Source organism: Paenibacillus mesophilus (genome assembly GCF_005938385.1).
In the GTDB taxonomy this organism is placed as follows: Bacteria; Bacillota; Bacilli; order Paenibacillales; family NBRC-103111; genus Paenibacillus_AB; species Paenibacillus_AB mesophilus.
The window spans coordinates 230687-288357 of sequence record NZ_VCRA01000008.1 but is presented as its reverse complement, the minus strand read 5'-3'; the positions used below and the strand labels follow the sequence as shown (position 1 = coordinate 288357).

The following is a 57671-nucleotide window of genomic DNA, read 5'->3' as shown; positions in this document are numbered from 1 at the left end:
GATCTAGGACTAACATGGTTGGCAGCGTCTCCCTCGCCGTTCAAGAGCTCCAGTTCTCCCGCTTGCGCAATCAAGCTTCGCGACAATCGAATACTTCTGCTGTGGTCCAACCAGCCGCAGCTGCCGCTGATGACGACCGGCCAAGGGACAATCGGTCTGTATAGCGGGCGGGATTCGCTTCATGGCGCCATATCGGATGACGGAGGGGATAGCTGGAAAGGCTTTCGGGAGGTGTATGTCAATCCGAAACGAAATGAATCGCCCGGTCCCGGAGATATAGGCGCCTCTTACCCGTGCGCTGTTCAGCTGAATGATGGAAGCGTTTTCCTGGCTGCAGGACAAGGGGATACGACCGGAATGCTGCGTTTTGATCCGGACTGGCTGTGCGAGACTACCCGATCGGACGACTTTTCTGGCGGGCTTGCCTCATGGTCCACTTACACGGCCTATGATTTCGAACATGTAAGTCCGGGACTGGGCCGGAAAGCACCGAGAACGGAAGGAGCCAGCCTTGTCGACCATCCGGAGCGGATAGGGGCGAAAGCGCTCCATGTCCGCAAAGCTTACCCGGATCGGGCCGCCGACGGGGCGAACTGGAACTTCCCTTCCGGAAACGGTAAGCGCGGAACGGTTACGATCGTCCTTAAGCTTAACGAAGGTTTTCAGGGAGCCGGCATTTCGCTTGCCGACGCCTTTTACGATCCCTGGTACTCGGACGGGGAAAAACAGGCCGTGTTCTTGCTCCGAATTTCGCATGACGGCTCCGTTGAAGGCGGAGGCAGGCTGGTCGTCGGACAATGGAACCGGATTACGCTAGCATGGAGCCTGGAAAGTGAAGAATGCCGGGTAACGGCGGAAAACGGCGATGTTCTCACCGTTCTGAAGCCAAACGTTCCGCAGGTTGGGGGAACACCGATTTGTTATTTGCACTTAAAGTCGATGGCGGATGAAGGGACGATCGACACGAGCGGTTTCTTGGTTCAAAGCGTGACGGCCGATACGAATTAAGTTAGCAAGAAGGAGCTGTAAACATGGCAAAAATGGAAATCGAGTCTTCCAATTACAATGACGTTTGGGCGCCGGAATATCTCGGAGAAGCCTTCGGGCCGGAAAGCAGTGCGGTTTGCCTGCCGGACGGCGCCATCCGTTTCTTCTATACGGATAAATCATCCAAGCCTTCGATCGTCTATTCGCGAACTTCCTCCGACGGCGGGAAAACATGGGGGGAGCCGAAGGCGGAGTTTCAGACTCCTCCGGCCGCCTATCCGGAGACGGACAGTCCCCTGATCGATAGTCAGACTTGGTATGCGACCGCGTCTCTGATCGACCCGAATGGGGAGATCCATGTGATGTTTCAGGTTTATTACGGAAGCGGAACGATCGGCGTTACCCGATTTATGGACGTTTATCATATCAGAACGACCGAACGGCGAACGGCGTGGACAGCACCCGTTCCGATCCGCTCCTGGATATGGTGCGGCGCGGCGAAAGGATTAGCCATCATCCGAAGGGACACAGGCTGGCGTCTGATCGCGACTTTTGGCGAATGGATCGTCCCGCGGATTCCGGGTGAAGGGGAATTGAACAGCCGCGTCTATTATTCGGATAACAACGGGGCGGCGTGGTCGGAGGCGGCGTACGAGGACGGACTGCCGCTGCGATCTCCGATATCCGACGATTTTAACGGTGCGAACTATGGAGCGATCGAAGGCTGCATCGTCGAAATGTCCGCGCAGGTGCTGACCATTTATATGAGAACCCAGACGGGGTATTTGTATGAATCGGGATCCGCCGATTCGGGCAGTTCGTGGTCAAAAGCTAAGCCTTCCCGGTTTCGCAGTTCCAGCTCGCCCGCATATGCCGTCAGGCTGAAGGATGGCCGGATCGTACTGTTCTGGTGCAATCAGCCGCAGCTTCCGAGAATGGAAGCATCGGGGGGAGGGGTTCTTGGCATATACAGCGGCCGGGATGCGCTGCATGCGGCCATTTCAGACGATGGCGGAGCGACTTGGAAAGGCTATAGGGAGGTGTATCTGGATCCGAAACGTAATGAGAAAGCGGTGAAGGGCGATGTCGGCGTTTCTTACCCGGACGCCGTCGAGACGGCGGATGGGAATGTTTTTCTGACGTGCGGGCAGGGCAATACGACGGCGATGTTTCGTTTCCGTCCGGAATGGCTCTATGAAACGCGGCATGAGGACGATTTCTCGAAAGGATTGGACGCGTGGTCGACATTCACCGCCCACAGCCTGGAGCAAGAGACCCCCGGGCTCGGCAAGAAGCCGATGAGATCCGAGGGGGCGACGCTCGTCGATCATCCGGAACGGATTGGCACTAATGTTCTGCACGTCCGAAAGGCCGATCCGCAGAAGGCCGCGGACGGTGCCGTCTGGAACTTCCCCGGGGGAAACGGATGCGGCGGAACGGTGCGATTGCGCGTGAAATTTAACAGAGGCTTCGAGGGCGCCTGGATCTCATTTAATGATGCGTTCTATGATCCGTGGTATTCGGATGGTGAAGCCAACGCGATATTCAGGATGGAAGTAAAACCGGACGGAACGATCGAGAATGGAGGCCGATTGGAGCTTGACCAATGGCACACGTTGTCGTTTTCCTGGAATTTGAAAGAGCGGAGTTGCGATGTATTAGCCGAGGGCTTGGGAACGGTCGTCTCGTTAACGCAATTAAATGAACAGGCCGAAGGAGCCCCGATCAGTTACTTGCGCCTGAAATCCGCCGCCGCACAGTTATCGCTAGACAAGTTTGGTTTTCTCGTCGAGTCGGTATCGTCCGATACAAGTGAGGAGTTCTGAACTAACTCGATTTATTCAATTGAATAAGCATTGTCATACTCAAGGAGGTCGGGAAGATGATCGAACAAAATGAGAAGGATTCCAATGCGCGTCCGGCAGCGAAAAAAATCAGCAGAAGAAAGCTATCCGAAGACTAAGCCTATACATGCGAATAAAGAGCCGTCCCTGTCGCTCGGCCAAGGAGCAAGGGGCGGCTTCTTTCTTGTTGCACAGATTTCGCTAATGACTTGCGGGAAATATGATATTATAGAAAAATACTTCCTAGCTACGTGTATTTCATATTTCCCGGAAAAGAATGTGATGACGGTGTCTCAACCTCAAGTACGGTTAAGAACGCAACGCTTGCTGGATAAGTATTTATCCGGCGCCTCCATGGATTACAGGAAAGTAATCGCCCTTTATGTTCCGATCTTGATCGATCAGGCCTTTATCATCGGACTCAATGTGGTGAACACCGCTATGATCAGTTCGGCAGGGGTAGCGGCGGTCAGCGCGGTCAGCACGATCGATTCGCTGAATATTTTTTTGATTAATGTTTTTGTCGCCATCGCTACGGGTGGAACGGTTGTCGTCGCGCAGTATAAGGGCAGCGGCAATGATTCTATGGTTGCCAAAGCGGCTGGCGCCAGCATCGCTTCGGTTTCCATTCTTTCTTTATGTATCGGTTTATTAGTGATGTTGCTGCATAACCCCCTGTTGAAGCTTTTCCTGGGCTCTGCAACGGCGGAGGTGTCGGCGTATGCGAAAGTGTACCTGATCGGCAGCTGTACCTCCTTTCTGGGCATCGGAATCGTCCAGGCCGTTAGCGGAGTGATGCGAGGGATCGGGAAGTCCCGCGTATCTTTGGTTCTTTCGCTGATCATGAATGTTATGTACGTGCTGTTGAATTTCGTCTTCATTAATTTATTGGATATGGGCGTACTGGGGATGACCTTCGCGGTGAACGTCGCGCGGTTTGCGGGGGCCATATGCGCCCTGATCTATGTGATTAAAATGGATGAATCGCTTCATCTGCGTCTTCTTGAGCTTTTCCATGTACCGTGGGCGATGCTTAAGAAAATTATGGCTATCGGCCTTCCGTTTGCAGCGGAGCAGATGTTTTTTAACGGCGGCAAAATGCTGACTCAAGTTTTCATTGTCAGTCTTGGTACCTACGCCATAGCAACCAACGCCATCAGCGGCACCATTGCCATGGTGTACCAAATTCCGGCCGTGGCCATGTCCATAACCCTTGTGACGGTGGTCGGCCATTGCATTGGCGGACGAAATATCGACGATGCCCGTAAGTTCATCAAATCGTTTCTTTGGCTGGCGTCCTTTTCGTTTGTTCTGATGACGATCATCCTGATGCCGCTGTTCCATCCTTTGGTTCATTTGTTTCATCCGCCCGCCGAAATCGTCGACGACATCTTTTATGTGCTGCTAATTAACGCAGTGGCGCAAATCCCGCTCTGGGCGATCAGCTTCATATTGCCTTCGGGATTGCGGGCAGCGGGGGATTCGCGCTTCACCTCTGTTACGTCAATGCTGACCATGTGGCTTTTCCGTGTGGTATTAGGGTATGTGCTCGGAATTATGCTTGGTTTTGGCATCATCGGCGTATGGATTGCGATGAACTGCGAATGGGGCGTGCGGGGCGCTTTATTTCTATGGCGTTATCGGGGGAAAAAGTGGTACGAGCATAAATTGGTTTGAGATCCGGTTACGAAGCAATATGCGGAATAGGACATCCCGGACGCAGCATAATTATAAGTCCCGCTTCTTTGTGGAGATGCGTAAGGGAGGAACGAATCGTGAAATACACCGTAGAGTATTTGCCTCTCGCCAAAATCAAGGCGGCGCAGCCGCCGGCCATGACGGAACGTCTGAGAACTCTTCGACGCCTCATATGGGACAGCGTGCATCTGCTGGCGGTCCGCAAAAACAAAAAAGACGGCAGCTATACGGTTGTCGGCGGTTTGGAACGTTACGAGCATTTGCGCAACCATACAAGCAAAAAAAAGGTCCCTTGTCTGATCGAACAAAGCAAATCGTCGATGGAAGCGAAGGTTTGGTTTCATCGTCTGCTGGAGCGGTATCCGGTTATCGCCGACTTGCCCCGGGCGGAGCCTGCCGGCTGGTTCATCATCCGCAAGTTTCTGAAGAGGGAGCCTCGATTCGTGCGACTCAGCCGTATGCAACAGCTTCGGGTGCTGCTCATCGGGATTCGTTACAAGAAGACGGTAACGGCTGCGATGAAAGCGAAACTCGAGGAGCTGTTGCCTAAATCGTAAATGGTCGCGCTTTCCCTTTTGGCAATCCGGTCTTCGCCCTATGCGTCATGCATAGAAAGGCGTCGACCGATTTTGCTAGGTAGCGTTTGCGACAAACAGTATGCTTCACCATACAATCGAATAATCGAGGATATTAAGAAGCTTGAATAATTCAGGCTTCTTTTTCAGTAATTGAGGTTGTGCAAGATCCGCATATACGTTACAATCAGAACTTTATAAGCTTTCGAACTCGTGGATAAATCCCACCCATAAGACAAGGGGGAAACATAGTTATGATCCGCTATCCTTTATTGCAGGAAGGGACGACCCTAGGTGTCACAGCGCCTTCATCGGGCGTAACAGAGACTTTGCACAAATTAGTCAAGCAGGCAATCGGCCGTTTGGAGGAGAAGGGTTATAAGGTGGTTTGCGGCGAGACGGTATGGACTCAGATGAAGGCGAAGTCGGCCCCTGCCTCCATTAGAGCCGCGGAGCTTAACGCGTTTCTGCAAGATGAGGGGATTGGCCTGATCTTCCCGCCATGGGGCGGAGAGCTGTTGATTGAGATTATAGATAAGATCGAATATCCCCTAATTCAACCGAAGTGGATTCTGGGCTACTCTGATATAAGCGTACTGCTGCTGGCCGTTACGCTTGTAACCGGAATCGCGACCGCGCATGGCACTAATCTGATCGATGTGCGAGGAACAGTTACGGACGAAACGACGGCTATGTGGGAGACGGTTCTGGCGACGCGAGCAGGCTCATCCGTTCAACAATATTCATCAGAGTTGTATCAGAGGACATGGGATCACGAGCATCCTTCGCCTTCCGTATTCCATCTAACCGAGCCGACTGCATGGCTGACGACGTCTGGCGCCGAGGTACTCATCCGCGGACGTCTGCTAGGTGGATGCATCGATGTCATCCGACATTTAATCGGGACGCCATACGGTGACGTGCCAACCTTCCAACGTCAGTTCATTCATGGCGAGCCGATCGTCTGGTATCTGGAAAATTGCGAGTTGAGCGTAACCGACCTTCGTCGTTCTCTGGTCCATATGAAAATGGCGGGTTGGTTCAGCAATTGCAGCGGCATCCTATTCGGCCGAAGCGATGCGAACAAGCCCGTGGACGGCTATGTCGCGTTGGATGTGTATCAAGAGCTGGAGGAGGAACTGGGCGTACCGATCGTTTACGATATCGACTGCGGGCATGTGCCGCCGCAGATGACATTCGTCAATGGAGCTGTGGCTGAAGTAAAAGTAACGAACGGCAAAGCCACCGTTGTGCAGTTTTTTGAGCCGTAAAACAAGTGAACGATAGTTCTATCATTCTGCGGCAGTCTAGGACTTTTTTCCGTCCAAGGCTGCCGCTTCTTCTAGTTGCGCTCGGTTTGCACTCCGCAAAGTGGAAATGTTGCTCCCGTAACTGGAAAACATGCATTACATTTTATCGAATTTGCTTCTTGGACCCGATTAAGGCGAATTATGCTGGAGGTTTTCCCGTTAACGCTCGCTTTTTGCTCTATTCTTGTCTTTTTTACTGTAGTTTTTCCATTTAGTGGGTCGAGTCCACGGGATCGTGGCGCAAAACGAACCTAGGGGTCTGCGAACCAAAGGACGACATTAGCGTTTCTCCCGAGCGGCTTGAAATGAAGTGCATAAAACATGACGCGATTATCCATAGGCTTAAAAGCGGCATTTCTATACGATAAACGAGAGCGCTCGCATGAAGAAAGCTTTCCATATTCGAGGGGGATGTCATGGTGAAAATCAAGTATGCAACATTAGGCTCGTTGGTCGGACTTGTTCTGATCGCGGGTTGCGGAAGTAAGGAAGACAGCGCCGGTAATCCGAAGGAGGAGAGCAAGACGGATCCGGTTACCATTACAGCGGCTGTTGACGGCGCGTACAACGAAGTTTTCGATAAACTGCTTACGGAGCATGTGAGGAGCAAATATCCGCATATTACAATGAACATGATGCGCCCCGCAGACGGTAACACGCTGGATAATTTGCTGATCGCCGGAACGGTGCCGGACATCATTTTCACCTTTAACGGGAATCTCAGCTCCTATCGCACGAAGGGTCTTCTCTACGACATGAACGCCTTGATCAAGGAGAACAAGTTCAGTCTGGACCGGTTCGAACCGAATTATATCGCCGATGTCAAAATTGCTTCAACGAACGACGAATTGTTTGCCCTGCCTTATGAAACTACGTTTCACGCGCTTTATTACAACAAAAACATTTTCAATAAATTCGGGGTCGAATATCCGAAGGACGGGATGACGTGGACGGAGACGGTCGAGCTCGGCAAAAAAGTAACCCGCTACGAAAGCGGTACGCAATACCGCGGGCTGGACCCGGGGAGCGGGATAATTTGGATATCGCAACCGTTGTCGCTGGCCGCCGTCGACTTTAAAACGGAAAGAGCGGCGATGAACAACGATCAGTGGAAGAAAATATACGAGTTGGTGAATGCGATCTATTCCATCCCCGGCAACAAGCCGGCGGGAAATGTGTTAAACGAGTTTACAAAGGATAAGACGCTCGCCATGGTCGGTCATTTGAACATTTTCTCGGCGCTCGAAGCGGCAGAGAAGGATGGAATGGAATGGGATGTGGCGCAGTATCCAAGCTTTCCCGAGAAACCGAATACGTTCGGCAACGCCAGCGTCTATGTCGGAACGATCACCCAGTCGAGCAAGCATAAGAAAGAAGCGCTGCAAGTGCTCGACGTGCTGACGTCGGAGTCGTTCCAGATCGCAAGAGCGAAGTCGGGAAGTATAACAACATTGAAAAGCGCCGAGGTTACCAAAGCTTTTGGCTCCGATATGGCTTTTCTGAAGGGCAAGCATGTGGAAGGCATCTTCAAAAGCAAGCCCGTGAAGTATCCGATAGCCTCGCAATACCGGTCGAAGGCCGAGGCGATCGCCAAAGCGAGATTCGACGATTACGCGGCAGGGAAAATCGATGTGAACACTGCGCTCGCCCGAGCGGAGGAAGAAATCAATAAAATGATCGACGCGGAAAAAATGAAATAGGCGTTGCCTCCTTTACATGAGATGAGCTTTGCGATATTGGGACGGGCTGATGTTCAACTTCTTGGAAAAGATCCTGCTCAGGTACAGCCCGTCTTCATATCCGCATTTCTCCGCGATTTGCTCGAGCGTCATCTTCGTCTCCGCCAGCAGAGTGCGGGCCCGGCTTAGTCTTAAGGAAGTTACATAGTCGGAAGGCGTCATCCCGTACATCGCCTTGAAGCGGCGAGTAAGCTGAACGGCGCTCAACCCAAGCTTGGCCGATACATTTTTCATGCTGAAAGCCGTAAAGCTGACTTCCCGGAGAAGGCTCTCCGCTTGGCGCATCAAGGGGTCTGTCTGCTGCCTCCGTTTTTGTTGCGACACGGAGTCCGCTTCCCAAGCGTACAATTGCCACAAGTCTTGCAGCAAAAAATTTCTGCGGTAGACGCCGGCCGGGTCTTTCCGGTCGATTACCTTTTTCAAGTATTCGCAAGTGGAAGACAGCCTTTGCGTATCTTGGATGACGCATTTTCCCGTGGCACCCTGCAGCAGTTCATGCTCATGCTCGATCTTATGTCTGCCGTCGGCATACAAATCGAAATAAACGGCCAAAAAGGTGAGCGGACTTACGATTTCCCGTTCCATCAGTACATCGGGAGGGCAGAGCACGAGATCGCCGAATGTCGCCGTACCGCGATGGCTGCCTATTTCGAACAGGAAGCTTCCGGACTCGGGAATGAACAGCGTCCACGTCTCATTAGGCTCGCTGCTGTAAACGAACTGCTCTTTCCTATTCCATCTGACTATGATATGGACATGGGAAATCAATTCCCCGATCGAATATGGCGTCACCGCTCGTACCTCCTGGTGTAATTCCGATGCATTGATTACGTAACGATTATAAATCAAACCTAAATCATTTTCGATCCAAAATGAAAGGAAGTCACCATGTCGAATACGATTCCCACCCTGATACCGGCACCGAAGCGGATGCGCTATGACGGAATGCAACCGCTCGATAAGAGCCGGACAGTAACGGTCGAAGCAGATACGCATATGTCCATTGTGACACAAACGGCTAAGCGTCTGTTGATCACATGGCTTACAGAGCATTGGAGAGGAAAGGTGCTTGCGAGCCATCAAGCGGCGAACAGGAATGAGAGTCCGGAGATCGGGCTTGCTTATCGGATTCGGCTGGAAGAGACGAAGGCGGAATCGGAAAGGTACAGCCTCGTAGCCGAGCAAGACGAAATGCGGATTGCCGGAGGCCCGGCGGGAATATTGCACGGCGTACAGACGTTGATTCAACTGCTTCAGCCCGAGACGTCCTGCGACTTGTTATGTGTGCCTCTCGTGGAAATTGACGACGAGCCTGACGCCCCGGTACGAGGTTTTTTTGCAGAATGCTTCTGGGGCTCCGATTTAATGGAGCTGGGAGATTGGAAGGACATGATCGACGAGATGGTGTCCTTTAAGCTCAATACGCTCGGCCTCGGGATTTATGGCTGCTGGGGCAGCCGATATCCGACGGACGTCAACAGCCGCTCGGAATTTTTGTTTGCGCCGGTTCTCGATCATCCGGAATTGCTGTCGGAAAGACAAATCCACTATTTTGATCCCGTGGCCAAACAGACTGCGATTAAGACGTACCGTCCAGCTCTGTACGATAACGACGGACTGGGCCAGCTTATTGTTTATGCGGTGGAACGGGGCATCCGCGTAGTGCCGCAATTTAACGGGCCCGGGCATTCGCTCCTGCTGCCCCGGCTGTATCCGCACATTTCGGCGGTCAATGAGCGGGGTGAAGCGACGGGCAACGGCTATTCGCTGACTCACCCGGACACGTTCCCTATGCTGAAACGGATATTCAAGCGGATCATAGACCGATACATGCGGCCATATGGACAGACTTGGATTCATATCGGCATGGATGAAATAACCGGTTGGAGCGCCGCAGATTTGGCCGTCTATACTCCACGCCAACTGCTGGAGATCTACTTGGTGGAAATAGGCCGATATTTGATCGACAACGGCATGGAGAAGGTCATCCTCTGGCATGATATGGCGGAAAGCTTGACTGGCTTTGACGAGGCGTTTGAAACGCTGCTGGAACGGAATGGACTGGCCGGGAAAATCGTCATTCAATGGTGGAACTATACGATGCCCGTATTTCCGGTCAAAACGGTTCGAGGGGCGGAAGGCTGGATGGCCCCGAGCACGGGGTACATGTCCGGGATGTTTTATCAGGATTATGTGGAAAACGTGGAGTACCGGGTCAATGAGGGAGTCGAGCATTCATTCCAGGGCGTGATGGCCTATACGCTGTACTCGCCGACATTTCGCCGGAACACGGCCTATCTGGCAGAGAAAAGCTGGAATACGCCAAAAAGGGACGCTGCCGAATTCGATCGTCTATACGCCGGTTGGATCGTATCCGACGAGCCGGCACAATGGGCCAAAGGCATGGGCGATATGCGGAAACTATTCGAGTATTCCTCCACGTTTACGCTGCTGACGGCAATTGGCGTTTTCTTCGGCAGCTCCGATATTGCGCGCTCGTACCCCGCAGGAATCGTTCGCAGCGTGTCGGCTGTCGATGCGACTCATAAAGCGTACCGGGTGACTCGGGCGTTGGCCCGCAATGCGCTGTTGTCGTTCAAAGAGGGAAAGGCGGTACCGGGCAGAGAATACGAGTTGCAGGTCATCCGGTTCGAATGCAGGAGAGTGGCCGGGCTGATCGACGCGCTGCTCGGACTAGCCGACGCCGTTCGCGATATGGAACGATTGGGAAACGGTCCGGTTGCTAGACGAAGCGAGCTGGCTGTTATCGGCGAGAAGCTGGAGCGGGAATTGAATGCGCTTGATACGCTGCTTGTGGAGATGCAGGAGGTTTTGCCCGCCTACATGGTGTATGTCGGCTGGAGAGAATATATGTTTTTACGCGATGCGATGCGCAAGCAGGCGGAACAGCTGGCGCTCCTGAGCCGGGACAAGGCCATTTTGAGCGGCGAGGCGGATATGCCGGCTCCTTGTGTGTATCTCGCATGACCAAAGCCGTTTCGAGAACGTTCAGACCGTGCATGGCTCTGAACGTTCTTTTTATGTAACTCATAAAACAATGAGTTACTACCATTCTAACTCGTTAAATAACAATTGACAGCGCTTTAGTACCCCAGTACACTTGGTTTATAGAAAGATAATTACAGAAATACCATATTGTGACTCATAAATAAACTTATTTTATGAGTCGGAACAAGCCTTGTAATAAATCCGAACGGAACTGGGGTGATCACTGGCAGGAATGATGAGTATCGGTCGTTTGATTAAACAGAGCCGAGGTGCTTCACGTTGAGAAGAAGACCGTCCAAAGAGCAATTTGGGCACCAGCTGGAACGGGTTGCGAAGGAGCTGCGCGACGAGATGATTGCGGGGAAATGGGCTTGCGGTAGCTTCCTGCCGCCGGAGAAATCGCTGGAAACGCGATTTCGCTTAAGCAATTACTCGATCCGGCTCGGGCTGGAGCAACTGGTGAAGGAGGGGTGGATCGAGAAAATTCCCGGCGTAGGGAATCGGGTTGTCGCCGACCGTCCTCCCGTCAAGCTGACGGCAGCTTGCAATAATGTGACGCTGCGGAATTTGAAGCTGCCCGGACTGCTCGAACAATTTCGGCGTTTGCACCCGTGGATATCGGTGGAGCTCCGGATATCGTCAGGCTCGGTACCCGGAATCGACTTATCGGAGCGGATGCTTGAAGACGATCTGGTGTTGATGGATAACGTTCAGTTTCAACAACTGTCGGAGCTCCATATGACGCATGTTTTCGAGCCGCTTACAGGAAAATGGGATTTATACCCGCAATTCTCAAAACATTTCAGTACGGAAGACCGGCTGCTGCTGCTGCCGATCGTGCTGTCGCCGCTTGTGCTTTGTTACAACAAAGCTCATTTCCGGGATAGCGGATTGGCGGAGCCGAACGGCAGCTGGACGTGGAACGATCTGATCCGGCATGCGGAACAGCTGAACGACGGCAAAGGGCGGTACGGGTTTGCCTTCCACATTCAATCGATGTACCGGTGGCCGCTATTTCTGATGCAAAGCGGCGAACGGTTCGAATGGAACGGCGCCAAGCTCCGGGATATCCGCGGTTCTCGGCTGCTGGAAGGCTTGAAGCTGTGCAAGGAAATGTTGCATAACCGGAAGGCGGTACCGCTTTATTTATCGGAGAACAATGACGATATCGACCGGTTGTTCATGGAAGGGAAGCTGTCCATGACATTGAACACTTATATGGGCTTGAACGGCTGGAACGCGAAGGAGATCGAATATGACATCTCGCCGGTCCCTTATATGGATAGCCTAAAAACGCTTCTCATTACGCTGGGGGTGGGAGTCAGCAGCAGCTCGAGGCACAAGGAGGAAGCGAAGCTGTTCGCGGATTTTTTGGCCTCGTCCGAGGCGCAAGCTTACATTCATCAGCACACGCTGAGCATTCCCGGCCTGGCGACACTGCCGCTTACGTCGGGAGAGCGGACGATTTATTCCCCGGTCCGATATATGCTGTTCCGCGAAACGATGGGGTCATATCGAACGCATGCGGATATGAACATCTCGTCCGCCGCTTTCATTTCGCTGGCTAACCTGTTGAAGCCTTACTGGGCGAATATGATCGATGAAGACGAGTTGTGCGAACGGTTAAGCGAAGCTTTGAGCATTTAGGGGCTATTGCATTGCCTATTGGAGCAATGGAAGAAACGTTATTGCGTAGCAGCTTCCCAGCGAACAGGAAAAGGACGGGGGAAAGCAATAGGGGAGTCCGAAACAATTTGACATGGCTTGCGGTTATGGTCGCAGGAAGTTCGAGTTTTCATGTAAGCGCTTGCTCGAAAGATTCCAGGGTGGAACCGGCTTGCGCTCTTTTCTCGATAAGGATTTCCAACGCGTATCAGAAACTCGTTCTCGGTCAGGAAGATATGAACACAGCTTTGCGAAGCGAAGGAGAGAAGCTCGATCAAAAGCTGGCGGATCTGTTCAAGTAACGCGGTCTGTCTGCTCCGCCTATGGTTTATAACATAGTAGGAAAGAAGGATGAAGCATGGCAAAACGGTTTAAGGTCCACGCCCTGATTGGTCTCATAGCAGTTCTTCTTCAGTCGTCGATATGGTTTGTCCCCTCTTCCGCCAAAGCGGATCCGTCCGGCGACAGCGAGCTTGCCGCAGTCCCTCAGCCGATTCACTACGATTCCGACAAATGGGCCGTTATTCCGAAATGGAATACGGCTCCAACGATAGACGGCCAATTGAATGAGTGGCAATGGGGGCTCGCTGCGAAGCTCGGGGATTTCAAGACGGCATTTTACGAACACTCCTTGTCGCAGGATGCGGAATACCGGATCGCTTACGACGATAATCAGCTGTATATCGGCGGCAGTATTGCCCGCTTGGAAGCGGATACACTGGCGTTTATCGAAATCATCCTTCGTCCCGCCGCCGGGGGTGACGAATTCTATACGGTGAAAATTCCGCTCCCGACCGCACAAGCTCCCGCCTTGACGACGATCTGGAATCCGTCGCCTGACGTCGCTTTTTTATCGGCGGATGAAGGCAAGCGGGTGATCTCGACGTTTACGAACGCTACCTCGATGCAGCAAGACAGACGAATCGTGGAGGCGGCCGTCCCGCTATCCTCCATCGTACCGGATGGTGTGTTCGCAGAAGACGAGTGGCAGATGAACATTATGCATGTGCACAATCTGTACACGCAGCCGCTCAGCTCCTGGGTGCCGGTCCGGCAGTCCGATCATTGGCACGAGAGCGGTCCTACCGCGAGGATTCGCGCAAGCGTAGTCGATCAGGATCGGTTAGGAAGCATCTACTTCTCCCGCATTCCGAGAGTGATCGCTGAGAACGGGACCGTGATGCTGCCGTGGCATCCGAAAGATGCGGATATGGAGCTGCTGTATCGCGGGTTCACGGAGAAGCGGCTGACTCTAACGCTGCCGGCGCTTCAGAACGGAGGGCTGGGGCAGCTGGGCAATCAAGCGCTGAAACAGTCCACCGTCGAGCTTTTGTGGAAGGAGCCGGGACGTTCATGGCAAAGTCTGGGCAATCATGCCTGGAGCGAGGACGGGAACTCCTTCCGCTTGGACTTCCAGCATCCTGCTCCGCTCGCGAACGGATCGTATCAGCTGAGATTGGTGCTCTCTCCAAAGCCGGCGTTCTTGAAAGGAATCGCCACGCTGACGTTCGACAGGGAGGCACTCGTGTCGGCAGGCTCTGCGGCTTATGCCGCCGGACCGAAAGAACCGGACGTCATGCTCGAGTGGAGAGAGCCGTCAGCCGAAGTACAGCGCATCAAGGCGCTAATTCCGCCGCAGCCGGGTTTTCAATTCGTCGGTCTGCCGGAGCTGCCGGAATTGTATCCGGGCGGATTGTATCAGTTGTCCGCGGACGGCCTCCGACTGACCGCTTCGCGCACCGGGACCGTGTACCCGAACGAACGGTTTAAGGAAGACAAGTCGCTCGTGCTCACAAATGCGAAAGGCGAGACCGTCTCGATTCCGTACTACGAGGACGCCTCCGGCGAGCGATACTTCATTACGGCTCATTTGTGGTATTTGCAGAAAGCCCGGGCGATCAGTCAGACGGCGTCGCTCGCGAAGACGGATCCGCTGGGCGCGGCGCGTCTGCTGTACGAATTTGCCAAAGCGTACGAAGGCTATAATCCGACCGTCGACCGGGTGGCGGGCAATCTGCACGCGAACCTGTCGGCGGATAAACGATCGGGTCCCCCGTACGCCTACTGGGGCGGCGTGTGGGAACGATGGTGGTACAACGATTTGCCGCAGCTGACCCCATTGATCAAAACATATGCCGAACTGAAACAAACGAATGCGTTCGATCTGCTGCAAGCGGAAGCCGGAGAAGACGTGGAGCGGCGGATCATGCAGGGGATGATCGTTCCATCGGCGGAATACGTGCTGACGTATCCGGACTACTTGGGCAATATGTCGTTTCAGCCTTGGAAAGGATTGATCGAAGTTGGCAAGGCGCTCGAGGAGCCGGACTATATCCACCGTGTCGTCGAACTGATCGAAAGTCTTGTGACCGGCATGTTCCTGTCGGACGGTTACTGGCAGGAAGTGTCGCCAAGCTATCACTTGCAGACGGTTAACGGCTTGAAGCAGGTGGCAGATCAATTGCGGGGCTGGAGCGATCCGGCGGGTTACGTGTCGCCGCGAACCGGCATCCGGTTCGACAATCTGGATATGGAGCAGATGTTCCCGATCATCCGGCGGGCGGTGGAGAACGGTAGCAAGTTAGTCTATCCCGACGGGAAAGTGGTGCCGATTACCGATACGTGGGCGAACGGCAAGCCGTCCGATCCGCAAATCGACGCAGGCTCCTTTCTGCTGCCGGCGGCTAAAATCGGCCGCCTGACCGGGGGAGCAGGACCGGGCCAGACGCAGCTGAATATGGGCTTTCAGCCGAAATACGGCCACGCGCATCTCGACCCGCTGAACTTGACCTTGTATGCGCAAGGCCAGGAGTTGCTGCCCGACCTCGGCTATACGCACAATACGTTTTACCGTTGGTTCGCGCTCTCGACGATGGGCCATAACACGGTCGTTGTCGACAGTAAAAATATGGTGAACGGCGAAAAGGCGAAACAAGGAGGCAACGTTGAAGCGTTCGTAACGGACGGCGGCTTGTTCCAGGCGATGCGTGCCGATTACTCGTCGGCGTATGGCGTGACGGAGAAGTACAGCCGGGAGCCTTGGTTCGTTCCGTTCGCGGACGGCGGCGGAGAGCACGGCTACGTGCTGGATCTGTTCCGTGTAAAGGGTGGAAGCCGGCACGAGTATACGCTGCAGGGAGACGCGAATCGCGACGCGGAATTTACGACGGATATGACGCTTACCGACTACGGTCCGTATTTGCTGCCTCCGGGGACGAACGTGGTGCAGCCGGTAAGCAATAGCGACAGCGGCAGCGCGGAAGGCCATTACCCGGGTTATATTTACGTCCGCGATGTGAAGCAGGCACAGCTGGAGAACGACCGGTACGACTTGACCTTGGTAACGCAAACGGGCGGCAAGGAGCAGGCGAAGCTGAACATAACCGGATTGCTCGAGACGGGTAGCAACGAGCTGTATCTGGGACGATCTCCGTCGCTCCGCTCGATCCGTCTTCAAGGCACCGCCATGGACAACAACGACGAAGCGGTGAAGTACACGATGCCGAAGCTGGTGCTGAGACGGGATGGTACGAATCTGCAAAGCACGTTCATGACTGTCATGGAGCCGTTCCGCGGAAACGAAGCCCGGATCGAAGCGATTGACCGGCTTCAATTGGATCAGGCGCCGGAAGGGGCGGCGGCGGTTCGGATCACTTACGGGGATACGACGGATATTCTGTTAAGCAATCCGGATTATCCGGAGTTGCCTTTGACGACAGGCGATGTGACTATGGTTGGAGAGATGGGCTTAATCCGTCTTATCAACGGGGAAGTGCGGGAGATGTCGCTCGTGGGCGGCACGCTGCTTAAGAAAGGCGACCGGCAAATCGCCGGATCGGGTTTGCCGATGACGGGCAACGTCAGCGGTACGAAACGTGCGGCGAAGGGCGACGCATACGATGCGCTTGTAGTGGACGCGGCAATCCCTGAATCTTCAGCAGGCCAATATATCATCGTGAACCACCCGGATCAAAGCTCTACCGGCTTCAAAATCGGGCAGGTGCTGCGGGAAGGAGCGCAATCGATCGTTGTGCTCGCCGAGCAAGATCCGGGCTTCGAGGTCATGGCGGACGGATCTTCCAAACAAATGTATTATCCCGGCCGCAGCTGGACTGCGAATCATACGTTTGCTTTGTCCGGTACGGTAAGCGCTCAAGTGTACGGAGGTCCGCCCGCGTTGACCAGCTCCGTCACCGGATCCGTTTACGGGGATAACGGCAGACCGATACCGGGAGCGAAGGTCCATTTGACCGGATATACCAACCTTACGGCGGTCACGGATGCGGGCGGAGCATTTACGATCCCCCATATACCGGCCGGAACTCAGCGGGTGACGGCGTCCGGGGCCGGATATGCCAAGACGGTATCGGATGCGGTATACGCCATTCCCGGTCAAACGGCGCATGTTTCTCTCATAATGAAGAGTCTGCCTCCGGAGCTGAACGAGGTTACCCCCGCCTTGTTGATGAAAGGCGATCCGGTGCATGTGAAGGGCAATAGCAACGGTTACGTTCATATCGTACCTGCGGATACGCCTCCAACCAAAGACGCGATCGAGACGGTGAGCGCGAGCGTTTATGGAACGAAGGCGCAAGCGTCGGCGAACGTACCGGCGGTTTTGAGCACGGCCTCTATAAGCGGCGGCAAGTACAACGTGTACTTGATCAATGACAGGGGCTTGGTGTCTTCGGGTAAAGAGCTTGTCGTCCTGCCCCCCAATCTGGACAAGATGGAGGACACTAGCCCGTTCATCTCCTATGTCGGCAAATGGGAACGGTTCAGCTTGTCGAGCTATTCCGGCGGTACTTTGATGCTGGGCCGGGAGAAGGGAGCCTATATGGATATTCCTTTCTACGGATCATCCGCCAAAATCATTGCGGATCTTCATACCGCGCGGGGCAAAGGGAAAATTTATGTCGACGGCGTATACGCCGCCACGATCGATTTCTACAGCAGTCCGATTCGATATAAGCAGGAAGTGTTCGATACCGGACCGCTCGAGGAAGGGATACACACCATTCGCATAGAGGCGCTCTGGGAGAAGCATCCGAGCTCGACCGGCTACAATGTTTCATTTGATGCGCTGCAAGTGTTCCGATCGGACTTCTCTCTCTCGGGAGTGTCGGCAGGTCCGCTCGTGCAAGGCCAGCCGGTGACGGCGACGAGCTCGAGGAACGGCACGCTTTATCTCGTTCCGGCCGCCACAGCAGCCTCCCGCAGCGAGATCGAACAGGCAGGTGCGGGTAACGGCGGGATAACCTCCCCGGCAGCGGCAGGAATTCCGAGTTCTCTGAATACAAGCGGTCTGCCGGCGGGCTGGTATAAAGTGTACGCGATCGATACGAACGGCAGGGTATCCCTCGGGTCGAACGCTATCGCTATCGTCGCCCCGCAACAGCAACCTACTGTCATGGAAGACAGCAATCCGTTAGTGCGTTATACGGGAGACTGGAGAGCGTTTTCCAACACGTTATATTCGGGCGGTACGATGAAGCTTGCTTTCGAGAAAAACGCTTATGCGGAGATTCCGTTTTACGGCACATCGGCCACGTTGATCACCGATCTTCACACTGCGCGAGGCAAAGGCGCTGTATACGTTGACGGGGTATATGCGGGAACGATCGACTTCTACAACAATCCGATTCGCTACAAGCAGGAAGTGTTCCAGACGGGATTGCTGCCGCAGGGGGCGCATCTCATACGAATCGAAGCGCTGTGGCAGCGTAATGCCGGTTCGACGGGTTATACGATACCGTTCGACGCGCTTAAAGTATCGGGCAACTAAGAGACGAGACGGATTCAATGTGCTGCAAGGGGAACGCCGCTTGGTCGGCTTCCCCTTATTTTTGGTAAACGGAGAGGATCGGACTATGAAATCATACCGGGCAAGTTGTCCAGGGTTAGGGAACGGGCCGTTCAGTTTTCTAAAAAGAGCAAAAAACCGCCCGGAGGCGTGGCCCCCAGGCGGTTTTGCGTCTGCTCTTACTTGCTCTTCGCCTCTGCGATCGCCTGGTTGATTTGTTCCTCGGCGAGTCTCAGCATCGTGTTGATATCGGTTCCGTTGTTGATCATGTTCCCGAATTCTTTGTTCAGAATGCCATCGGCGTTGACCAGCGGTGCCAACTTCGTGTTGGGGGTCAGCGTCTCGGCGAATTTGTTGTGGAACACCGCTTTGAAGTTTTTGTTTTTGGAGCTGCTCTCCGCTCCCAGCGTGGCGCGTATCGTTTCGTTGGTCAGGATGGTCGGACGGCCTTCCTTGTTGGCGGCCAGCTGCACTTCGTCGGTCAACAGCTGCGTAACAGCCAGAAAAGCTTGCTCCGCTTTTTTGTTAACGTTGCTAATGAAATAATAAATGGTGTTCGCCTGATAGCCGACCCCGGCCTTGTCGGAGAAGGTCGGAGCGGCGACGATATCCCAATTGAGGTCCTTCGTTCCTTCAAACCGGCCGTACCCGGACATCGGCGCCACGACCATCGCGATATTTCTGTCCTTGTAGAACGCATTCAGCTCGTTGTCTCCGTTAAATGCTCCAGTCGGCTTGTTGCCCACTATATCGTAGAAGCTTTTGTAAGTTTGGAACATCTTCTGATATCCCGCGGTGTTGACGGACGCTTTATCGCTCTTGGCATCGATCGGCAGCAAGGAAAGCTGGTTATCCTTGATCATATTGCTCGTGAACAGCGACATGCCGCGATAATTGACGCCGTCGACCGTCCTCGTCATTTGCGCGGCCAGCTTCGCCGTTTCATCCCACGTCATCCCGTTTTTCGGATAGGAGACCCCGAATTTATCGAAAATGTCCTTGTTGTAGAACAGTACAACCGCGTTCGTATATTTGGGCAGACCGTACAAGGCCCCATTGCCGGAAGCGTTTCGTAACGATTCGATGGAGGAGGACTCGATCCTCGACAGATCATATTTATGTTTTTTGACCAGGTCCGTAATATCGTATTGAAGCTGGAAAGGAAGAACTGCGGTGTACAACCCGCCGATAGAAGTAATAACGATGTCGGGCGCGCTCCCGGTCATGACCATATTGTCCAGCTTGACCTCGGCTCCGCCGATCAAGTATTTGAGTTTGATGTTCGGATATTTGGCGCGTACGGGTGCCTCGATGGTCCGTTGAAATTCTTCTTGAGTAATGGAGGAAACCCCGGAATAGATGGTCAGCTCGACCGGCCCGATTTGATCGGCTGTACCGCTTTGTGCATTCGAAGCGGACGGATCGGCCGCCGAAGGCTTGTTGGCGTTGCCGCCGCCGCATGCCGTTAATAACGACAAGCATAATGCCGCACTCATCCACGGAACGATTGTTTTGGTTTTGCTTTCTACTCGATTCATTGATTCATCCCCCCGAATATGGCTGCCGAATCATCATGAAGGAAAGCCCTTACCCCTCGGCAACTTCAATTATATGTAAGCGGTATCATAAGTAAATGGAGAAAAAAAGGAATACATGGAGAAATAGTTGCCCTTGCGATGTTCAAACATAAGTCCATATAACAAATCAATATTCCATTTTAACCGGTTTGCCGAGAGACTATAATAGCTTTACGGAACAGGAGGGAACCGTTGGACGACGTTTTCTTCGCACACTTTCACTCATGGGTCACCGATGTGTATCGAAGGATGCCCATCGTGATCATACAGGAGGAATGTTCAGGTGGATCGCACAGAATACTCTTTATTGATTTGCGGCGCAACATTGGCCGGTCTCGGCGCGGCGGCGGCTGCGTCGGAGGCTAAGCGGGACGTCATTGTCGTGGAGCGTACATCACTTGTCGGGCGCGAGTTTATCGAAGCTTTTAATCCGGGGAGCGGATGGGGGAAGCCGGCTACGGATTTCGGCCGGAACGTCCGAAACGACTGGGTCGAGCGCAATCTGATGGAGGAGAACGGTCCCGTGCATTTGCCGGGCCTGCATCCGGTGTTATGTCTTCATATTAAACGATACGGGCTCAAGGTCCGGTTCCTGACCGAGATAGTCGGGATTGCCGAGCGCGACGGTCGTTACGAGGTGCTGCTGCAAGATGCTTCCGGCTGCCGGCCAATGCTCGTCGGAGAAATATTGGATACTTCTACGGAACGTCTTACAGTGCCGGGGCAATTGGTTGTACCGGGGAGCAAGCGGTTAAACGCTTATCTGCACCATCCGGACCTTCGGAACGCGGCAATTCCGGCTCCGTTTGACGAATCGATGACCGTATGCCGGGGCCGATTCCCATCCGAAGTCATCTTGAAAGTAAACGTCGCTCCCGGGGCCGATTGGCTGGAGGCGAGACAGCGGCTGCATCGCTTTTGGCAGGCCAGACCGGCGGAGTGGGCTTCGTGGACGATCGCGGCTGTAGCCGGGACGTTCGACTCGACGGTACCGGGGGGGCTTCAGCGGCTCGGGGAACGATGGAGCTGGCTGCCTTCGGAAGCGTTTGCAAATCCATTGTCCGCCATCGATCAAGGATACGGCAGTTATACCGGAACGGAGGGGAAGCGCGATGCAGCCAAAGCCGGCAAGTAACGAATTGCCAAGAAATGCACAGGAATCCGGGACGGCCCGGGAAGCTTATGACGTTATCGTCGTCGGACTCGGCACGGCGGGATCGATTGCTGTCATTGCGGCGGCACGAAAAGGATTGCGGGTGCTGGGGATCGACCGTCATACGAGCATGGGAGGGGCCGGTACGGCCGGCGGCGTGCTCGGCTACTATTTCGGCTCCCGGGGCGGATTGTTTGAGGAAATCGACGCGAAAGTGCCGGCGACGGAAAAGAGCGTATATACGCCCTCCTTCGGCATCAATGCGGAAGGAAAGCAGTATGTGCTCGAGCGCGAGGCAATCGAGGCGGGCGCGACGATCCGTTACAATACGACCGTCATCGGTGTGCTGACGGAAGGCAGGACCGTCACCGGAACGGAGTGCTTCTCCCCGGAGCTCGGACGCTATACGGCGAAGAGCCGTGTCGTCATCGACGCGACGGGCAATGCGGACGTGTGCCGGCTGGCAGGCTGCGAGCTGCGCGGCGGACGCGAGTTCGACGGACAGGCGCAGCCTTTCTCCAACGCCTTGTTCAAGCTGGACGGAGAGCGCGTACGCGGTTTTTATACCGATTCGGGCTATGTATTTCCGGAGGACCCGGACAGCATGTCGGAAGCGATCGTGGGCTCGGCGCTGTTGTCCACCCATCTGAAGGCGCGGTATGACGAGGAGCACAGGTTTATGCGGATCGCGCCGCAGCTTGGCGTTCGCGAGAGCCAATTTATCGTCGGGGAATACAATGTAACGCTGGCAAGCTTCCTGGAGGAGGACTATTCCCGCGAACCGCTGTTCATGGCCTATTCCAATCTGGACAACCACAGCAAGGATATCGCCTTCGAAAGCGAGCTGCAAAGGGATTGGACGGTAGCGGCCAGCCTGTGGGGGTTGAAATTCACCGTGCCGATTCCGCTCGGGGCGCTCATCCCCAAAGGGTTCGAAGGATTGCTCGCCGCGGGACGCTGCCTGGCGGTCGATCACGATATGGCTTCGTGCGTCCGGATGAAACGGGATATGCAAAAAAGCGGGGAAGCCGCAGCATACGCCGCTTTTCTCGCCGTCTCGAAACAGGTTCCGCTGAAGGAAGTGCCATATCCGGAGCTAGCCGGGCTGCTGCGGGAAGCGGGTTGCTTGTCGGAGCGCGACAAGGTGTATTTCGAGCAAAGGGTCGCCCATGAAGACAAAGCGAACGGTCCGATCCGCTGGCTGGAGGAAGTGACGGAGATCCGCTCGGGCTTATCCGATGTGAAGCCGGGTGTGGCGATCTGGTCGGCCAAACGGCTCGGCGAAACGATCCGGCCGCATTTATTGGAATGGATCGGTCCGGATAAGCCGGAGCATCTGCGTAAGCACAGCGCGATGGCGCTCGCGCTGCTTGGCTCTCCCCAGGCTGCTCCCTTGCTGCGCGACATGGTTCGCGAGCGGGACCCGTTCGTGCCTATGACAAGCTTGAAATACAATCAGGCTCGAGGTTATGCGGCCGTATACTTGCTCGGCAGACTGGCCGACAAGGAGGCGGTTCCCGACTTGCTGCGGGTACTGGAGTCGCGGGAAGGCTTTACGTATAACGACCGGAACAAAGAGTTTTTGTCCGACGAGCAGGATTTGCGCTTCCAGTACGTCTCCTATGCGCTGATGGCGCTTACTTCCATCGGAGACCGTCATGAGGAGACGCGGCGGACAATCGGGGAAGCGTTCGGACGCTATTTGTCCCAGTTGGACGGCTCGCTGGTCATTTCCTTTAAAGGAAGCTCGGAAATCCGCAACGTAATGGACGAAAAAATCCGTCAGTTGATCGACAGGACCTTCCGTCGATGGGGGAAACCGGTACCGAATCCGGTTTGACATTGCACGCCCTTACGGGCGGACGAACAGGCGCTTCCGTGAGGAGGCGTCCGTTCGCGCTTTCTATGGCATGAAGAAGTCGGCGACTGTGTCTTTCTTCAGGAATGGACAGAAGGTGAAACGGTCCCCGGCGGCGGCGACTTGAATATAACGTCAGCCAACGCTTGTTGAAGCGTCGCTTTCGTAACCGCTTTATTTTCGAACGTTAGTCCGGTGCGCACCATCATTTTGACGAATCCCGGCCGGAATCCCGTTATGATGCATTGACATCCCATCATGCGAACTCCGTCGATGACCCCAATCAGCCGTCTGATCACATCGGGCTCGACCTCAAGCACCCCGGACAAGTCGATAATCAATGTTTCGATGTGCGCCGTACCGATTTGCGTAATGACCTTGTCTTCGATCGTCAACGACCGTTCCGTATCGATCGTGCCGATTAGCGGAAGGATGGAGATGGATGGGGTGAACGGTATGATCGGTACGGAAAGATCGTCCATCATTTCGCGCTGGGCCCGGATCAGATCGTCCTTGAACTGGGAGTAGCTGATGAATAAATGGTTGACGAACAGATCCATCAGCTCGTTAATCCGCTTCTCCAGATTGAAAAAATGCTCTTTGTCGGAAATAGTGCCGCTCATCAGGTCATAATTGTACAAGAAGCTCCATAGCACCCGCCGCACCGCCTGCAGCCATTCCAGCTTGAAAGCGAGGGTGAGGGAATGTTTGGCCCAGGTGACGCCTTCGGTCTTGGCGAAGGAAATTACCTCGTGCTCCCGGCCCTCCACGATAAAGATGACGAGCTTATATGCGTTATCGAGCAGATTGATATTGCCGACTCTTAATATTTCATCGATTTTATCCCGTACGTTGACGGCTTCCGTCAGCAACTGCTCTTCGAACGCTTTTCGGTTCGTCCTGAAATATTGTTTCAGGTCCATTTGCTCGGTTGATTGCAGCTGCAGTCGAACCACCTCTTTATATTTTTTGCTGTGCGCCGCGACGGGGAACGTAATCGTGAATCGGGTACCCGTCTTTTCGTCGCTCTCCACCTGGATGAAGCCGTTATGCTGGTAAATGACGGAGAAGACCAGCGTCAGACCCATGCCCGTACCGTTTTGCTTTGTTGTAAAGAACGGGGTGCCGAGCATATTCATTTTTTGTTTCGGTATGCCGGTGCCGCTGTCTTGGATGTACACCGTGACGCGACCGTCCGAGGCCGAATGCCCGACGACGATTCGGCCTTTGCCCGGAATCGCTTCGAACGCGTTTTTGAGCAAATTGAAAAACGCCTTTTTCAATTGATTTTTCCTGCCCGATATGTAGGTTCCAGGGTCTTGGAACGATTTGACCAGCTCCACCCGGTAAAATTGATCTTGAAACAATTGCATCAGCAGTTCCAACTCGGCCGTCAAATCAATCGATTCGAAAGGCTCGTCCTCAAGATCGGGTTTGGACACATTCAGCAGATTTTGCAAAATTCCGATCGCATTTTCCAGTTCCGCTTGGGCTACCTCGATGTAATGCTCTTCTTTTCGTTCCTTTAGCAGCTGCAAAAAACCTTTTACGGCGGTTAGCGGGTTTCTTACCTCGTGCGCGATCCCGGCGGCGATCTGTCCGACGGACGCCAGCTGACTGATATGCGCTTCGTTTCTGGGTGAGCGGTGGGCTTCTGTTGACAAGATGTGCATACCTCCGTTGCAAAAAAATGGAACAACCAGATTATACAATCTATCAATTTATAACTAATATAAGTATAAATGATTCGATTGCGAAACGGTAACAATATTTCACGGACCGAGCGGCCTGCACGGAAACGTTCATTCTTGGCGCATTGGAAAGTTGCACCGGTTCACCGTTGTGATCCCAATCGCATACCGGATCAAATGGGATATAATGGAGCCAATTAGACGAGTATGCGACTAACGAGTCCTTATAATCCTGCGATAAACAGCAGACTAAAGTTGGAGGTAGCTTAAAGTGACAACTTTGTTTTTAGCCGGCGATTCCACAGTTTCCGATTACGCCGCGAATAAGGCGCCGATGGCCGGATGAGGGCAGTGGATCGGGGACTTTTTCACCGACGGAGTGGTGATCCGTAATGAAGCCCACGGGGGGCGAAGCTCCAAAAGCTTTATCGACGAAGGCCGCCTCGACCGCATTGCCGAGACGATTGCAGCCGGCGATTATTTGTTCATCCAGTTCGGCCACAACGACGAGAAGACGGATGAAGCCCGCCATACGACTCCGGACGGTACGTATCCGCATTATTTGCGCCGGTATGTCGAAGCCGCCCGCTCCCGCGGTGCCGTACCCGTACTTCTATCCCCGGTTGAATGTCGCTCGTTCGACGTAGACGGGAAGCTCGTTCATACGCACGGCGATTATCCGGACGCCGTACGCCGGCTTGCCCGGGAAGCGAACGTGCCGTTCATCGAGTTGTGCGGCAAAAGCCGCGCGTTGCTGGAGGCGCTCGGAAGCGAGGCGTCCAAACGGTTGTTTTGCTGGCTGGAACCCGGGGAGGAGCCGAACTATCCGGAAGGTTTGCGCGACAATACGCATTTTAACGAATACGGTGCGAGCGAGATGGCCCGACTGGTGGCCGAAGGCATTCGCGAAGCCGGATTGCCGCTTGCAGAACGATTGTTAGTATGAAACGGAATGATCCATTGGGGAATGGGGAACGAAGCCTGCTGCCGTGTCGATTGCGGTAACAGGCTTTTTTAAATAGGGTTTTGTATGAAGTAACAATCCAATTGACTATCTGCTTTTATTCAAATATACTTAGGTTATCTAATTAATAGGTAATCGAACAATTAGGTGTTCTATGTAATTTAAAAACGAAAGGAGCATTCCATTATGCGTATGCGCGGAGTGACCTATGACACGGGATTCCTAAGTGAAGGAACCAGTACGCACCCCAATTTCGATGCGGCTAACGTGTATCGAGAGATGGAAATTATTCGGCGCGACCTGCATTGCACTGCCGTACGAGTGACGGGCGGCGAACCCGTTCGCCTGGAGATCGCTGCGCAAGCGGCGGCGGCAGCGGGTCTCGAGGTATGGTTCTCGCCGTTCACAAACGATCTTGACCAAGATGAGCTGCTTGTCTTGCTCGCGGATTGCGCGGAACGTGCCGAACGTCTCCGAACTTCGGGAGCGGAGGTGGTTATGGTCACGGGTGCCGAACTCATGCTCTTTACCCGCGGCTTCTTTCCCGGAGAGACATTGCCGGACCGCCTCGCGGCTTTGTCCGAACCGACGAAAAGTCGTGCTGCACTAGCGAAACTGCCGACTCTGCTCAACGGCTTCCTTGAACGTGCCGTAGACGTCGTGCGAGCCCGATTCGGCGGTCGTGTTACGTACGCGTCCCTGCCCACTGAACCTGTGAACTGGGAACCTTTCGACTTCATCACCGTCGATGCCTACAACTCCGCCGAGATTGCTCATCTCTATGCCGATTCCATCAAGAAGCTGGCCGGCTCCCATAAGCCTCTGGTGATCTCCGAGTTCGGATGCACGACCTTCAAAGGTGCTTTCGATCTGGGCGCACGCGGAATGTTCATCGTCGAATGGGACGGCGCGCGTGCAGTACGGCTGACAGGCAGCTACGAGCGTGATGAGTCCGAACAGAGCCGATATTTCAACGAAAGCGTCGCCGTTTTCGAAGAGGCTGGAGTCGACACCGCATTTTGGTGTACTTTTGCTTCCCACAACCTGCCCTTCGACGAAGACCCCAATAATGATTTTGATCGAGCGTCTTACGGGATCGTGAAGGTGCTGAAGGATACACTCGGCACGACTTATCCCGGCCTGCCTTGGGAGCCCAAGGAAGTATTTTACACCATTGCAGCGCGAAATGCCGTCGCGGAAGCTTAGAAGCGTTGCGCACTACATCTGGACTGATCTACAATACGGAGTAGTTCCCAATGGCTATTATTCGAGGAGTGATTGGATTGTCGGAGGAGCAGAAGGAAGTAGCGAAGCAGTTAATGGAATCGTACTTCCAATCGCAGGTCGGAGGAAATATGTTGCAGAATCGCTCGGTCTATAACCAGAAGCCGGGCGAGATTATGGTGCTCTATTACATCAGCATGAATGTCGGGGATGACGGCCCGGGATTGATGGTTTCGGAAATAAGCGGAAAGCTGAATGTGACTTCGCCTACGGTAACGCAGCATATCAACAGTCTGGAAGCACAAGAGCTCGTCGTGCGCCATGCCGATCCTGCCGATCGGCGAATTGTCCGAATCCGGCTTACGGATAAAGGTAAAACGTATATACAACGCGTAAATGAGGCACGCCTTACTATGTTCGTTGGTCTCGTCAACCATCTAGGGGAGGAAGAAAGCCTGCTTTTTGCCGAGTTGATGAGAAAAGCTTCGGACTATATGCTCAAACAGCAGGAAATGTATCTCCGCAGTTTCTTGCCGGATGAAAATAGGAGAACTGAATAAGCGACCGTTTTGTCTTCAGAAGGGCAGTATAAGGTGAAGTCCGACACATATGCCGAGCTGATGGCTGCCGAGATGATTGGCAGCCTCGTAATGCTTAACTTCGAGTTTCTTCGCGTTCTTAACCAACGTGACCAACCTCCCGATCGACCACCCGCGCAGCATCTATATTCAATCCGAGATAATAATCCGTAAGGAGCGCAATCTCTGCGTCAAAAGCCCCCCAATACAACGAATATACGTTTCGCTTACCGTTATGTCTGAAGGTCCGGTTAATGCCGTTACGATTACGCTTTTCCGCGTATACTTCGATGCCGCGCCTTTTCAGACCCTCCGTTAACCGTTCGATATCTGCGTGAATCCGGCTTATCGTGAGATCGGCGAGCCGGACGTATGGAGTCATTGCGCTATTGGAAGCGAAAAAGGTTCGGTCGGACTCGAATGCGGATAAGACAACGGGCAATATGACGAGATTGCGTATTAATACCATATCATCGGCGGATTGAGTTGGCGTAATCATAGGAACACCTCCGTTTTGAGTTTGCGAACGTTTGTTCCTATTATAACCGAACGGATGCGAACGCGCAACCGGAGTCCGGGATTTTCGGAAGCAATCGCTATCCTGATTGTAAATACTTGGGAACGATGCTAGACTAAATGGGACAGCTGGATATATCGGCAAGAGGAGCGGGAGGAGCAGGAGGAATAGGCGGCAACTAACACATTCGAACCTTTTCAATGAAAGAGGGGAACTTATGGAACGGATGCGCAATCGGACGGCGGGACAAGGCAAGCGGGCTATGTCTCGCCCAATCCGTGGCACGGAAACGAAACGGGCTGTCCCGGATACGATGTGGACGCGTGTGCTGCAAATGCAGCGGACGGTGGGAAATCGCGCGGTCGGTCAGTGGCTGACCCGTTCCCATCCCCCTGCAACGACGATTCAAATGATGAGGGATAAAGATACATTCCTCTCTCAACGTACTTCTCGGGAAGGGCAAAACGAGCTGCTCGGGCAGATTGCCGATCAACTGGAGCAATATCGGTCGCTCAACAGCGATAACGACGCAAATGGACAAAATCGGCTGCGTGTCCTGAAGCAATTGGATACGCATATCCACAATTGGATGAATACGTTCGTCGAAAGGAAGATCAGCGATGTTCCGAACGGCGACTTGCTGGTGTCGTTGTTGAAGGAAAGCGAGGATGAGCACCGCGAGCTGGTTAAGGAAATCGCGCGTCAGGAAGCGCTTGTTCCGATCGATACGGCCGGCATGGGGGGCGATGACATCGAAATCGTCCATACGATTTGGAGGGAAATCGTAGCGGGAACGGGCAATCTTAAAATTTTGGAGAAAACGGAGGGCTTTCGCGACCGAATGTTAGCCGCGATCGCCAAGCTGCTGCAGGGGCCGAATGGACGTAAGCTGATTGCCGAGCTGAATGCCGCGCAGGACAGCGATAAAAAACAGGTCATCTTGTCTTCCAATTTTGCCGAGGAGCTGACCGGCACCGGCATCGCCGAAACGACTTCTAATGAGGCGATCCCGCGGAGCGGTCTCGAATCGAAAGATAAACGTTACAATTTCAAGCCCGCTAAAGATGAGGAACTGTTGGGAGTGGATAAGTCCACAGTTCCCGATTACGTTGGGGATGTGGGGGATGCCTCCGCAGTCAATCGGTTTTTGCATGAGAACCGCGGGCAGCCTTTTTTCAAATTCAACGGCAAAGTATATAAGACCGGCCAATCGACAGGCAGCCTTGTACGTATAAACGACGATGGGATGAAAAAATTGGTCGGCCAAGGAAATCAGGAAATCGTCACTCCGGAATTTGTCACGGTCGGCCATGAATTAGGTCACGCTTCCCGCTTCATGAAAGGGATGGTGCCGGATTCCTTCGTCGGCGTCGATCAGTTCGGGGTGGGAGGCAAGGCCGACCAGATGCTGTGGCATAACGCCGAAGAATACCTCAACATTAATTCGGTGGAAAATGAGGTGCGCGACGATCACGGCATCGGCAAAAGAAAGTATCATGCCGGGTCGGTCGACAACGTGAATAAGCAAGTCTTGCACGAGCGGTATGACTTGCGGCGTACGGGGTTGTTCAACCGGTTCGAATGGGCCGTAACGCAATTGTTCAAACATAGGGAAGCGAACCGGGTGCTCAGAGCCGAATTCGTGGAGCCGCAGGCCGATTTCGGCGACCCCGATGCCATTGAACTGCTGATGAGGCGGCTTGATGAGCTCGAACCGATTCTGGCCGCTTTGGAGCCATTGAAGGGCAAAACGCCGGAAGATTTGTACAACAAAGCGAACAAAGGCGTCAAAGCGCGGCTGGACGACGACGACCAGTTTCAGGAGTATAAATTTTTATTCGAGCAGGCGATCGAAAATGCGCCGCTTGACGGACTCGTCGCGGAGTTGGGCCGTTTGTACGAATTGGCGAAAGGACGGAGCATGAGCATGGAGTTCAAGACGGCCTCATTGCTGGAGGATGTCGATTTCGACTTCACCTTCTAGAAGGAAGGCGTTTAGAGAGTGGATTTATCAATACGTCAAATGAGATGTTTTTAGAGCCTTCGTAATGACACGTTAAAATAGTTTACTACGTTAAATGTCTTATCTAGGGACTATCCTTGTATCCTAGCATTTGCGAAGTAAATAAAGGCCCCGTGAACAGCGGGGTCTTTTTGTCATGACCTATGCAGTTCAAGTCAGTAACTGGTAATCAGTCTTCAGTCCGTCAACATCTCACGCCATGTTGCCGAAAGACGGTTTTCCCGCAAGCTCGTAGCGCAATAGAACCGTGCCTTTGGAGAACGTTCTGGATTCAAGCAATTGCAGGGCCGTCGGTATCGTTCCATCGCCGAAGAATCGTTTTCCCTTTCCGAGCAATACCGGAAACTGCCAGATGTTCATTCGGTCAATTAGCTCGTGACGCAGCAATGTCTGGACCAGATCGCTGCTGCCGACGACGTGCACCTCTGCGTACCGCTCCTTCAACAAAGGCACACTTGTGGTCACATCCGCGTCGAGCAGCTTTGTATTTTTCCAATCGACGCTGGTCAATGTCCGGGATGCGACATATTTCGGTTTCTCGTTCATCAGTTTGGTGAACGGGTTTGTGTCTGGTGCCTGCGGCCAGTACGGCGCGAAGATTTCGTACGTCTTACGACCGAACAACAGAGCGTCGAGGCTCGCATAATCAGCCGCGATCAGTTGTCTGGACTCCTTATCTCGAAACGGTTCCTGCCACCCGCCATAGCCGAAACCACCTTCACGATCTTCATCGGGCGCCCCGGGAGCTTGAACAACTCCATCCAAGGTCATGAACATATGCACAACAAGTTTTCCCATTTTGTTTATCATCCTTTCAACCATCAGTCCCACGACGATAATTCCCAAATTATTTTTCTTCATTTCCACGACTTGGTTACTGCTTCCGCTGTTGCATTTTTCGTTGTTCACGAACTAAATTTTAGCATGAGACATGTGAACAGATTTCTCATGGATTGCTATTCCCAAAAAAATTCAAATAGGATTGCAGATGCTTGGAAACAAATTAATGCAATTAATCATTAATGACATTAATCATTAATAATCTCCTATTATCGAATCCGTTACGTCGATTCCGCCGCAGCATCCCCGGTCTTCATCCCTCTTCGGGTTTAGCCGACAATTATGATATTTGTCATATGCAACTCCTTACGTTTGCTACTTAAATGCGTCTTCCCCGATTCATACAATAAGGATTAGACAAAGGAACTACAGGAGCAGACGCTGCAGCGCTATTCGCACCAAGGCGCAACGAAAGCCGCGAGGAGTGATGACAAAACGATCGATACCGTATGCCGATCCGGAAGCGCCCGAAAGCTCGACACGCATGCAGGTTTGCCAGCCATCGTAACGGAGGATTAGAGAGATGATGAATAAGTTAACGAGCTTTTCGATGAAAAACGTGGCGGCGGTTTTGATCATCTGCGCGATTTTGTTCGGCGCCGGCGGGATTTCCGCGGTTTCTCTGAAACAAGAGACGATGCCCGACATCTCGCTGCCGATGGTGTTTGTGACCACGGTTTATACGGCCCCTCCCCGGGACGTGATGGAGGATGTAAGCAAACCGATCGAGAAAGCGATCGCGGGAGCGGACGGGGTCAAAAAAATCCATTCGACCTCCTCGGACAATTTCTCGATGATCCAAATCGAATTGGAGAACGGACGCAAGCCGGAGGACGCGAAGCAGGATATCGAAAGCTTGCTCGCGAACGTCAAGCTTCCGCAAAAAGCGGACAAGCCGCAGGTGCTTACGTTCGGCTTCGGCTCCATTCCGGTATACAACTTGGCGATCAGCGGGAAAAACGGGATGAGTCAGGAAGAGCTGGACCGGATTTTCAACGATATTTTCGAGCCCGCGCTCGGTACGATAGGCGGTCTCGACCATGTCGATGCGATCGGCAACCAGGAAGCGCTCTTGAAGCTGAAGCTCGATCTGAACGCCATCTCGAACTACGGCTTGACACCGAACCAAGTCTCTCAAAGCATCCAGGCATCGATCCTATCGAGCCCCGCGGGAAGCGTCACATTCGCCGGGAACAACCAAATGGTCCGCATCAGAAGCGATCTGGACAGCCTTTACAGCCTGGAAAATATGAAAATAACGACGGCCGCGGGAAATACGGTGCTGCTGAATCAGATCGCCAAAGTCGAAGCGATTTCCGAATCGACGTTTTTCGCCAGGCTGAACGGCGAGCCGGCTATCGCGGTATCGCTGTTCAAAACGAAGGACGCCAATACCGTCCAGTTCGCCGCCCAAATCGACGATTGGGTCGAACAGTGGAAAACGGAATACCCCAATATTACGTTTACGACCATTATGAATCAAGCGGTCGAGGTCAAAAAATCGATCAACGGGATGCTGAAGGAAGGCGCCATCGGCGCATTTCTAGCCGCTGCGATGATCCTGCTGTTCCTGCGTAACATACGCATGACATTGATCGTATTGGTCTCCATTCCACTATCGGTACTGCTTACGCTGCTGGTCATGTCCGGTCTCGACATCACGCTTAACATTATGACGCTCGGAGGCTTGACAATAGCAATCGGTCGCGTGGTGGACGATAGTATAGTCGTCATCGAGAACATTTACAGCGAGCTGCAAAAAAGTCAGGAACGCAACGAATCCGTCATCAGGCTGGCGACGTCGAGAGTTGCATCGGCCATTACATCGTCGACGATTACGACGGTAGGCGTGTTCGCGCCGATCGCAATGGTAGGCGGCATTTTGGGAGACATCTTCCGACCGTTCGCCATTACGCTTGTCGTGTCACTGCTGGCCTCCTTGCTCGTAGCTTTAACCGTTATTCCGATGCTGGCCAAGCTGCTCGTTCTGAATAGCGGCAACATCCGGCATCACGAGTCGACCGACGGCAAATTCATGCAAACGTACAAGCGAATCATCGGCTGGGCGCTCGACAATCCGAAGAAAACCGTGCTGACGTCGGTGCTGCTGCTCGTCGTCACCGTGGGGGGAACCGTACCGTTTCTCGGCAGCGAATTTATTCCGGAAAGCATGAGCGGCAAAGAAATGCAGTTCAACATCAGCATGCAGCGTGAAACTTCCATGGAAACGATGGATGCCAAAGTGAAGGAGATCGAGGCGCTGCTTGCCGAACAGAAAGATCCGAAAGGAAATCCGGCCTTCACGTATATCGAATCGATGGTCGGTTATGACAATGGCGACGATCGCGTTCCGTATAAAAGCATCATTTTGACATCTTCGTCGGAAGATTCGGACCCCGTTGCGCTCGTGAAAGACGTAGAAGCGAAAATAGCCCGGCTTATGCCGAACGGCTCCGAGGTAACCGGAAATTTGGCGGCAACCGCCGGCATGGGAACCGGCGAAGATTTCGCCTATTTGCTCAAGGGCGACGACCTGCTACAGCTGGAAGCGGGGGCTGCCTTGATCAAGCAAAAAATGGAACAGTTCCCCGAGCTGACCGATATCAAAGACAGTCTCAGCGAGAAAAAGACCGAGGTGGACGTGAGAGTCGACCAGAACAAAGCCCGCTTGTACGGCTTGACGGCGGCTCAAGTATTGGAGAGCGTATCGAGCTGGTTGTCCGAAGTAAAGCTCGGAGAGTACAGGTTCGATAATACGGTTTTCAACGTAACGATTATGCTTGACGATCATTATAAAGATTCGCTGCTTAAGCTGGGACAATTTCAAATCCGCACCCCGACGAATATGATCGTGAATTTGACCGACGTCGCCCAAGTACGGCAAACCGCCGCCCCGACTTCGATCACGCGGGAAAATCAAGAGCAGTACGTCAAGATCACCGCCGCGATCGACAGCAGAAACAAAGGCGGAGTCAGCAATAAAGTGAGTCTTGCCCTGAAGGAGGTCGAGCTGCCAAGCGGCGTTCGCACTGAAACGCAAGGCGTCAATGACGATATTCAATCAAGTATCGAGCAAATGCTGCTCGCGATGGCGGCGGCCGTATGCATCGTCTATCTCGTCATGGTGCTCGCCTTTGGCAACGCAAGCGCGCCGTTCGTCATTTTGTTCTCACTGCCTCTCGCGGCGATCGGCGGATTCCTCGGTCTGTTCTTGACCGCTCAAACGATAAACGTTACGTCGTTGATCGGCTTCCTCATGCTGATTGGAGTCGTCGTCACCAATGCCATCGTCCTGATCGACCGCGTGCAGCAGAACGAAGAAGCCGGTATGGATACGCGGGAAGCGCTTATGGAAGCCGGAATGAGCCGGTTTCGCCCGATTATGATGACAGCCGGAGCTACGATCGTGGCCATGATGCCGATGGCTCTGGGCTTCTCCGAAGGCGCTCTGATCTCGAAAGGACTATCGGTCGTCGTAATCGGGGGACTGACAACCTCGACCATCCTGACGCTCGTCGTCGTACCGGTGATGTACGAATTGATCGCCAACATGAAGAGCCGTTTGTCGCGCAAACGGAAAACGAAGCCGAACGTTTCGGGCGGCCACTCGAGCCCTGTGAGTCATTGACGTAAAAAGGAGAACTGTCCGTATGAAACAACCATTCCGAATGGTATCCAAAAACGGTATGACCGCCGCCGGAGCGCTCCTGCTCGGAGCCGCTCTGCTCGCAGGCTGCAGCGCAACGCCCGAGCCGAAGCCGGCTGCGGCCGCGGAGCAATCGCAGATCAAAACGGTAAAAACCGCAAAAATCGACAGACGAACGATAGCGGATCCAGTGGAGCATGTCGCGGATGTCGCATCGTCTACCCGCATGACAGTCGCGACCAAGGTAGGCGGGGAAGTGCTGGAGGTGTTGAAAAAACGCGGAGACACGGTCGAGAAAGGCGAGCTGTTGTTCCGCATCGACCCGAAGGACGAACTGCTGCAAAAAGAGAAGGCGCTCGTGTCGATAAACGGTACGCAGCAGCAGCTGAACAAGGCGGTCCAGGATTTGGCCGACGGCAAGCGGGATCTTAGGAATGGCATCTCCAAGCTCGAACAGGCCGTTCAGGATGCCGAAAAAAACTACAACAAGATGAGGAACGATTACGACCAAGGGCTGGTGTCCAAAATTCAACTGGAGCAGCTGGAAACGCAGCTAAACGGTCTGCGCCTGGATCTGGAAAGCAACCGCGGCAAATTGAAGACGATGGAGTCGACCAACTCCCTCTCCCAGCTTGAGCAAGGGCTGCAGACGGCGCGGCTGTCGATTCAGGAGATCGACCGGACGCTTGAAAATCTGGAAGTGCGTGCTCCCGTCGGCGGGGTGTTGACCGACTTTAACGTTGAAGCGGGGATGACGGTTCCGGCAGGCTTCTCGGCGGGAGATATTCAAAGGATCGATCCGGTCAAGGTGAAAGCGGAGTTGACGGAAGATGCCGCCAAGCTGATTCGCGGCAAGCAGGAGCTCCATATCGTCATCCCGGGCTCGACCGAGAAGCTGAAAGGATCGGTTGCCTATTTGGCCGATGTGATGAGCGCCCAGACGAAGTCGTATTCGCTGGAGCTGGAAGTGCAAAATCCCGAGCGCAAGCTGAAGCCGGGGATGAAAGTGCAAATTATGCTGAACGAGGAAGCCGATCAAGTCGTCATCACGGTTCCGACAACGAGCGTAATCCGCGAGGGCGGCGAAACGTTCATATACGTCCTGAACGGAAACGTCGCGGAGAAACGAAAGGTGGAGCTGGGAAGGCTGAAAGAGACGTACCAAGAAGCGATCTCCGGCGTGAAAGAAGGCGAGCAGGTCATCGTTTCAGGCCAAAATTTGTTGAAGGACAAAGAAACCGTACAGCAAGCGAACCCATAAACAACGATGGAGGCGAGTTCCTTTGAAAAAAACGTTTCGGATAACGGTCGCAGCTTCCCTGCTATCCGCCATGCTCAGTTTGCCCGGAATGACGGTTATCGCCGCGGCGGAAGCCGGCCCCGCAGCCGCGCCCGCTCAACCTGCGGCGGTATACGCCTTGACCGAGCAGCTTCAGGTTGAACTGAAAAGCGCCCTAAACGAACGGCTGACGGGAGGAAACCGGATCGGGATCGTCCTGCGGGCGAACAATACCGGCGATACCGTAAAGCGTCTAGCAGATTACGAGCTGCTCGTTCGCACGCAGGACGGGGCCGAATACACCCTGCAGCCAAGCGCCGCGAACGCCAAAGCGGTCCAGCCGAAAACAAGCGCCGAGCTGAGTTATTTGGCCACCATCGACCGAACGGACGGCGCGGAAATAACCGAGGTGCTGTTGAAGGAAGTCGATTATTACGTTTATCCGAAAAAAGAAACGCTGCTCTTGTCCATTCCGATCGTCACCCGGCCATGGAACGGAAGCGAAGGCGTCGCGGCGGTCGATCCGTCGGCGTCGCAAGCATGGGAATCGTCGTTCTCGTTTCCTTCCTTGCAATCTCCGATCAACTACAAGCCGGTCAGCGTCCGGAAAGAAATGACGGATAAAGGCACGGTGTACGTTTTGCAGCTGCTCACATCCAATACAGGGGACCATCGCGAGCTCGTCCCGGATTTTTCGGTTGACGGCAGAAGCGAAAGCAAAGTATTTACCGGAAGCCGAGTAGAGCAAGAACCGATCGCGCTTGAGGCGAAAGAGGAAAAATATATTCATTACGCGATTCCGACGGATACGGACACGATTTTGTCCGGCTTGAACGTGCTGACCACGGAGACGTTCATAGGCGCGGCGGGAAGTGCTCCGGTCAGCTACAAGGTTGGCCGCCTGCATATCGAAATGTCCGCATCGCCCGGTTCCGGCTCGTATCCCGCCTATACGTTCGGTGACAAAATCGAGTTGGATGCGAAAAATAAATGGATCCATCCCGATCTCCAGCTGGCGCTGGTCGGACTTCCGATCAACGATAATACAGAGGAAGGCACCAAAACGGTTACGGCCACGTTCCTGCTGACCAACAACGGAGACAGCCCGATCCCGATTCCGGTATTCCAGACCGGACTGCTTAGCACCGACGGTTACAACTACGACGGCAATAGACAATCCGCGGGAGGAACGCCGCTCCTGCCCAAGGAGAGCGTTACAGTCCATTATTCGTTTAAGTTGCCGGGGACCGAGACAGGTCAAGGATTGGTTTTGACAATCGAGGACGCCGTTACGACAGCGCCTTACAAGTCTACGATCGCGGCTTATCGCTTAGATGCCGTACCTTACGAGACGCAGGACTCGTTCTCCGTCTATCCGTTCCGGATTAGCGTCAGAAGCACCGGCACCAACTTTATATTCAATCCGCAAACGTTGGAGTATTCCTACTTGGGCAACTATGATTTGACGATCGAACGCGAACCCGGCGTAAGAGTCGATCAAATGTTCCCCGTTCTGCTGTTCGAATTGCACGACAGCTCCGGGCGTCTTGTCGCAAGCAGCACAAACCCGCTGACCGGAACGGGGCGTCTCGTATCGGGGACGAATAAAATCCGCTTTGCCGGTACTACGCAAAGCTTCGATTATCCGTTGACGCTAAAAATATACGAAGCATTCAAGACGGATACCGGCGAGAGCAAACGACTGTTGACGCAAATGGAGCAATAAAGCGTCAAAGCGATATAGCCGATACCGTATTAAGGATGGTCCGATCCCCCGGGTATGGCCATCCTTTATTTTAACATTGATCGATCCGCATGATATGATTAGTCCTATCACGGATTATTCGGCACTTGATGGGGTATGTATGGAAAAGAGATGGCATTACATTTTTCAGCTTTCTTCGGGACTGATGCCGTACGTTTTGGTCGTGTCCTTCCTTGTCCCGTTTTATTTCGTCGTATCGGCGCCGACTTCGGAACAGATCACGATAGGCGTTATCTTGCTCCTGCTTTTTTTTGCGATCAACCTGGGTTCATATCGCGCGAAAGACCGTATGCGCGTCCTATTCACGATCGTGCAGATCGCAACGTCCGTCGTCATTACACTCGTGTACGGTTATGTCTATTTGGCCCTTCCGGTCGCCTTCTACATCGGGAATATAAAGGGCAAGTTACCGTTCGGGATCTTATATTCCATGCATGCGGCGCTAACGTTCCTTTCGATCAATTACGGCTTTCATACAAAAGCGGTTTTCTTTATGATCCAATTTCCGTTCGTGATCCTATGTCTGATCGGGGTCGTGCTGATTCCGTTCAATCAATATTCGCAGCAAAAACGAGGCCAGCTGCAAGACCAGCTGGCGGATGCCAATAAACGGATCGCGGATTTGATCAAGCAGGAGGAGCGGGAGCGAATCTCGCGCGATCTCCACGACACTTTAGGCCAGAAGCTGTCCTTGATCGGTTTGAAGAGCGAATTGGCTTCCAAATTGATCGAGAAACGGCCGGAGCAAGCAAAGGACGAAATGATCGACATTCACCACACCGCCCGAACCGCGCTGAAGGAAGTACGCGAGCTCGTATCGAACATGCGGGGAACGAAGGTGGAGGAGGAGCTCGTGCGCGTCAAGCAATTTTTAAACGCGGCTCATATCCGGTTTACTTGTTCGGGCGATTCCGCCTTGCCGAATGTAACTCCTTACGTGCAAAATGTGCTCAGCATGTGCATCAAGGAAGCGGTCAACAATGTCGTCAATCACAGCAGCGCCGATGAATGCGCCTTGAGCATCGAACAAACCGCCACGGATACGATCATTACGATACGGGATAACGGTGAAGGCATTCCGGACGGCCGCAAGGAAGGGAACGGCATTACGGGCATGCGCGAACGGATGGACTTTGTAAACGGAAGTCTGGAGATCGTCTCCGATAAAGGGACGCGGGTCGTGTTAACGGTTCCGAACGTCATTAAACAACTGGAAAGGGAGAAGGACGTATGATTCGAATCGTCATTGCGGAGGATCAGCGATTGCTTCTCGGCGCTCTGGGAGCGCTGCTTGATTTGGAGGACGATCTGGAAGTAGTCGGCAGAGCGAGTAACGGGGTCGAAGCGATCGAGCTGATCCATCGCCTGAAGCCGGACGTTTGCATACTCGATATCGAGATGCCGGGCAAGACCGGACTGGACGTGGCGGAAGAGCTGCAAGGAAAAGGCTGCAAGGTTATTATTTTGACGACCTTTGCCCGTGCCGGTTATTTCGAACGCGCCGTGAAAGCGGGCGTAAGCGCCTACATGCTGAAGGACAGTCCGATCGAGGAGCTGGCGAGCTCCGTCAGAAGCGTCATGACCGGGAAACGGATATACGCTTCCGAGCTGATCGTCGATCTGTACGGAGAGGAAAACCCTTTGACGGACCGGGAGAAAGAAATATTGCAGCGGCTGGCCGCCGGAAAGACGACGAAGGAGACGGCCGAAGAGCTGTTCCTCACTACGGGAACGGTGCGCAATTATATATCCGGCATATTGGACAAGCTCGAGGTGAGCAATCGGATTGAGGCCATTACTCTCTCGAAGGAGAAAGGATGGATGGACTGAACCTATCGCATCACCCGGCCGATTCATGGAAAATAGCAATCTATAAGAAATCAAAGCATTGATTATAAGCTATGATTGCAATAAAGGAGCTGATCCATGATGACAGTAAAACTTACCCCTTATTTGAATATGGAGGGGAACGCCAGGGAAGCCATTCAGTTTTATGAACAAGCGATAGGCGCCGAAGTCCTCTCCATCATTACTTACGGAGAAATGCCGGGAATGCCGAATACGTTCACGGATGATTTGAAAAATCTTGTGGCACACGCAAAGTTACGAGTTGGTGAAGCGGAGCTCATGTTTTCGGATGCTCCAGGCGGTTCGACTATTCCTAAGGGTAAGCAGGTAACCATTTGCATTACAACTACCGACGTGGAACAATCAAAACGGTTTTTTGAAGCCTTACGGCAAGGCGGTCAAGTGAATATGCCTTTTGGAGCAGAACCTTTTAGCCCAGGATTCGGCGATGTAACTGACAAATTCGGTGTCACCTTTCAAATTTATACGGAAGGCCAAGGCTAGAATAGTAAACCCAGCCCGTGAATAGGGCTGGGTCTACTGCGTGCTTTGAGGCTGACGGCAGTTTCCTAATCGGATTTCTAGTGTTTTATTGGTTTTTATTTTATGCTAAAATGATCCCCATATGTGATCCGTAATTCGTAATGGGGTGCAGGACGATGAAAGGCAGAACATCCAACGAACAATTCCGCATGCAGCTGGAAACGATGGTCCAGACGTTAAGAAGCGAAATTACCGGAGGTCAATATCAGGTCGGCGACTATTTGCCGTCCGAGAAAATGCTCGCTTCACGGTTCCGGTTCGGCAATATATCGGTACGCAAAGGGTTGGAGCTGCTTGTCGAGGAAGGGCTTATCGAGAAAATTCCGAAGGTCGGCAATCGCGTGAAATCGACGCATACCCGGCGTGTAACGCTTCGTCTTACCTGTATTGCTGTAACCTGGCGGAATTGCGATCTTAAGCGGCTGCTCGACATGTTCCATCAGAAATACCCGTGGATTACCGTCGAGGTTACGGATTTTCCCGGATTATCCGCAAATCATGAGCCTTCCAACTCAGATTTATTCATTATTGGCGAGCTGCATTTCAGACAAATCGTTGAGTACGGGTTTACTCGTCTATTTAAGCCGCTGACACAAAGTGAAGACGTACATCCACTGTTAACCAAACAATATATGCATGAAGAACGGCTCTTTTTCAAGCCGATCGTCTACTCGCCGATCGTCCTTCTGTATAACAAAGCTCATTTTCGCGAAAGCGGGCTGGCGGAACCGGATGGGAGCTGGACGTGGGACGATCTCATTTACGCGGGCGAAAAATTGTCCCAGGTGGAAGGCCGGTACGGATTTTGCTTTCATGTTCCCGACATTAACCGTTGGCCTATGTTTTTACTGCAAAGCGGAGAACGGTTCGAGTGGGATGGAGCCCGGCTTAATAATTTAAAAGGAACCGCTCTCTTGGACAGCATCAAGCTGCTGAAACGGATTATGCTGAATCAGAAGCTGTTTCCTTCTTATTTATCCGAAAGCAATCAAGATTTCGTCAAACCGTTTTTGGAAGGCAAACTTTCGATGACGTTGCTCAGTTATATGGGCTTAAATATATTCGTTCAATCGGATGTCGAATTTGACATTGCTCCCGTTCCTTTCATACAGGAGCCGCGTTCGCTCATGATCTCGTCGGCGATCGGCATACGCTCCGCTACCCCGCATATGGAGGAAGCCGGGCTGTTCGTTCAATTTCTGACGGAAGAACAAGGCCAGAAGACGATTCAACAGTATACGACGAGTATACCGAGCATGCGTTCGCTGTCGCCGACCGACGCAGGGAACGAGCTGCATCGTCCGGCCCGATACGGTTTATATCGGGAGATGCTGTTCTCCTTGCGAACGCATACGGATTTGAATTTGACCAGCAGAGAGCTGCCGCTCGTATTCCGGCATTTAAAGCAGTATTTCGCCAACATGATTGACGAGGACGAGCTGTGCGAGGAGATCGCCCGCGTATTGTCCAGAGAATAATGGATTCAATTGAATCAATCAAAAAGTCTCAACGCCACGGTTCAAGTGGGTTGAGACTTTTTTGCTGTGGTTTCGCAATGGGAAATGGGGAGGCTTGCGTTGGTTTTTATAAAATCAATATTATAATGATTGTAGTTTTTTTATTATCGTTGACTTTCCCTTGAATGCAATGCTATAACGGACTTGTGTAGTTTTTTTAATCTCAATTATAAAAATTACAACAAAAATGGGGTTTGTTTATGGAAACTAGATCGGAGGGGTGAAGTTGAAGGTTCAGTTTTGAAAGCGTTTTTATAGTGTGTGAAAGTCATCTTATTGAACCATGAAGCGGAGGTCGTTTTCCAAATGAAAAGAAAATTACAATTGGTTGTTGCATCCCTTACTGTTGCTTCTTTGTTGGCAGCTTGTTCGTCTTCGAATAAACCCGAGTCAAACGCAACGGCAAAACCGGCGGAACCGGAATCGAACGAACCGGTCGAAATCAACTTGGTAACGCCTGACGCCACGATAACCGCCGATTACTTGGCGGCATTGCAAAAAAAGTTTCCCAAATATAAGATCAACCACATCGATCAATCGCAAAAAGGCAAAACGATCGAAGATCTCATTACGACAGGCGTGCCGATCGATATAGTCGGCCGGGCGGGAACCGGCTTTTACAACGACGTTGTGAATATGAAGCTGGAACTGGACATGAGCTCTTATATTAAAGAGTATAAAATCAACTTGAACGATTTCGAGCCGCAGCTGATCAATTATATTCGTTCGATCTCGAACGGCGGTATGTACGGTATTCCCGGCGGATCCGCGATTAACCATCTGCTCTTCTACAACAAATCGCTGTTCGACAAGTTCGGGGTTTCGTATTTGAAGGACGGCATGACTTGGAACGAAGTGATGGATGTGTCCGCGAAGCTGACGAGAAGCGACAGCGGAATCAATTATTACGGCTTCACCGGTCATCTGGGCGTTATGACGTCATGGAATCAGCTTGGAGTATCCCTTGTCGATCCGAAAACGAATAAACCGACGATCAATACGGATGAACGCTGGAAATCGTATTTTCAAACCGTATATGGAAATACAACGCTGAACGAAGCGTACCGCAGAGACAATCGGGCGTTCTCCGGCAGTACGGCCAGACTGGTAGAAGGCAGAACGGCAATCTTGCTGTTCAATGCCGGTATAGCCCTCGTAACGAAGGAGCTTCAGGAGGAAACGATCAACTGGGATATGGTGTCGCTGCCGTCGTTTAAAGAAGCTCCGAATACGGGAAGCCCGATGAACTCTACGATCTGGGGACTGACGAAGCAGACGCGGAACAAAAAGGCGGCCATGGAAGTGATCGCATACTTGGTTTCGGACGAAAACTTGCTGCCTTTGGCTAAAAAAGGATTCCTCGTTCCCAAAATTACGGAGCCGTACATCAAAAACTTCGGCGTGGAAGCGAAGCCGGCGGGGAAAAACTGGAAGGCGGTCATCCATAACAAATATGCGCCGTTCCCTGCCACGAATAAGAGCAACAGCCAAATCGAAGCGATTCACGTCAAATATATCGAAGGGATGATCAAAGGGCAGTACGATATGAATACCGCTCTTCGCATGGCGGAGGAAGAAGCGCAGAAAGTGATCGATACTAACAATAGATGAGGGAATCATGAAAATCTACACAGCAGCTTTAATTGGTGCCGGTCAAATTGCGCATACCCATCTGAAGGCGCTGAGGAGCTCGAACAGAGCCCGTCCGGTAGCTATAGCCGATTTGATCGAAGAACGGGCTCTGCGGCTTTGTTCGGAATATGATTTGAAAGCTTATACGGACTATAAAAAGATGGTGCTGGAACAAAAGCCGGATATGGTGATCATCTCGCTTCCTCATTTTTTGCACAAGGAGGCGGCGGTCTGGTGCGCGGAACAAGGGTGTCATATTTTGCTCGAAAAACCGATGGCATTAAACGTCGCCGAATGTTTGGAAATTAACGATGCCGCCGATCGCAACAAAGTAGTTGCGGCTGTCGGACACATGCAGCAATTTTTTGCCGAACATATCGAGGCGAAATTGATTATCGAATCGGGAAGGCTCGGCAAGCTGGTGATGGTGAACGATAAAAGGTGGGGTAACTATTTCCAGGCAAGCCGTCCCGCCTGGTTTCTCGAGAAAGCGAAGTCGGGAGGCGGGGTTGTCATCAATTTGGGCAGTCATTCGATCGATCGGATTCAATGGCTGACTAACAGCCGGATAGCCAAAGTAAGGGCGAGCTTAACTTATCCAGGCGGTTCATCGGACGTGGAGGGAAGCGCCGCGCTGTTCATGGAGACGACATCCGGAGTGCCGGTATATATTTCGCTGTCCGGTTACAAAGGAGTGCCTGCCAACGAGACAGAGCTGCTGTTCACAGGCGGCTCCATGCGCATACGCACCAGGGTGGAGCTGTCGATCGGAACGGACGGTACTTATGAGCCGATATCCGTACCGCCGGCGACCGAGACGTTCGTCGCCCAGTTGGAAAGCGTGCTGGATGCCATAGAATACAGAAAGCCGCTTTCCATATCCGGAGAATACGCTCAGTCTATCGTCGCCGTCGTCGATGCGGTCTATCGTTCTCACGAAACCGGGATCGAGCAGCAGGTCAGCCCGGAGCTGCTGCGGGCTAGCCGAAATTGAGCTTTCGCGCACCGGTGCAAGGCGTTCTTGATTGCGCCGGCGCGAATTTGTCCGCTCCATCCCAATTATTTGCCGGCCTCGGACGGTTCGCCCTCCGCAACCCCGATGCGAAACAGTTTGCGAGGCCTGCCCTTCGGTGCGGGCGCTTCCTCGCCGACAACACGGGCTAATCCGCCGCGCTCGAGCTCGGCCAATAATCGGTTCGCATTGCGCGGCGTCATGTCCAGCCAAGAAGCCAGATCGGCAGCGCTAACGGAACGTTTGCCCGTCCGGGCTTGCACGGAAACGATTTTATTGAAAGTCGCGGCGGAGACGCCAACCCGCTTCAACCGGTTGATCACTTCAAGATCGTCGGAATGGTAATGGAACGCGAGCGATTGCTGGTTCGGATACATTTCCTCGACCGCCCCGGTCTCATCGGCGATGACCAATCCGCCATCCTCGCGTTTTTCCGTACGGGACAGGGCGAGAACGGCATTTTGCTCCGCGCCGAAGGCTGTCAGCCCATAGCCGATGCCAAAGTGAACCGACCCGCCGGTGAGCAGCCTGATTTTCTCAAACAGCAGAAAAGGGGGGAATTCCGTGTTGCGCTCAATCGCCCCGCGCGTGGAAAAAAGGCTGAATGTCGTGCTGCCGGTCGGTATAAGCGTTCCGGCTATATGCTCGGTAAACTGCAGCAGCAGCTCCTGAAGCTTCAAATTCAGCCGGTGCATTTCATAGGAGCTTGTATGTTCTTTGAACACGTTGCGAACCTGAAGCAGAAGCGCCGCAATTTGCGATTGCCGGAAATGATTCGTCTGACCGAGCTGTGAAGCTAGACGCAGTGTCTCCCGGATCGACATAACGGTAGGAACGATCCGGTAAACGGATATGCCGAGTTTCAGCAACTCCTCGTATACGTGTCCGCGATGGGTGATACATACGTCGATCTCGCCCGAATGAAAGAGCGACTCATGGAAATGGATCAATTCGGTGGACGGAACGTATCCGCTTTTCGGATGGACAACCGGAACGCTGTCGTGCAATTGGAGCTCGTTCAATGTTTCCGCGACTTCCGCTTCCGTCAGCGTATCGATACTGAATCGCTTCGGGATCCCCCCGGCGCGAACGGCGCCAAATAACGTTTTCATCAGGGCGGAACCGCTGGATCGAATCATTAAGGCGTTTGCCTCGGGTACATGCGGAAGGCCGATCTCAAATGCAATGCGACCGGTAAAGAGCCATAAGTCAATTCCGGTTTTTCCCCCCTTAATGATATCCGCCACATCTTCCACGTCATCATATACATACGGTATAAGATTGAGCCGTGTCTCCCATTCTCGACCGACCTGCTGCACGAGCGTAACCGTATCCGACGGCCCGACAAGGCCGATTGTAATGTTCATGAATTCCTCCAGAAGCCCGAAGATGATTGCTTTTGCTGTCTATTATGACGGGCGGAATACCTAAAAAGCAAACACGACTTTACGATCGAGAGCGTCGATGTTTCGGCGAAAACAGGGATTGACAGCAAGTCGAGGGCAATGTTACCCTATTTATGGAATATATACGGAAATGTTCTTTATATAATATTTGGGAAGTGAACGTGTTACATGAATCACGAAGAACGGAACCGCTTGTTGACTGGCATGGTTACATGCCGGAGAGATATTCATGCCCACCCGGAACCCGGATGGATGGAATACCGGACAGCGTCGCTTGTGGCTGCGCGGCTTTCCGCCCTTGGCTACGAGGTGGCAACCGGCGAGCAAGCGATTAGATCGGAGGCGCGGATGGGCGTTCCCGATGCGGCAACGCTGCGATTCCACGAGGAGAAGGCTTTGCGGGAAGGGGTCGATCCGTTCTGGCTCGAACGTATGAAGGGCGGCCATACGGCCGTCGTCGGCGTGCTTCGCGGCTTGAAGCCGGGACCGGTCATCGCGCTCCGCTTCGATATGGATTGTGTCGAGATCGGAGAGAGCGATGCGCCGGATCATTTGCCGTGCCAATTGGGGTTTTCCTCCAATCGGTCCGGTCTCATGCACGCTTGCGGTCATGACGGCCATGTCGCCATCGGGCTAGGGGTGGCGGAGATGATAGCCGGTCGACGTAGTGAACTTGCCGGGGAGGTGAGGCTGCTGTTTCAACCGGCAGAGGAAGGGTGCCGCGGGGCGAAGGCGATGGTGGAGGTCGGCTGGCTTGACGGAGCGGACTATTTTCTGTGCGGGCACATCGGCCTGAAGAGCAGGATACTCGGTGAAATCGTTGCATCGGTCGACGGCTTCTTATCTACGACCAAAATCGATGCGATGTTTCGTGGCAAAGAAGCGCATGCGGGGAACTCGCCGGAGCTCGGGAGCAACGCGCTGCTTGCCGCCTGCACCGCTGCTCTGCACCTGCATGGGATCAGCAGACACAGCGAGGGCGCGACCCGCGTAAATGTCGGGATGCTCGAGGGCGGCTCCGGACGCAATGTCATCCCCGGAGAAGCTCGCATGAAGCTGGAGCTCCGCGGCGAGACGGAGGCGCTGAATGAATACATGGCCCGGGAGACGAGTCGTATTCTGGCATCGGCGGCGTCGATGTACGGCGTTTCGTGCGAATGGGAAACGGTCGGCCGGGGCATAAGCGCGGAAGGAGACCGCTCGCTTATTCCAATGATCGAACAGGAGTGTGCCGGAATGGATACGGTCGTCTCGTTCGTGCCTTCGATTCCTTTCGGCGCATCCGAGGATGCGACATTCATGCTGCGCAAAGTACAGGAGCAAGGAGGACGAGGCGTCTACATGCTGTTCGGCAGCCCGCTGGCCGCCGGTCATCATCAATCGTCATTCGATTTCGACGAACGGGTGCTCGGAATCGCAGCCGAGCTGATCGTTCGTCTCGTGTTCGCTTGCCGGAATGGAGCGGCGGTATCCGATCCCGCGATGCATACGAATTCAAAGGAGTGATCGGCTTTGACGCGAATGACTATCGCCGCCACGGGCGACAGCTTTATTACGAGACGGTTGCCCGCAGGCGATGAGACGTATCGCGATTTGGCTGAATGGATCGGCCGCTCGGACATCCGGTTTACGAACCTGGAAGTTACGGTTCATCGGATGGAAGGGTTCCCGGCCGCACAAAGCGGCGGCACTTGGGCCGTCGCCGACCCTTCCGTCCTGCAAGATTTGCGCAAGTACGGCTTTAATGCGCTCGCATGGGCGAATAACCATACCTTGGATTATTCTTATGGCGGACTTGAGGCGACGGCCCGTTACTTGGATCGGTTCGATTGGGTGCATGCGGGGGTCGGACGCAACATGTCGGAAGCAAACGACATCAAGTATTTGGAGTTTCAAGGGGGCAGGGCTGCGCTTATCGCGGCGACTTCAACCTTTCATGAATCTTGGCGGGCCGGGGAGCAGCGGGGGGATATAGGCGGCAGACCGGGCGTCAATCCTCTCCGGTTTACCGCCATGTTCCGCATATCGAAAGAGCAAATGGTTCATTTGAAAGCGATTGCGGACGAAACGGGCATCAATGACGAGCACAATATGCTCGTCAAGGAGGGCTTCGCCGTCGCCGAGCCTGATGTTATGCAGTTCGGCGGTCACCGCTTCGCCGTCGGCGAAGTCAAGGGTACGACGACCAAGCCGAATCCGCACGATTTGTCCCGCATACTCGGGGCAATCGGGAATGCGCGCCGGCAAGCGGACTATGTTATCGTCAGCATCCATTCCCACGAGATGAAGAATGGACGAAAAGATGTACCGGCCGATTTTCTACGGGAATTCGCGAGAAGCTGCATCGACGAAGGAGCGCATGTCGTTATCGGTCACGGTCCGCATATTATACGCGGAGTGGAATTGTACAAAAATAGACCGATCTTATACAGTATGGGAAATTTCATTTTCCAAAATGATTCCGTAGATCGCCTGCCCTCCGAGTTTTATGAGAAGTACGGACTCGGCTACTCGAACTATCCGGCCGATGCGCTGGATGTCCGCAGCGCCGGCGATACACGGGGGTTGGGGGCCAATCCGGATGTCTGGTCGTCCGTCGTAGCCGGACTCGTGTTCGAAGACGGAGATTTGAAGTCGATGGACTTTCACCCGATCGCTCTTGGCTACGGAGCTCCCCGATACCGCAGGGGCTGGCCGCAGCTGACGGATGACAGGAGTGTATTATTCAAGCTGCAAGCTTTGAGCAAGGAGCTCGGCACCGAGCTCGTCATCGAAGGTGCGAAAGCTTGTTGGAAAGCCTGTTAAATGGCGGAACGATCGCAAAGGACATATCAACTCTAGGAGGGATTGCAATGAAGATCGGACTGGCGGAAGTGAATATTACACCGCCGCTCGGGATGCAAATTCCGGGCTACGGCCCCAAACCGCGGCCGGCAACGGGTTCGAAGGACGAACTGTTCGCCAAAGCGATGGTGATCGAATCGGGTGAAGCTGTTCTTGCCTTTATCGTACTCGATATCATTTCGCTCGATCTCGATTCCTGCGAGAGAATTCGCAATCGGGTACAAGAATATACCGGAATTCCGCCCGAACAGGTGATGATATCCTGCACGCATACGCATACCGGTCCGCCCCGGCCTACCGATGCGGCTGCGTTAAGCTTCTACCCGACACTGGAGGCGAAGGCGGCGGATGCCGCCGTACTTGCTTACGGCAGACGGGAAGAAGCGAGGATCGGTTGCGGGCGGGGAAGCGAGGACAGCGTCGCCTTCAATCGCCGCTTCTTCATGAAGGACGGCACGGTCCAGACGAACCCGGGCATCTTGAACCCGAATATCGACCGGCCGGAAGGACCGATCGACCCGGAGGTGCTCGTCGTCCGCATCGATAACGCGCAGGGGGAGCCGCTTGGTATCGTCAGCAATTATGCCGTTCACACCGATTGCGTGAGCGGAACGGAGTACAGCGGCGACTACCCGGCTTACATCAGCCGGACGATCAAGCGGCTATACGGCGAATCGGTCGTCAGCCTGTTCTTCCAGGGGGCTTGCGGGAACATCAACCATATCGATGTCCAGGGCCGCCACGACCCGAAGGTCATTCCGCATCGGATTCGAATGGGCAACATACTGGGACTGGAAATATCCAAGGTGCGCGATAAGACGAAAGCGGCTTGTAGTGACGTTCAATTATTTGTTGCGAGCCGTTTAGTAAACGTATCGGAGCGGGCGTTAAGAAAGCATGAAATCGAATGGGCAGAAAACATGTTGGCGGCATTGAAAGGCATACCGAACGATAAGCTAAGCAGCAAGCAAGCGATGGAACAAATGCGGGCCGAGCAAAGACTGCATTCCATCGGCGAGCCGCTATCTTCGCGGGAGTATGAAATTCAAGTTTCCGCGATCGGCGATCTGGCCGTCGTGGCGCTTCCTGCAGAAATGTTCGTCGAATTCGGCCTGGAGATCAAAGAAAAATCGCCCTATGCGTATACGATCATCAACGAGCTGGCCAATGGCTCCGGCAACGGCTATGTTTGCACACCGGCTTCATACGACCGGGGCGGCTATGAGCCGACGGGAATCAAATTCGCCGAAGAAGCCGGAAACTTATTCGTCCTCGCGGCGCTGGATCTGCTGAACGAGCTTCACGGACGAACTTCATAATTAGGGGAAGTGCGGGTATCGGATAACAGAACATTAGCCCTTTAAAGGTCGCATATGCTGCGGCTTTTTCTTTTTATGGGATAAAATTCATATCAGTAGCCGATGAGAAGAGGAATTGTATCGAGAAAGCGAAATGTATTATCGTACAAATAAAAATGATTGTTTAGAATTTGTCAGATTGTGCTCGCCTTTTGTGTCCGTGTAACAGGTCAACATTATTCGCGAGGTGTTTCGATGAAAGAAGGGAATCAACGGGAACGGGGGGAGCGGTTCGAATATGAGTCGGAGCAAGACGATCAGCTTGTTCGTCTGGCCAAAGAAGGCGACCGATCGGCCTTCGGCGAACTTGTGCGCCGTCATCGGGACGAAATGTTCGGCTACGCCCGGTCGATTACGAAGGAACGTTTTGCTGCAGAGGACGTGGTGCAGGATGCGCTGTTACGTGCTTTTACTCGCCTAGGGTCGCTTGCGGATACTAGCCGCTTCGCACCTTGGATCCAGCGGATCGTGCGTAATCAAGCCTACAACAGGATCAGTCGAGGACCGTCCGTTAAGGAAAGTAGTTTCTCGGAGTTGGCTGATCGATCGCAAGCTGGCAGGGAAGCGGCTGATTGGGGGAATCTGGATTATATTCTTGGGCGAGTAGCGGCGAGGTATAATCAACCGGATCAGACCGGTTCAGATCCGGCGCAGCAGCTCGTCCGTAGGGAAATATTCGAAACGATGACTACCATCCTGTTATGCTTGTCCAAGAAGGAACGGCAAGTATTCGAATCGTTCTTGTTCGAGCAGTTGTCTCCGGCAGAGATCGGTCGGATGTTCCGACTCTCCACTGCCAATGTATATCAAATTTTGTCCCGTTCCCGGAAGAAACTCGCACAGGAGCATATTCGCGTAGTCGTTGACCAATACATTCGTTCGCGAAAGGAAATGGGTGTTATGAAAGTGAAAGTGCTACGGAAGCCTGAAGTGCTGAAGAGTCCGGCTACATGGACAACAGCTGCGGCAGCCATATGCGGACTGCTGGAATATACGGATAAACCTCTGAAGTTATCGATGGTGATGGGATTAACCGGATTCGCGTTTCGTATCAATATCGTCCGTGAGACTGTGGGCATCGCGGGACCGACTATGTTCGACTTTGGACCTGTGATTTCCCGTAGTCTGGAGGCAGTCGGATATCGGGCGTCCTATGTATCCGATCAGAGTCGTCCGTTAACCGCGGATGCCAACTTCCAATTGATGGACGAGGAAGAGAAAACAGCGGAGGCACGTCTGAAGCGGCAGCTGTCCGACCTTATGCCTCGCGCACTTGATTTCGTGCATCATTCGGTTGACAGCGGGGATCCGGTGATGGTATGGGATTTGTTCTTTCCGGAGTTTGCGCTGATATACGGGTATGATGATGAGAACCGCCAGTTTATTGCAGGAGATTGTTCCACGGTCTACGGGAACGATACGGTTCCGTACGATCACCTCAGCCGAGGAACTTTAGGTATGCTATTCGTGCTTTCGGTCCAATCGTCCGTGAGAATGGACAATCGAATTATGCTTCGCAACACGATAGAGACCGCTCTTCGCCACTACCGCGAGCAGGAGCATTACGCCGAACAATGCATGAACGGTCTGGCGGGGTATGACGTCTGGATCGATGCGCTGCAAGGCGGCCGTGTCGAGCCAATCAGCAACTCGTATAATGTCTTTCTTATTTCGGATGCCCGGCGATATGCCGCTCAATTTTTTGAAGAGGTGGGAGGCGGAGCGCTCGGAGGCTTTATCGGAAGTGAATCGGTAGCGGAGATGGCGCGGGTTGCCGCTTCGTTATACTCATGCATGCGCGAACCGTTTGACCGATTATGCTCGATGTTTCCGTTCCTCGTAGATATCAGCGTCAGGGGAGGCGATCCAAACGAACCGGCCGCTGCGGAAGATGCGGTCCGTTTGCTGCGTTCGATCAAAGAGCTGGAACACCAAGCCGTACAAGTGCTGGACTCGATGTATGCAATTATGCAAGAAGCCCCTACTGCATATACGTAAATGATCACAAAAGCTCCATGAAATTGGGCTGCCGGTATCAACGGCGGCCTTTTTAGACTTTGCGGCTTCATGCAGAACAGTTAAAAAACGAATCTTTGTAGAAGCGAAAGGGGTGGACAACACCTGGGAATTGGACGATATTCGCTCCGAATCCCAGAGTTACTTCGTTCTTCCCATGTTCTGGCATTCATTTTTTTAATATTGTATACTATATATAGACCAGAGAATTCCGTGAAAAACGTATGCATTTATTTTTTGCTTTAAGGAGCAAGCAGAATGACCAAACCTAACCGCAGCACGTTTCAACACCGATTGAACGAGATGCTGAACTCCATCCGTCATAACATTTTGAGCGGTGTTTACAAGCCCGGCGACTTTTTGCCCGCCGAGATGGAGCTGGCGGAGCAGTTCCAGCTGAGCAAAAATTCCGTGCGCATCATCCTGGAGAAGCTGGTACAAGAAGAGCTGATCGTCAAGCATCCAAGGGTCGGTACCCAGGTCGCGGAACGGAAGCGGCAGAAGGTAGTCCGCTTTGGCGTATATCCCTCTCTTTACGAAGAAGCGAATATGGGCGAGCTTATCGAACGGTTTATGGAGATGCATCCCCATATCCAAATAGAGCCGTTTAAGCTGCCTTACTTTCAAGCGGAGAATGTGAAGCAGCTGCTGCAATCCGGGATTGTCGATGTGATCACATTAAACCATATCGATTACGTTCATTTTCGCGAAACGAATCAATTGAGCGTGTTTGAACCGTTTTCTCCGGAGCGGGAGACGTACCCTTTCTTAAATGCTTTATTCGCGACGGAAGAGAATATGTTGCACGTAAGGCCGTTTATCTTTTCTCCGGTTGTCCTTTGTTACAACAAGGAACATTTCGGGGAGCGCCGTCTGTTTGAGCCGGATAGCAGCTGGGATTGGCACGATTTGCGAGAAGTGCTGGGCAAGTTGACCGCCCCGAACCGGTTTGGCCTGTATTTTCACCTGTCGTCCTTCACCCGTTGGCCGATCTTCCTTCTGCAGAACCGGGCGCGGTTCCGGCGGGACGAGAAAGGTCTTCTATCGCCGGAGGATCCGGAGACGCTCGCCTTGCTGCGATTCATCCGCGACTTGATTCATGAAGACGGCTTATACCCGCTTGTGATTTCGTTCGGGGAGCATGACGCCGAGAAGCTGTTCAAGCAGCAGAAAGTATCGGCCATCCTCACGACTTATTACCGCTTGAATCAATTGAAAGATGCCGAGTTTTCGTTCGATATTTCACCGCTTCCGAAGTACCGTTCCCACGATACGCTGCTGCTGACCACCGGCATTGCCGTAGGGGCCTCTTCCGCCAACAAGGAGGAAGCAAGATGCTTTGCCGACTATCTTCTGTCCGAAGAAAGCCAAACGTTTATTCGCCGCCATACGTTCAGCTTGCCGTCCAACAAATTGGTCACGGAGTCCGTTCAGACCGAGCTGGCAAACAAGCCCGCGCGTCTGGAGCTCCATAGGGAATTAATTCCTCATTATGCGACCCACGATCGGCTTCAGCTGTCTGTGGACGAACTGCAAGTATTCGGAGAATGCCTAGGTGAATATTTTTCCGGTCTGGTCGACGAGGAAGGATTGATTCGGTTATTTAATAAACAATTATCGTTGAAAGGCTAAGCTCTACTATTTAAATTCGGCAATCGGCATCAAGCCTGGCTGGAGGTTCTCTCCACCGGGCTTTTTTGTTATAGACGACATAAAAACCAATTGACATTAAAAAATTAATGGTGCTATCATAAATATGCATTAATATACTACATATATACCACAAATTAAGTGTTTGAATCGTAAACCAAATAGGATGGGGGAGATGATCTGATGGAAATAGCCCTATTTTCGGAAGAGCGGATCGAATTCGAACCGGTTGAAGGTTTGAGAACGTTTTCTTTCGATCGCTTGGCCAATGAAAATCTGGAGAAGTATGGAGCCGTCCTGCTGATCGGCACATCGCGGATCGAGGAGGAAACGACTTTATCGGATGAGATTACGAGAAAGCTTTGGAAGTTTGTGGAATCCGGCGGGAAATTGTATGTGGAACTGATCAGCGCGTTCGATTTTTCGAGCTCCAGGCTGTTCGGCTGGAAGCAGGACTTTCCTAAAACACGCAGAACGCTTGAAAAATTGCGAGTGTCTGCAGAAAAGGAGGGGGTTCCGTCAGGATCGCTGCTCGAATGGGAAGGAAGCATGGCGTTCGGTTTTTCGCTTGATATCGAGAACTGGCTCGATTTCGGGCCTTACAAGCAAACGCATATCGCGGAAAGCCGGAACGCACAGGCGCACCCGGGATTGTTGATCAGGGAACTGGGCAGAGGCTTGTGTGTGTACTCAACCTTCTCGTTATTCTCTTCCCGTAACAAACGGGCGTTTCGGCCTTATCGCAAATGGGCTTCTCTCCTATCCGCCTTGTCGGATCGGACAGGGATCCCGTTTCGCGTATGGGAGCAAGACATTGCCGCAAGCGAAGAGACAGAGCCTGCGAAAGCCGTCGAAGCCGGCCTGAGCTGGTTTGAGAAGTCCGGCATTATGCCGGCGCCGGACGGCTCCGCCGGTATTTACGAGAACATCCATTCGGTTACGGCGGCTCTGTCCCGTGATCGCAGACCGGATTGTCACGCCCATGCCGCGCTCTTCTTCCATTTATACGGCCGATACACCGGGAATGAGAGGTGGGAGACGGCTTCGCGCAATCTGATGGAGTACTTGTTCAGGAACGGATATCAGGAAACTTCCCCGGAATCGCCGTCCCAAGGCTTTTTCAAATGGTTTGACTTTCCGGCGGAAGAGCCCGATCAGATGTTCACGGACGATAACGCCTGGGTTTGCTTCGTACTGCTTTATTTATACCGCAAAACAGGGATAGAGGAATACAGGAGTCGGGGACTGATGACGGCTCGTGCGCTTCTCGAGACACAGAACAAAACGACCGGGCTGCGGCCGAACGTGCTTACGGGACAGCAGCTTCGAACGATCGGACGCGAGCGCGCCTCCCGGGAGCTTAAGCCCAGCATGAATCCGCATTTTGAGAGCATCGCCCATGCCGCATTCATTCAAGCCTATCTGGTTACGGGAGAACAACAATATTTGGATATCGCCGTCAGAGGGTCCCTCTATATGTTGGCTCACCAAAGCGAGCTGCGATACATGTACAGCCGGACGTCCGGGCTGAACCGGTTCGTATTGCCGCTCGGTTATTTGGCCAAGCATGACCGTTCCGGCGCTATCGCTTCCGGGCTTGAGGGGATCATCGATTATTTGCTGTCCAATCGGCATCGGTCGGGAGGGATCGAGGAAGCGGACAATCCGGACCCGGAACGTTTCGGCAAGGAAGATGCCGGCGTCTTCCTGTACAACGGAGAAGGGATAGCCGACCAATTGTATACGAACAATTTTTTGCTGATGAATGCATGGGAGGCATGGAAGGCTACGGGCGCAGCCAAATATGAAGAGCTTTATCGCTCTTTGTCGGCATTTATGTGCAGCATCCAAGTCCGCAGCGCGGACCCCCGGTTTAACGGAGGCTGGATGAGAGCTTACGATATGGATGGGGGCGAATATTTCGGCAACAACGGCGATACGGGCTGGGGACCTTACTGCCTCGAGAGCGGCTGGACGAACGCCATCGCTTCGGCGGGACTGCTCCTCGGCCTGATGGACGAAAGTTTATTCGAGTAGTTCGACATGCATTCATACGAAGAAGGAGTGGAATCCATGGACGCACTGAAAAAAATCGAGAAAGCCGCTTCCCGATTGCTTCTTTCCATTGTTGTCGCAAGCGCCGCCGCTATGCCTGCATTTGTGGCCGATCAAGCCCATGCCGCTTCCGATGTGGTGCCCAGGATGTTTTCCGTGCCGGAAGACATCGGCACTATGGTTACGGCCCCTGCCGTGCTCGACAGTTCATATGGTATCGAGGACGGGAAGCGGGTTATGTATACGACCGTTACGGGCAATCCGAATGTTGCGGACAACCCGGCCTATTTTAACGTAGTCGATTTGGATAACTACAGCCTGATCCGGTCTTTGCCCCTTTCCGGAGGAGGTCAATCCTGGGGTCATGCGGTAGATGCACAAGGTCAAGTTTATATTGCGTCCGCAAGCTACTTGTACCGGTACTCGCCGGTGACCAAATCGGTAACGAAATTGGGAACTTCGCAGGGTGCTTCCACCTTGTACGGGCTTGCCGTTGATGACAAGGGCGCCGTTTACGGAGGAACTTACCCGACCGGGACGGTCTTCAAGTATGATCCTGCAACGAATCAAATCACGGATTACGGCAGGATCGCGGCCAACAAGGAGTACGTTCGCGCTATCGCCTACCATAACGGATATGTATACGCAGGGACCGGGGCGGTCGGCGAACTGTACAAGCTGAATCCCGCCGACGGCAGCAAAACGCGCATTCCATTCCCGGACAGTGCGGGCTTTACTCCCGGCAACGAGCCGACTGTATATGCGATGAACGTCGTTCGCGATTTTTTGTTCGTGCATATGAGCTCGACACCGAACAAGATGTTGATCTATGACCTTGCCGCAGGCCAGTGGCTCCCTGATGCAGTGGACAATTATCGAGGCATGTACGTCTCGCCGGAGATGAACGGCAAAACGTACTACTTGGCCGATGGCAGATATTACGCGTTTGATCTGGACAGCCGGATATCGACGCCTACCGATGTGTTGTTCGGTTCTTATTTCCGCAAAGGAACGTGGATAGAAGTGAAAGGAGATCCCGAACTTCCGGGAATGTCATTGGCAACGATTTTATATAACGGCGCGGTAGCGATATCGAATTTCACAACCAATGTGGTGAAGTCGTGGATGCCGGTCGTGCCCGGTACGCCGGTTTCCATCCAGTCGCTCGAATTCGGGCCGGACGGGCTTCTATACAGCACCGGCTATCAGGGAACCTATGGCGCCCGCTACAATATTGCAACCGGCAATAAAGAGATGTTCAGCATGGGGCAAGCTGAGGGGATGATCGCTTACGGCAACAAAATGATATTCGGCGAATATCCGTCGGCCCATATGCACGAGCTCGACACGACGATGCCGCTCGAACGCAATGCGAATCCGAAAAAAATTCATGAAATCGGATATGGGCAAGACCGTCCGTTTGCACTCGCAACGGGAGACAACAAGCTTTTTACGGGAACGATCCCGAAGCTCGGCGAGCTCGGAGGCGCGATATCCATATACGACGGCACCGAATGGGAAACGTACCGCAACGTTGTGGAAAACCAAAGCATTATGGGGCTTGCTTACCGAAACGGCAAACTTTATGGCTCCACTACGGTGTGGGGCGGCCTCGGAATCGAGCCAACCGCTGCAGAAGCGAAAATATTCATTTGGGACGTAGCCGCCAAAAGGAAGATTGCCGAATTTGTTCCGGCTATTCAGCAAGCCGGCGGTATGAAGCCAAAATCGATCGGAGGCCTGTCCTTCGGTCCTGACGGTCTTCTCTGGGGCGCGGCATACGGTACGATTTTCGCGATGAATCCCGATACTTACGAAATCGTCAAGCAAAAAGAAATAACGGCGACGGATTGGGTGTTCGATCATAATTGGGTCCCGGTCAAGCTGCGCTGGGACGCAGAAGGCATCCTGTATACGACGCTTGGCGGTCAAATCGTTGCGGTAGATCCGTCCACGATGGCCTTCGCAAAAATACCCGGAACGAAAACAAATTTAATGACGCTCGGTCCGGATGGAAATTTATATTACAACGAAGCGTCCGTGCT

At 53.2% G+C, this 57671-nt stretch carries 37 protein-coding genes (2 of these 37 running past the window's edge); 31 read left to right on the top strand and 6 right to left on the bottom strand.

Features of this window, described 5'->3' with window-relative positions; translation table 11 throughout:
- From FE783_RS17070 to FE783_RS17045, 6 genes are all read left to right on the top strand, one after another.
- Positions 1-1008, top strand: partial view of a sialidase family protein gene (locus FE783_RS17070; protein WP_138880583.1) — the 3' portion only. 291 nt of this gene lie to the left of the window's left edge; 1008 of the gene's 1299 nt are visible here — the last part of the coding sequence; its start codon lies beyond the left edge, outside the window; it ends in the stop codon at positions 1006-1008.
- Between the two features lie 23 nt (positions 1009-1031).
- Positions 1032-2813 carry a sialidase family protein gene (locus FE783_RS17065; RefSeq protein WP_138880582.1) on the top strand — a complete coding sequence of 594 codons (1782 nt, stop codon included), beginning with the start codon at positions 1032-1034 and terminating at the stop codon, positions 2811-2813.
- A gap of 306 nt (positions 2814-3119) precedes the next feature.
- The gene (locus tag FE783_RS17060) at positions 3120-4508 is read left to right on the top strand and encodes an MATE family efflux transporter (RefSeq protein ID WP_202916205.1); all 1389 of its coding nucleotides are present in this window, start codon (positions 3120-3122) and stop codon (positions 4506-4508) included.
- 98 nt (positions 4509-4606) lie between these two features.
- Positions 4607-5086: a hypothetical protein gene (locus FE783_RS17055; RefSeq protein ID WP_138880581.1), complete on the top strand. Its 480-nt coding sequence runs from the start codon at positions 4607-4609 to the stop codon at positions 5084-5086.
- Positions 5087-5358: 272 nt separating this feature from the next.
- Positions 5359-6375 carry a S66 family peptidase gene (locus tag FE783_RS17050; RefSeq protein WP_138880580.1) on the top strand — a complete coding sequence of 339 codons (1017 nt, stop codon included), beginning with the start codon at positions 5359-5361 and terminating at the stop codon, positions 6373-6375.
- 455 nt (positions 6376-6830) lie between these two features.
- The gene (locus FE783_RS17045; RefSeq protein WP_138880579.1) at positions 6831-8114 is read left to right on the top strand and encodes an ABC transporter substrate-binding protein; all 1284 of its coding nucleotides are present in this window, start codon (positions 6831-6833) and stop codon (positions 8112-8114) included.
- 12 nt (positions 8115-8126) lie between these two features.
- On the opposite strand, the gene FE783_RS17040 is transcribed toward FE783_RS17045, so the two are convergent.
- Positions 8127-8945 carry a helix-turn-helix domain-containing protein gene (locus tag FE783_RS17040; RefSeq protein WP_158301866.1) on the bottom strand — a complete coding sequence of 273 codons (819 nt, stop codon included), beginning with the start codon at positions 8943-8945 and terminating at the stop codon, positions 8127-8129.
- A 96-nt stretch (positions 8946-9041) separates the two neighbouring features.
- Between FE783_RS17040 and FE783_RS17035 the strand changes: the two genes are divergently transcribed.
- The 3 genes from FE783_RS17035 to FE783_RS17025 all read left to right on the top strand — a co-directional run bounded on the left by FE783_RS17035 (position 9042) and on the right by FE783_RS17025 (position 18612).
- A complete protein-coding gene (locus tag FE783_RS17035) occupies positions 9042-11141 on the top strand; it encodes a family 20 glycosylhydrolase (RefSeq protein ID WP_138880577.1) in 2100 nt (699 codons plus the stop codon).
- A 300-nt stretch (positions 11142-11441) separates the two neighbouring features.
- Entirely contained in the window at positions 11442-12809 is a 1368-nt protein-coding gene (locus tag FE783_RS17030; protein ID WP_138880576.1) for an extracellular solute-binding protein, read from the top strand.
- Between the two features lie 376 nt (positions 12810-13185).
- Complete coding sequence (locus FE783_RS17025) at positions 13186-18612, top strand: carboxypeptidase regulatory-like domain-containing protein (protein ID WP_138880575.1); 5427 nt, start codon at positions 13186-13188, stop codon at positions 18610-18612.
- A 197-nt stretch (positions 18613-18809) separates the two neighbouring features.
- Here FE783_RS17025 and FE783_RS17020 read toward each other — a convergent pair whose 3' ends face one another.
- Positions 18810-20168, bottom strand: coding sequence for an extracellular solute-binding protein (locus FE783_RS17020; RefSeq protein WP_138880574.1), 1359 nt, complete (start codon positions 20166-20168; stop codon positions 18810-18812).
- Positions 20169-20490: 322 nt separating this feature from the next.
- Here FE783_RS17020 and FE783_RS17015 point away from each other — a divergent pair, with 322 nt between their 5' ends.
- Both FE783_RS17015 and FE783_RS17010 read left to right on the top strand, forming a co-directional pair.
- Positions 20491-21342: a hypothetical protein gene (locus FE783_RS17015; protein ID WP_138880573.1), complete on the top strand. Its 852-nt coding sequence runs from the start codon at positions 20491-20493 to the stop codon at positions 21340-21342.
- Positions 21320-23200, top strand: a complete 1881-nt coding sequence (locus tag FE783_RS17010; RefSeq protein WP_138880572.1) for an FAD-dependent oxidoreductase — start codon at positions 21320-21322, stop codon at positions 23198-23200. Before FE783_RS17015 ends, FE783_RS17010 begins: the two co-directional genes overlap by 23 nt.
- Positions 23201-23298: 98 nt before the next feature.
- Here the strand turns inward: FE783_RS17010 and FE783_RS17005 are convergent, their stop codons facing one another.
- On the bottom strand, positions 23299-24882 hold the full coding sequence (locus tag FE783_RS17005) for an ATP-binding protein (protein WP_238403114.1): 1584 nt from the start codon (positions 24880-24882) through the stop codon (positions 23299-23301).
- Positions 24883-25291: 409 nt separating this feature from the next.
- On the opposite strand from FE783_RS17005, the gene FE783_RS17000 reads away from it, so the two are divergent.
- From FE783_RS17000 to FE783_RS16990, 3 genes are all read left to right on the top strand, one after another.
- The gene (locus FE783_RS17000) at positions 25292-25855 is read left to right on the top strand and encodes a rhamnogalacturonan acetylesterase (RefSeq protein WP_338015866.1); all 564 of its coding nucleotides are present in this window, start codon (positions 25292-25294) and stop codon (positions 25853-25855) included.
- A gap of 204 nt (positions 25856-26059) precedes the next feature.
- Complete coding sequence (locus FE783_RS16995; RefSeq protein WP_138880570.1) at positions 26060-27079, top strand: hypothetical protein; 1020 nt, start codon at positions 26060-26062, stop codon at positions 27077-27079.
- A 50-nt stretch (positions 27080-27129) separates the two neighbouring features.
- Complete coding sequence (locus FE783_RS16990; RefSeq protein ID WP_238403113.1) at positions 27130-27657, top strand: MarR family winged helix-turn-helix transcriptional regulator; 528 nt, start codon at positions 27130-27132, stop codon at positions 27655-27657.
- Between the two features lie 118 nt (positions 27658-27775).
- Here FE783_RS16990 and FE783_RS16985 read toward each other — a convergent pair whose 3' ends face one another.
- Positions 27776-28174, bottom strand: coding sequence for a YhjD family protein (locus tag FE783_RS16985; RefSeq protein ID WP_138880569.1), 399 nt, complete (start codon positions 28172-28174; stop codon positions 27776-27778).
- Positions 28175-28409: 235 nt separating this feature from the next.
- Here FE783_RS16985 and FE783_RS16980 point away from each other — a divergent pair, with 235 nt between their 5' ends.
- Complete coding sequence (locus tag FE783_RS16980; protein ID WP_138880568.1) at positions 28410-30176, top strand: M91 family zinc metallopeptidase; 1767 nt, start codon at positions 28410-28412, stop codon at positions 30174-30176.
- 231 nt (positions 30177-30407) lie between these two features.
- Here the strand turns inward: FE783_RS16980 and FE783_RS16975 are convergent, their stop codons facing one another.
- Positions 30408-31076, bottom strand: coding sequence for a dihydrofolate reductase family protein (locus FE783_RS16975; RefSeq protein WP_238403117.1), 669 nt, complete (start codon positions 31074-31076; stop codon positions 30408-30410).
- Between the two features lie 505 nt (positions 31077-31581).
- On the opposite strand from FE783_RS16975, the gene FE783_RS16970 reads away from it, so the two are divergent.
- The 9 genes from FE783_RS16970 (at position 31582) to FE783_RS16930 (ending at position 44279) form a co-directional block, all read left to right on the top strand.
- Positions 31582-34683, top strand: coding sequence for an efflux RND transporter permease subunit (locus FE783_RS16970; protein WP_138880626.1), 3102 nt, complete (start codon positions 31582-31584; stop codon positions 34681-34683).
- A 22-nt stretch (positions 34684-34705) separates the two neighbouring features.
- Complete coding sequence (locus FE783_RS16965) at positions 34706-35962, top strand: efflux RND transporter periplasmic adaptor subunit (RefSeq protein ID WP_138880567.1); 1257 nt, start codon at positions 34706-34708, stop codon at positions 35960-35962.
- Positions 35963-35984: 22 nt separating this feature from the next.
- Entirely contained in the window at positions 35985-37706 is a 1722-nt protein-coding gene (locus FE783_RS16960; protein WP_138880566.1) for a hypothetical protein, read from the top strand.
- A 139-nt stretch (positions 37707-37845) separates the two neighbouring features.
- Positions 37846-38979 carry a sensor histidine kinase gene (locus FE783_RS16955; protein ID WP_138880565.1) on the top strand — a complete coding sequence of 378 codons (1134 nt, stop codon included), beginning with the start codon at positions 37846-37848 and terminating at the stop codon, positions 38977-38979.
- Positions 38976-39575 carry a response regulator transcription factor gene (locus tag FE783_RS16950; protein ID WP_138880564.1) on the top strand — a complete coding sequence of 200 codons (600 nt, stop codon included), beginning with the start codon at positions 38976-38978 and terminating at the stop codon, positions 39573-39575. Before FE783_RS16955 ends, FE783_RS16950 begins: the two co-directional genes overlap by 4 nt.
- A gap of 99 nt (positions 39576-39674) precedes the next feature.
- The gene (locus tag FE783_RS16945; protein WP_138880625.1) at positions 39675-40097 is read left to right on the top strand and encodes a VOC family protein; all 423 of its coding nucleotides are present in this window, start codon (positions 39675-39677) and stop codon (positions 40095-40097) included.
- A gap of 155 nt (positions 40098-40252) precedes the next feature.
- A complete protein-coding gene (locus FE783_RS16940) occupies positions 40253-41614 on the top strand; it encodes an extracellular solute-binding protein (RefSeq protein ID WP_158301865.1) in 1362 nt (453 codons plus the stop codon).
- A 345-nt stretch (positions 41615-41959) separates the two neighbouring features.
- Complete coding sequence (locus tag FE783_RS16935; protein ID WP_138880562.1) at positions 41960-43264, top strand: ABC transporter substrate-binding protein; 1305 nt, start codon at positions 41960-41962, stop codon at positions 43262-43264.
- A gap of 7 nt (positions 43265-43271) precedes the next feature.
- Positions 43272-44279 (top strand): Gfo/Idh/MocA family protein, encoded by a 1008-nt coding sequence (locus FE783_RS16930; RefSeq protein WP_138880561.1) that lies wholly within the window; start codon positions 43272-43274, stop codon positions 44277-44279.
- A gap of 65 nt (positions 44280-44344) precedes the next feature.
- Here the strand turns inward: FE783_RS16930 and FE783_RS16925 are convergent, their stop codons facing one another.
- A complete protein-coding gene (locus FE783_RS16925; protein ID WP_138880560.1) occupies positions 44345-45664 on the bottom strand; it encodes a helix-turn-helix domain-containing protein in 1320 nt (439 codons plus the stop codon).
- A 207-nt stretch (positions 45665-45871) separates the two neighbouring features.
- Here FE783_RS16925 and FE783_RS16920 point away from each other — a divergent pair, with 207 nt between their 5' ends.
- The 7 genes from FE783_RS16920 to FE783_RS16890 all read left to right on the top strand — a co-directional run.
- Complete coding sequence (locus FE783_RS16920) at positions 45872-47209, top strand: amidohydrolase (RefSeq protein WP_138880559.1); 1338 nt, start codon at positions 45872-45874, stop codon at positions 47207-47209.
- Between the two features lie 15 nt (positions 47210-47224).
- The gene (locus FE783_RS16915; protein ID WP_138880624.1) at positions 47225-48508 is read left to right on the top strand and encodes a CapA family protein; all 1284 of its coding nucleotides are present in this window, start codon (positions 47225-47227) and stop codon (positions 48506-48508) included.
- A 47-nt stretch (positions 48509-48555) separates the two neighbouring features.
- Positions 48556-49866: a neutral/alkaline non-lysosomal ceramidase N-terminal domain-containing protein gene (locus FE783_RS16910; protein ID WP_138880558.1), complete on the top strand. Its 1311-nt coding sequence runs from the start codon at positions 48556-48558 to the stop codon at positions 49864-49866.
- 234 nt (positions 49867-50100) lie between these two features.
- Positions 50101-51903: an RNA polymerase sigma factor gene (locus tag FE783_RS16905; protein ID WP_138880557.1), complete on the top strand. Its 1803-nt coding sequence runs from the start codon at positions 50101-50103 to the stop codon at positions 51901-51903.
- A gap of 276 nt (positions 51904-52179) precedes the next feature.
- Positions 52180-53553, top strand: coding sequence for an extracellular solute-binding protein (locus tag FE783_RS16900; RefSeq protein ID WP_138880556.1), 1374 nt, complete (start codon positions 52180-52182; stop codon positions 53551-53553).
- A gap of 201 nt (positions 53554-53754) precedes the next feature.
- Positions 53755-55608 (top strand): AGE family epimerase/isomerase, encoded by a 1854-nt coding sequence (locus FE783_RS16895; protein WP_138880555.1) that lies wholly within the window; start codon positions 53755-53757, stop codon positions 55606-55608.
- Positions 55609-55644: 36 nt separating this feature from the next.
- On the top strand, positions 55645-57671 hold the 5' portion of the coding sequence (locus FE783_RS16890) for a hypothetical protein (protein WP_138880554.1). Its footprint extends 2617 nt past the window's final position; only the first 2027 of its 4644 coding nucleotides appear in the window; the start codon lies at positions 55645-55647; its stop codon lies beyond the right edge, outside the window.

Excerpts from the sequence above, each read along its gene's own strand:
- FE783_RS17065 (WP_138880582.1), top strand. The coding sequence starts at position 1,032 with ATGGCAAAAATGGAAATCGAGTCTTCCAATTACAATGACGTTTGGGCG.
- FE783_RS17050 (WP_138880580.1), top strand. The coding sequence starts at position 5,359 with ATGATCCGCTATCCTTTATTGCAGGAAGGGACGACCCTAGGTGTCACA.
- FE783_RS17045 (WP_138880579.1), top strand. The coding sequence starts at position 6,831 with ATGGTGAAAATCAAGTATGCAACATTAGGCTCGTTGGTCGGACTTGTT.
- FE783_RS17035 (WP_138880577.1), top strand. The coding sequence starts at position 9,042 with ATGTCGAATACGATTCCCACCCTGATACCGGCACCGAAGCGGATGCGC.
- FE783_RS17025 (WP_138880575.1), top strand. The coding sequence starts at position 13,186 with ATGGCAAAACGGTTTAAGGTCCACGCCCTGATTGGTCTCATAGCAGTT.
- FE783_RS17020 (WP_138880574.1), bottom strand. The coding sequence starts at position 20,168 with ATGAATCGAGTAGAAAGCAAAACCAAAACAATCGTTCCGTGGATGAGT.
- FE783_RS17010 (WP_138880572.1), top strand. The coding sequence starts at position 21,320 with ATGCAGCCAAAGCCGGCAAGTAACGAATTGCCAAGAAATGCACAGGAA.
- FE783_RS16995 (WP_138880570.1), top strand. The coding sequence starts at position 26,060 with ATGCGTATGCGCGGAGTGACCTATGACACGGGATTCCTAAGTGAAGGA.
- FE783_RS16990 (WP_238403113.1), top strand. The coding sequence starts at position 27,130 with ATGGCTATTATTCGAGGAGTGATTGGATTGTCGGAGGAGCAGAAGGAA.
- FE783_RS16985 (WP_138880569.1), bottom strand. The coding sequence starts at position 28,174 with ATGATTACGCCAACTCAATCCGCCGATGATATGGTATTAATACGCAAT.
- FE783_RS16980 (WP_138880568.1), top strand. The coding sequence starts at position 28,410 with ATGGAACGGATGCGCAATCGGACGGCGGGACAAGGCAAGCGGGCTATG.
- FE783_RS16975 (WP_238403117.1), bottom strand. The coding sequence starts at position 31,076 with ATGAAGAAAAATAATTTGGGAATTATCGTCGTGGGACTGATGGTTGAA.
- FE783_RS16970 (WP_138880626.1), top strand. The coding sequence starts at position 31,582 with ATGAATAAGTTAACGAGCTTTTCGATGAAAAACGTGGCGGCGGTTTTG.
- FE783_RS16965 (WP_138880567.1), top strand. The coding sequence starts at position 34,706 with ATGAAACAACCATTCCGAATGGTATCCAAAAACGGTATGACCGCCGCC.
- FE783_RS16955 (WP_138880565.1), top strand. The coding sequence starts at position 37,846 with ATGGAAAAGAGATGGCATTACATTTTTCAGCTTTCTTCGGGACTGATG.
- FE783_RS16950 (WP_138880564.1), top strand. The coding sequence starts at position 38,976 with ATGATTCGAATCGTCATTGCGGAGGATCAGCGATTGCTTCTCGGCGCT.
- FE783_RS16945 (WP_138880625.1), top strand. The coding sequence starts at position 39,675 with ATGACAGTAAAACTTACCCCTTATTTGAATATGGAGGGGAACGCCAGG.
- FE783_RS16940 (WP_158301865.1), top strand. The coding sequence starts at position 40,253 with ATGAAAGGCAGAACATCCAACGAACAATTCCGCATGCAGCTGGAAACG.
- FE783_RS16935 (WP_138880562.1), top strand. The coding sequence starts at position 41,960 with ATGAAAAGAAAATTACAATTGGTTGTTGCATCCCTTACTGTTGCTTCT.
- FE783_RS16930 (WP_138880561.1), top strand. The coding sequence starts at position 43,272 with ATGAAAATCTACACAGCAGCTTTAATTGGTGCCGGTCAAATTGCGCAT.
- FE783_RS16925 (WP_138880560.1), bottom strand. The coding sequence starts at position 45,664 with ATGAACATTACAATCGGCCTTGTCGGGCCGTCGGATACGGTTACGCTC.
- FE783_RS16920 (WP_138880559.1), top strand. The coding sequence starts at position 45,872 with ATGAATCACGAAGAACGGAACCGCTTGTTGACTGGCATGGTTACATGC.
- FE783_RS16915 (WP_138880624.1), top strand. The coding sequence starts at position 47,225 with ATGACTATCGCCGCCACGGGCGACAGCTTTATTACGAGACGGTTGCCC.
- FE783_RS16910 (WP_138880558.1), top strand. The coding sequence starts at position 48,556 with ATGAAGATCGGACTGGCGGAAGTGAATATTACACCGCCGCTCGGGATG.
- FE783_RS16905 (WP_138880557.1), top strand. The coding sequence starts at position 50,101 with ATGAAAGAAGGGAATCAACGGGAACGGGGGGAGCGGTTCGAATATGAG.
- FE783_RS16900 (WP_138880556.1), top strand. The coding sequence starts at position 52,180 with ATGACCAAACCTAACCGCAGCACGTTTCAACACCGATTGAACGAGATG.
- FE783_RS16895 (WP_138880555.1), top strand. The coding sequence starts at position 53,755 with ATGGAAATAGCCCTATTTTCGGAAGAGCGGATCGAATTCGAACCGGTT.